The sequence below is a fragment of the Caldimonas caldifontis genome (assembly GCF_002930615.1).
Taxonomy (GTDB): Bacteria; Pseudomonadota; Gammaproteobacteria; order Burkholderiales; family Burkholderiaceae_C; genus Caldimonas; species Caldimonas caldifontis.
This window is the reverse complement of sequence record NZ_PSNX01000007.1, coordinates 1-54,995: the sequence shown is the minus strand read 5'-3', so window position 1 is coordinate 54,995 and position 54,995 is coordinate 1. Positions and strand designations below refer to the sequence as shown.

Here is a 54,995-nt window from a genome sequence, read left to right as displayed (position 1 = left end):
CGTGGGACCAGGAGCATCACTTTCGACCCGGAGCGGACTTCCGGGTGCACCGCCGATTGGTGCTAAAGCGGTCAGTTGACAGCAGCAACCTTCAAAGCCGCGACCTGCCGCTTGCATTGTGTGGCGCCTCGGTGATGCAGATTCCATGTCGGCACGGGACCCCTTCGATCCCACACCAGATGCCGGATATCCTGCCGCTTGCATTGTGTGGCGCCTCGGTGATGCAGATTCCATGTCGGCACGGGACCCCTTCGATCCCACACCAGATGCCGGATATACGACTGCAGGTGCTTCTCCCCCACAGCCCTCATCGATCAGGTCCTTGCCGTTGCGGGGGAGTCCATATATGAATTGTTAGGCCTCAGCCGGGGAGTGCCGCCAAGATTTGAGGAACATGCTGGTAGAGGGAAGCCAGACCTGAAACAAGTGTCGCGGTGTCTGCTCCGGCCGAAAGCCAATTGAAAAGACCTGCCGAGGTAGCCTTTGCGGCAATCTCCGGCTCCGTTCGCGGAGCGCTCCCGACAAAGGTAAGAACCTCGCGCAGCACATCCAGAGGTGTATCGGCATTCAGACCCAGGGCGCCCAGTAAGCTTTCAGGAGCCCGAAGGTCAATCGCTTTGCCACAGGCGACAAAGCAATTGGCTCCGATATCTACATCGGCATCGGCTGGAGCGCTAATGCCGGTTCCGCAGTTCTCGAAGTGGTTGTCACAGATCTTGATGGGCATGCAAGACTCCAATGAGGCCTAACGTCGAAGCTCAGGGGCGCGCCGCTTGCGGCGCGTCCCGCTGGAGCGAAGTGTTAGAGGCGGTCTGCTCATAACCAATTATCGTCTGGGTCAGAGCGCCACCACGCCCAGAGAGTAGGAAAGGCCGCAAAGAGAAATCCATAGACAACAAGGTGGCTAAAGTTAATGAGGGCATTAAGAATCAAGATGATAGACAACAGGGTACAAACACGCCCAGTAGAAGGGCGAGAACTGAATTCAGAAAACCATTTGCTGAAATAAAGCAGACTCAGCCCGAGTGACGTGACCGCCGCGAAGACCAGCGGAAAAATGGGCTCCTGATCAAACATGGGGGTCATATAAATTTCCCACAGCCTTTCCAGCCTTTCGTCTCCTTCCGAGAAAAAGGGGAGCCCCAACAATATTGCCAACCCTGCATATATTACAAAAGCTAGGGACTGTGGCCCGTTTCCGTATGAATACCTCATGCCTCTAACGTGTTATAGGGAGCAAAACTGCTGCATAACACCGCCGGCTGTCTCCCTAACACCGACGGCCTGATCGGGCGGGAAGCCGCGCCCAGCCTTCGTTTTCAGGCATTTACTGGATGCTTGTACAGTACTAAAATTCATGCAAATTGGCGCAGCGTTCGCAAGGCGCACTTTGCATGATCCGCGGGTGGCCCGGTACCCCCAAAAGAGGGAGCCGTCGCGCACAAAGCCGCCCCTCCCAACCGACCGCTCCTGGCCGCAAGCGCACGTCCATGGCTTTTCCATGGAGCCGCCAATCGACTCCGAGTTTTTGACCGTCCGCCTCCATCAGGCGCCGGCACGGCTGGGCTACAACCGGGGCGTTGCCCGCCCCCAGCCCCTCACTCCCACTCGATCGTTGCGGGTGGCTTGGAGCTCACGTCGTAGGTCACGCGGTTGATGCCGCGCACCTCGTTGATGATGCGGCCCGACACGCGCTTGAGCAGGCTGTAGGGCAGTTCGGCCCAGTCGGCCGTCATGAAGTCGCTGGTCTGCACGGCGCGCAGCGCCACCACGTAGTCGTAGGTGCGGCCGTCGCCCATCACGCCCACGCTCTTGACCGGCAGGAAGACGGCAAAGGCCTGGCTGGTGAGGTCGTACCAGCTCTTGCCGGTGGCTTCGTCCTTGGTGTTGCGCAGTTCCTCGATGAAGATGGCGTCGGCCCGGCGCAGCAGGTCGGCGTAGTCCTTCTTCACCTCGCCCAGGATGCGCACGCCCAGGCCGGGGCCCGGGAAGGGGTGGCGGTAGACCATCTCGGGCGGCAGACCCAGGGCCACGCCCAGTTCGCGCACCTCGTCCTTGAAGAGTTCGCGCAGCGGCTCCAGCAGCTTCAGGCCCAGTTGCTCGGGCAGGCCGCCCACGTTGTGGTGGCTCTTGATGGTGACGGCCTTCTTGCTCTTGGCTCCACCCGACTCGATCACGTCGGGATAGATGGTGCCTTGTGCCAGCCAGGCCACGTGGCGCGCATGCGTTTCCTTGATCTTTGCGGCCTCGGCCTTGAACACGTCGACGAACAGGCCGCCGATGATCTTGCGCTTGGCTTCGGGGTCGCTCACGCCCGCCAGCTTGCCGAGGAAGAGTTCGCTCGCATCGACGCGCACCACGCGCGCATGCAGCTTGCCCGCGAACATGTCCATCACCATGTCGCCTTCGTTCAGGCGCAGCAGGCCATGGTCGACGAACACGCAGGTAAGCTGGTCGCCGATGGCGCGGTGGATGAGCGCGGCCGCCACGCTGGAATCGACCCCGCCCGACAGGCCAAGGATGACCTCCTCATCACCCACCTGCTCGCGGATGCGGGCCACGGCTTCCTCGATGTAGTCGCCCATGACCCAGTCGCCCGCGGCACCGCAGATGTCGCGCACGAAGCGCGTGAGCAGCGCCTTGCCCTGCACGGTATGGGTGACCTCGGGGTGGAACTGCACACCGTAGTAGCCGCGGGTCTCGTCGGCCATGCCGGCGATGGGGCAGCTCGGTGTGGAGGCCATCAGCTTGAAGCCCGGGGGCAGCTCGGTGACCTTGTCGCCGTGGCTCATCCACACCTGCAGCATGCCGTAGCCGTCGGCGGTGCGGAAGTCCTCGATGCCGTTGAGCAGCTTGGTGTGGCCGCGCGCGCGCACTTCGGCATAGCCGAACTCGCGATGGTCGCTCCACTCGACCTTGCCACCCAGCTGCACGGCCATGGTCTGCATGCCGTAGCAGATGCCCAGCACCGGCACGCCCAGGTCCCACACGGCCTGCGGGGCGCGCAGCTCGTGGTCTTCGTAGGTGCTGGCGTGGCTGCCCGAAAGGATGATGCCCTTGGGCGCAAAGCTGCGGATGAAGTCATCCGACACGTCGTTGGGGTGGATCTCGCAATAGACGTGGGCTTCCCGCACGCGCCGGGCGATCAGCTGGGTGACCTGGGAGCCGAAATCGAGGATGAGAATCTTGTCGTGCACGGTTCGGGCCTGTAGCGAAAAGGAAAAAAGGCAGCACCCGGTGCTGCCTGTGTGAACGAAGCGCGTCAATCACTCGACGCGGTAATTCGGGGCTTCCTTGGTGATCTGCACGTCGTGGACGTGGCTTTCGCGGATGCCGGCCGAGGTGATCTCGACGAACTCGGCCTTGCTGCGCATGTCTTCGATGGTGGCGCAGCCGCAGTAGCCCATCGCGGCCTTCAGGCCGCCGGCCATCTGGTACAGGATGGCCACCACCGAGCCCTTGTAGGGTACCCGCCCCTCGATGCCTTCAGGCACGAGCTTGTCGGCGTTGGGGTTGGTGGTCTCGTCGTTTTCCTGGAAGTAGCGATCGGCCGAGCCGGCCTTCATCGCGCCGATCGAGCCCATGCCGCGGTAGCTCTTGTAGCTGCGGCCCTGGTAGAGGATGACCTCGCCGGGCGCCTCTTCCGTGCCGGCAAACATGCCGCCCATCATCACGCTGCTGGCACCTGCCGCGATCGCCTTGGCAATGTCGCCCGAGTAGCGGACGCCACCATCGGCAATGAGCGGCACGCCCGAGCCGTGCAGCGCACTGGCCACGTTGTCGATCGCGGTGATCTGGGGCACGCCCACGCCGGCCACGATGCGGGTCGTGCAGATCGAACCGGGGCCGATGCCCACCTTCACCGCATCCGCCCCGGCTTCCACCAGGGCCAGCGCCGCCGCGCCGGTGGCGATGTTGCCGCCGATCACGTCCACACCCGGGAAGTTCTTCTTGACCCAGCGCACGCGCTCGATCACGCCGGCGCTGTGCCCGTGGGCCGTGTCCACCACGATGGCGTCCACACCGGCCTTCACCAGCAGCTCGACACGCTCTTCCGTGCCCTCGCCCACGCCCACGGCGGCGCCCACGCGCAGCTTGCCTTGCGAGTCGCGGGCGGCATTCGGGAAGTTGGTCTGCTTGGTGATGTCTTTCACCGTCATCAGGCCGCGCAGCTCGAAGGCATCGTTCACCACCAGCACGCGCTCGAGCTTGTGCTTGTGCATCAGGGCCTTGCCTTCTTCGAGCGAGGCGCCCTCCTTCACCGTGATGAGCCGTTCACGCGGTGTCATGATCTCGCGCACCGGCGCGTCCATGCGGGTCTCGAAGCGCAGGTCGCGCCCGGTGACGATACCCACCACCGTCTTGCCTTCGAGCACCGGGAAGCCCGAGATGCCGTGCTGGTCGGACAGGGCCTTGACCTGGCGCACCGTGGTGTCAGGCGAGATGGTGATCGGGTCGCGCAGCACACCCGATTCGTAGCGCTTGACCTTGGCCACCTCGGCCGCCTGCTCACGCGGCGAGAGGTTCTTGTGCACGATGCCGCAGCCGCCCTCCTGGGCGATGGCAATCGCCAGGCGCGCCTCGGTGACCGTGTCCATGGCCGCGGACACCAGCGGCAGGTTCAGGGTGATGTTGCGGGTGAGGCGGGTCGCGAGCGAGGTGTCGCGTGGGAGGACTTGGGAGAACGCCGGCACCAGCAACACATCGTCGAAGGTGAGCGCTTTACCGAGGAGGCGCATGAGGGTAGCTCCAGACGCAAAGCGCGATTATACGGAAGCGGCCAGCCCCCCTGCCCCGGGGCGGTGTGGCCTGGACGCCCCAAGGGTCTGTGCGATCCGTCACGAACGGCGGTGGCACCGGGGCTGGCCCCCTTGGTTGGCTGGGTGAGCGACCGCTACACTTGGCCGCATGAAAAATTCCACGTCTCGCACGCTGTTGGCTTGCCTTGGTCTGGCCCTGGGTCTGGCGTCGGCCTTGCCGGCAGCCGCGCAATGGAAGTGGAAGGACAGTGCCGGCAAGGTGCAGTACAGCGACCGCCCGCCGCCATCCACGGTGCCTGAGCGCGACATCCTGCAGCGCCCGTCGAACGTGCGCAGCTTTGCCCCGGCGCCCGTCACCGAGACCCCGGCATCGCCGGCTGCCGCCGCCTCTGCACCCGGGGTGGACAAGGATCTCGAAGCCCGCCGTCGCGCCGAGGAACAAGCCCGCCAGGCCAAGGAAAAGGCCGAGAAGGACAAGGTCGCCCAGGCCCGCGCCGAGAACTGCGCCCGGGCGCGCAACTACATGCAGACCCTCGACAGCGGCGTTCGCATTGCCCGCACGAACGCCCAGGGCGAACGAGAGATCCTCGGCGACGAAGCCCGGGCGGCTGAAGCGGCTCGCACGCGCGAGCTCATCGCGGCGAACTGCGACTGAAACGACTCACCCTGTTCGTCTCGGCTTGCGCGGTTGCTTGCGATAGCGCAGCCGCCGCGCTTCCTTGGGGTCCACGGTGAGCGGCCGGTAGACCTCCACCCGATCGCGGTCGCGCAGAATCTGGTCCAGCGTCGCCACCCGACCCCACACCCCCACGCGGTGCCGAGCCGCATCGAGCAGGCCCTCGTGCCGCTGAAGCAAGCCGCTGGTCTGCAGGGCTTGCATGACGGTAGCCCCGTCGGGCAGATCGAGCATCACATGGTCCACCATGTGCGGCGCGCTCGCATAGACCACCTCGATCTTCACCTCAGCGGGCCCCATAGACCTGCTCGGCCCGCCGCACGAAGGAGTCGACCAAGGTGTTGGCGATGCGGTCGAACACGGGGCTCACCAGCGTCTGCAGGGCCGTACTGGCAAAGGCGTAGCGCAGATCGAGTTCGACCTTGCAGGCCGCCGGCCCGGTCGGCCCACTGCCCAGGGGCTGGAAGCGCCACTCGCCGGCCAGCTCCGAGAAGGGGCCGTCCACCAGCTCCACCACCACCAGTTCAGGCGCCCGGTGGGTGTTGCGGGTCGTGAAGGCGTGATGCAGGCCAGCGTAGCGCAACGTCAGGCGCGCGATCATCTCGTGCTCGGTTTCCGACAGGATGTCGGCTTTCTCGCACCAAGGCAGGAAAACGGGATAGTCCATCACGCCGGTGACGAGGTCGTACATTTCACGCGGCGAGTACCACAGCAGGACGGACTTCTTGACGTGCTTCATACAATGCCGGGATTGTAGTTAGGGCTCGCGCCCCCACCTTGCTTCCCATGTCCATCGCCGAAAACCGCAAAGCCCACTACAACTATCTCATCGAGGAACGCTTCGAGGCGGGCATCGTGCTGTCCGGGTGGGAGGTCAAGGCCATCCGAGCCGGTCAGGTCCAGCTCACCGACGGCTACGTGGTCATCAAGGACGGCGAGCTCTACCTGATCGGCTGCCGCATCAACGCCCTGCGCACCGCCTCGACCCACGTGCGACCCGAGGCCGACCGCACCAAGAAGCTCCTGATGCACAAGGACCAGATCCGGCGTTTGATCGGCAAGGTGGAGCAAAAAGGCTACACCCTGGTGCCGCTCAATCTGCACTACAAGGGGGGCCTGGTGAAGGCCGAGATCGCGCTGGCCAAGGGCAAGCAGATGCACGACAAGCGCGAGACCGAGAAGAAGCGCGACTGGGAAAGGGAGAAAGGCCGCCTGATGCGGCACAAGGTCTCATCCGGCACCAAGGGCTGAGTCCTTGGCCTGCGCGAGATCGGCGATCAGGTCGTCCACCGCTTCCAGGCCGATGCACAGCCGCACCAGCGTGCCCCGGTAGGGCGTGGGCAGGCGCCGCATGCGCGAGGCGTGATACGGGACCGCCAGGCTGACCGGCCCGCCCCACGACCAGGCAATCCGGAACAGCTTCAGGGCATCGACGAAGGCGTCCCCCTGAGCCGCGGAGAAGCGCGGGTCCAGTTCCACCGTCAGCAGCCCGGCCGCGGACGAACACAGCGACTGCCAATGCTCATGACCCGGCGAGCCCGGCGTGGCCGGATGCAGCACCCGCGCAAACTGCGGCTGCTCGCCACACCACTGCGCGATACGGCGCGCCGCGCGGTCCTGGGCGTGGTAGCGCAATTCCAGCGAGGGCAAGGCCCGCAGCACAGCCTCCACATCGTTCAGGCCCACCCCCAGGCCCAGGCGGCTGTGGGCCCAGGCCAGGGTCTGGTACAGGCCAGGATCGCGGCAGGCGATCGAGCCCATCAGCACGTCGCCACCACCGGAGGGGTATTTGGTCAGGGCATGCACGGTGAGGTCCACGCCCAGGCCCTCGCCCAGTTCGAACGGCGCAAAGGCCAGACCGGCGCCCCAGGTGTTGTCCAGCGCCACCACGGCCTGCGGCGCCTTCTCGCGCACCGTGCGCACCAGGGCACGCAGGTCGGGGAACTCCAGCGTCACCGAGCCGGGCGCTTCCAGCCACACCAGCTTCACTTCGGGCGACAGCACGGCTGCGAGCGAGGCGGCATCCATCGGGTCGTAGAGCCGGTGCGTGATGCCCCACCGGGCGAGTTCCTGTTCGACAAAATTCAGGCTGGGCCCGTAGACGTTGTCGGGCAGCACCACCCCGTCCCCCTGGCGCAGCAAGGCGATGTCCACCGTCGTGATGGCCGACAGGCCGCTGGGCGCCAGCAGCACGTGGCGCGCACCTTCCAGCGTGGCCAGGCGCTCTTCGAGCATGAAGGTGGTGGGCGTGCCGTGCAGGCCGTAGGTGTAGGCGCTCTTGTCGTCCCAGCGCCGCTGGCGCAGCGCGGCCACGTTGGGGAAGAACACGGACGAGGCCTTGAACACGCCCGGCACCGTGGCATCGAATTCCGACGGCGCGCGGTAGGGGTGGTGAATGAGGTGTGTACTGATACGGGGCGGGCGGGAGCTCATGGGCGGCGCTTCAGTATCCGAGTTGACGATCGATGAGGCGGGGCAAGGGGCGGCCGGCTTCGAGCGCGTCCAGCCCCTCGGCGAACTGGGCCACAATGGTGTGCACCGAGGACTGCGCCGCGATGTGTGGGGTGATCACAAGGTTCGGCGCCTCCCACAGCGGGGAGTCGGGGGGCAGCGGTTCGTTCACCTGCACGTCCAGCGCGGCGAAGGCCAGGTGCCCGCTGCGCAGCGCCGCGACGAGGTCCTCCTCGACCACGTGCGCTCCCCGGGCGATGTTGATGAGTGCGCTCCTGCGCGGCATCGCCGCCAGGGCCTCCCGGTCGATCAGGCCGGTGGTCTCGGGCGTGAGCGGCAGCGCGCAGACGACGATCTGCGCCTCGCGCAGGGCCTCGTGCAGCGGACGGCCCTGGCTGCGCCGCCAGCCCTGCACCTCGAAGCCGCAGGCGGCCAGCATGCGCGAGATCTCCTGCCCCGTGGCACCCTGCCCCAGCACGCACACGCGATGACGGGCCGCGGCCATCGGGTGACGCTTCCAGACACGCTCACGCTGCTGCTCGTCGTAGCGCGGCAGCTCGCGGGCAAAGCGCAGCGCCATGGCCGTCACGTACTGGGCGATGCCCAGCGCCTGGTCGGGGTCGACGATGCGCGACACCGGCACGGCAGCCGGCAGCTCAGGCACCAGCAGCTTTTCCACGCCGGCCGCCACCGAACAGACCCAGCGCAGCCGCGGCAGCGCCTGGGCCACACCGGCCGGCAAACGCCAGCCGAACACCACCTCGGCATCGGCCCAGTCGGCCACGGGTTGATCGCGCGACCACACGACGATCTCGTCATGCGGACGGGCGCGGCGCAGGGCGTGCAGGTAGGGGTCGGCAGGCAGGGGATGGCTCAGCAGCAGGATCTTCATGCCCGCGACCATACCCCAAGCCAAGGGTCAGATCGGCTGGCCGATCAGGTCATGGCCCTGGGTGCCGACGATGCGGGCCCGGGTGAACTCGCCCACCTTGAGCGTGCGCGAGGCTTTCTCGGGCGGCAGCAGGCGCACGGTGCCGTCGATCTCGGGGGCATCGGCATAGCTCCGCCCGGTCCCGCCCTTGCGGCCCATGGCCGGCGCTGCATCGACCAGCACCTGCATCGTGGCGCCCACGCGCTGCTCCAGCTTGGCGGTGGACACGGCCTCGGCCACGGCCATGAAGCGCGCACGGCGCTCTTCGCGCACGGCATCGGGCACGGCCCCGGGCAGGTCGTTGGCGGTTGCGCCCTCCACCGGGGAATAGGCAAAGCAGCCGGCGCGGTCGATCTGTGCCTCGCGCATGAAGTCGAGCAAGGTCTCGAACTCGGCCTCGGTCTCGCCGGGAAAGCCTGCAATGAAGGTCGAGCGGATCACGATCTCGGGGCAGATTTCGCGCCAGCGCTGGATGCGCTCCAGGTTGCGCTCACCGCTGGCCGGGCGCTTCATGCGCTTGAGCACATCGGGGTGGGCGTGCTGGAAGGGCACGTCGAGATACGGCAGGATCAGGCCTTCGGCCATCAGCGGCACGATCTCGTCCACGTGCGGATAGGGATACACGTAGTGCAGCCGCACCCAGGCGCCATGCTCGGCCGCCATCGCGCCCAGGGCCTGCACGAGCTCCAGCATGCGCGTGCGCACGGGTTTGCCGTCCCAGAAGCCGGTGCGGTACTTCACGTCCACGCCATAGGCACTGGTGTCCTGACTGATCACCAGCAGCTCCTTCACACCCGCCTCGAAGAGCCGGCGTGCCTCGCCCAGCACGTCACCGATGGGCCGCGACACCAGGTCGCCGCGCATGCTGGGGATGATGCAGAAGGAACAGCGGTGGTTGCAGCCCTCGCTGATCTTCAGGTAGGCGTAGTGCTTGGGCGTGAGCTTGATGCCCGTGGGTGGCACCAGGTCAACGAAAGGATCATGCGGTTTCGGCACGTGCAGGTGCACGGCATCCATCACCTCCTGGGTGGCGTGCGGGCCGGTGACGGCCAGCACCTTGGGGTGGACTTCCTTCACCAGGTTGCCACCGCCCTCCCCGGCCCGCGCCCCCAGGCAGCCGGTGACGATGACCTTGCCGTTGTCGGCCAGGGCCTCGCCGATGGTGTCCAGGCTTTCCTTCACGGCATCGTCGATGAAGCCGCAGGTGTTCACGATCACCAGGTCGGCACCCTGGAAGGTCTTGGAGGTCTCGTAGCCCTCGGCGCGCAGCTGGGTGAGGATGAGTTCGGAGTCGGTCAGCGCCTTGGGGCAACCCAGGCTCACGAAGCCGATCTTGGGGGCGGTGGCGGTGTCCGCCACGGAGGTGTCTTGCGTCATGGGCGGATTTTCGCCGATCCGCCCCGGCCGCGCCGGATGCCGGGACCCGCGACGATCAGCGTTTGGGAGGCGTGAAGCCCGGGAAGCCCGGCATCAGCGTCCCGGCCTGCTTCTGCATCTGCTCCTGCATCTGGACGAACACGTTCTTCGACTGCTCGAGGTAGTTGCTCATCAGCCCCTGCATCATCGGTGTCTGGACGCTCATGAACTGGGCCCACAACTCGGGTGAGAAGCCCTTGTTGCCCTCGACCATGCCCCGCGACTGTTCCGCGAAGCGGTTCTGCATCTCGACGAAGGCCTGGATGTTCTTCTCCAGATACGAGCCCATCAGGCCCTGCATGGCGTTGCCGTAGAAGCGGATGATGTCGGCCAGCATGGTGGTGGAGAACATCGGCACGCCGCCGGACTCTTCCTCCAGGATGATCTGCAGCAGGATGCTGCGCGTGAGGTCCTCGTTGGTCTTGGCGTCGCGCACAACGAACTCTTCGCCGGCCAGCACCATCTTCTTCACATCGGCCAAGGTGATGTAGCTGCTGGTGGCGGTGTCATAGAGGCGGCGGTTCGGGTACTTCTTGAGGGTGCGCACGGATGCGGCGCCTGCGCCGCCGGAAGCGGCAGCACCACGTTTGGCCTGTGCCATGTGAGGGGTCTCCAACAACCGGGACAGTGCACGACAGTGCACAGCGAGAAGTCATTCTATGGGTTCGCAGCTCGAACCCCGCAAGGGGGTTTCCCCACGATGCCCCCAGCCTGTGCGAGGCTCGCGCCAAGGAAAAAGCCCCGCAGGGTCGCTGCGGGGCTTTGCATCTTGGTAGGCGCGATTGGACTCGAACCAACGACCCCCACCATGTCAAGGTGGTGCTCTAACCAGCTGAGCTACGCGCCTAAGAAGTCCGACACTATAGCACGTTTTTGGCACGGTACGACGCTAGCGGCGCCGCGCCGCCCGCACGCCGGGCACCTGGGCCACCGCCGCCAGCACCTGCGACAGCCGGGCCGAGTCGGACACTTCGACTGTGAAGGTCATCCACGCCGTGCCGCGTACCGTCTGGGTGTTCACGCCGATCACGTTGGTCTTTTCCTTTGCGAAGACTTCCGAGATGTCGCGCAGCAACCCTTGCCGGTCGAGCGCCTCCACCGCCACGTCCACCGGATAGACCGGCGCCTTCTCGCCGGAGGGCTGACCCCAGGCCACGGAGATGACGCGCTCGGGGTGACGCCCGGCGATCTGGCGGAAGCTGGAGCAATCGGCGCGATGCACCGCCACGCCCTTGCCCTTGGTGACATAGCCGCCGATGGCGTCGGGCGGCGCCGGCTTGCAGCAACGTGCCAGCGTGGTGAGCAGCGATTCCACGCCCACCACCAGCACGCCGCCCTTGCCGGTGGGTGCTTCGCTGCGGGGCTTGCGCAGAGCGATCTGATCGTCGGGCTGCGGCACCGTGTCGGCCGGACGCAACAACTGCTCGATGTTGCGCAGCGAGTATTCGTCCTTGCCCACGACGTCGAACAGCGCGTCGGCGCTCTTGAACCCGAGCTGCGAGGCGAGGTCCTCCAGCTTCATGGCCGTACGGCCTTCGCGCTGGAGCAGCTTTTCCACCAGCTCCCGCCCGCGGGCAATGGTCTGCTGCTGGGCCAGGGCATTGAACCAGGCCCGCACCTTGGCCTTGGCGCGCGAACTGCGCAGGTAGCCGAGTTCCGGGTTGAGCCAGTCCATGGACGGCCCGCCCTCCTTGGCCGCCACCACCTCCACCGTCTGACCGCTGTGCAATGCCGTGTTCAGCGGCACCATGGCGCCGTCCACGCGGGCGCCGCGGCAGCGGTGGCCCAGGTCGGTGTGCAGGGTGTAGGCGAAGTCCACCGGCGTGGCTCCGGCAGGCAGTTCCACGATGGCCGCCTGCGGCGTGAAAACGTAGATGCGGTCGTCGAATCCCGTGGTCGAGGCCTCGCCCGAGAAGTCGCGCTCCCAGGCCAGGAGCTGTCGCAGCACGGCCTTGCGGGCCTCGGCCACCTGGGCCTCGAAATCACCGGCGGCGCTCACACCGGCGTAGCCCTTGGTGCCCGCTTCCTTGTAGGCCCAGTGGGCCGCCACGCCATGCTCGGCGTGCTCGTGCATGGCCTGGGTGCGGATCTGGATCTCCAGGCTGCGCCCCTGCTCGTCGTAGACCACGGTGTGCAGCGACTGATAGCCATTGGGTTTTGGCTTGGCGATGTAGTCGTCGAATTCTTCCGGCAGCGGGCGGTAGCGTTCATGCACCAGCCCCAGCGCGGCGTAGCAGTCGGGCACGGTGGGCACGATGACGCGCAGCGCGCGCAGGTCGAACACCCCCGAGAAGTCGAGCTGCTTGCCGCGCATCTTCTTCCAGATGCTGTAGAGATGCTTGGGCCGCCCTTGCACGAGTGCCGGGATGCCTTGTTCTCGCAGCTGCGCGCTCAGGCGCTGGCGGGCCTGCTCCACCACCTGCTCGCGCTCGATGCGCTTTTCATCGAGCATGCGCGCGATGGCCTTGTACTGCTCGGGCTCGAGGAAGCGGAAGGACAGGTCTTCCAGCTCCCACTTGATCTGCCAGATGCCCAGGCGGTTGGCCAGCGGCGCGAACACATGCAGCGACTCGCGCGCCAGCACCAGCGGGCAATCGCGCTTGGACTGCGCGTAGTAGCGCAGCGTCTGCAGCCGCGAGGCCAGCCGCACCAGCACCACGCGCAGATCCCGCGAGAAGGCCAGCAGCATCTTGCGCACGCGTTCGGTCTGCTCGGCGCGCATGTCCTCGTCCACCAGCGCATCGCGGGCATTGCGCTGGATCTGCACCAGCTTGCGCGTGGCTGCCACCAGGCTTGCGTACGAGGCCCCGAAAGCCTTGCCGATCACGTCCTCGGGCTTGTTGAGGTATTCGCCCACATAGACGAGATAGACCGCCGCCAGGAGGGAGGGCGAGGCACCGATGGCGCGCAGGATGGAGGCCACGCCCGCGGCGTGATCCAGCGCATCCTCGCCGGTGTCGAGCCGCTGCCCGGCCAGCAAGGGTTCGGCGAAGGCGCGCGCGCGTTCAAGCCGCGCCATCTCCTGCGCCAGGGCCTCGGCCATGCCGGGGCCGCGCATTGAAGCGGACCGGCCGGGCTGATCCAGCCCTCCAGCCAATTGCACGATGGGTGCGGCCTGCGGCGCCGCATCCTGATGACTGGTCTTCATGTCGCGGACAGGAACTCCTGTATCACTGCCACCTGGGCCGGATCGACCAGGGTGGGCGCATGCCCCACGCCGGGGAGGGTGATCACACGGGCCTTCGGCCCCCGCTCGGACATCGCCTGCGCGGTCTGTGCCGTGAGCAGGTCGGACTGGGCCCCGCGGATCACGAGCGTGCGCGCCCGCACGGCGTCGTAGCGCTGCCACAACAAGGCCTGGGCCGCAGCGGCCATCTCCGGTGTGGTCGCGTGGAAGGGCACGGCGATGCGCGGGTCGTAATGGGGAACATAGGCCCGCCCCCGGTCATCGTTCACCTCCTTGAGCATGGGGCGGGTCAGGGCCAGCCACTGCTCGCGGGTGTGCGGACCGAAGCCCTGGGAGATGGACCAGAAATAATCGGCCGCCGCCTCGACTGTCTCGAAACGATGCACCTGTCCCAGATAGGTACCGATGCGCGCGAGCGCTGCAGGCTCGATCGTGGGCCCCACGTCGTTGAGCACCAGGCGGCGTATCGGCGAGCCTTTCAGCGAAGCCAGACCCATGCCGATCAGCCCGCCCATCGAGGTGCCCACCCAGTCCAGCGTCTCGGCCCTGAGACGCGCGAGCAAGGTGACCATGTCGGCCACGTAGGTGGGAATCTGGTACCCCATGGGTTCATCGAGCCAGTCCGACCGGCCCCGCCCCACCACATCGGGGCACACCACCCGGTAGCGGTCGCACAGGGCCTGGGCGAGCACGTCGAAGTCCCGGCCCTGGCGCGACAGGCCATGCGCACACACCAGCACGCGGCCATTGGCCGGGTCGCCCCACTCCCAGTAGGCCATGCGGTGCAAGCCTGAGGCGTCCAGGCATTGCACAAAATCAAGGCGCGGCTGCGTCATGGGCGGCTTCCTCTCCGATAATTCATGGGCTTGTCGCTGATTCTCCCTGAACCATAGCAAAGAGGACTCCATATGTTGAAAGGCAAGACGGCCCTGGTCACGGGTTCGACCAGCGGGATCGGCTTGGGCGTGGCCCTGGCGCTCGCGCGCCAAGGTGCGAACGTGGTGCTCAACGGTTTCGGCGACGTCGAGGCGGCGAAAACCGAAGTGGCGAAGACGGGCGTGCGCGTGGGCTACCACGGTGCCGACATGAGCCAGCCGGCGCAGATCGCCGACCTGATGGCCTATGCCGCCAAGGACTTCGGCGGCGCGGACATCCTGGTCAACAACGCCGGCATCCAGCACGTGGCGCCGGTGGAAGACTTTCCGCCCGAGAAGTGGGACGCCATCATCGCCATCAACCTCAGCTCGGCCTTCCACACCACCCGGCTGGCGCTGCCCGGCATGAAGCAGCGCAACTGGGGCCGTGTGATCAACGTGGCCTCGGCGCACGGCCTGGTGGCCTCCGCTCAGAAATCGGCCTACGTGGCCTCCAAGCATGGCATCGTGGGCTTCACCAAGTCCGTCGCCCTGGAAACGGCCACCACGGGCGTGACGGTGAATGCGATCTGCCCCGGCTGGGTGCTCACTCCCCTGGTGCAGAAGCAGATCGACGCGCGTGCGGCCCAGGGCGGCATCAGCGTGGAACAGGCGCAGCGCGAACTGCTGGGCGAGAAGCAGCCTTCGCTGCAGTTCACCACGCCCGAGCAGCTGGGCGAGCTGGCCGTCTTCCTGTGCTCCAGCGCCGCCGACAATGTCCGCGGCGTGGCCTGGAACATGGACGGCGGCTGGGTCGCGCAGTGATGACGGCACCCCGGCCGCCGGGTACGACGGCCACCCCTCCGTGAGGGGGCGGGCCTGGCTTGGGAGCGGCCCGGCGCGGCGGCCCGCGGGTCGCTTTACTTCGTCAGCGCGATACTGCCGCTGACGGTCACCGTGACGAGCGCCTTGCCGGCTTCCACCGGCAGGGGCGCCGCCTCGGAGGCCATCATGTCCGACTTGGCGCGCATCATGATGGGCATGGGGCTCATGCCCGGCTCGTTGGTCGACACGTTCACTTCCCGCAGCTCGTAGCCGCTGAAGCCGAAGAGCTTGGCCAGGTCCTGAGCCTTGGCCCGGAACTGCGACACGGCCTGGGCCTGCACGGCCGACTCATGCTTTTCGCGCGCCTGGCGTGACAGGCCCTGGGCCACGCGGGCCACGCTCAGCGTGTTGATGCGTGCGGCCGTCTGGGTGATGCGCGGCACGTCGGTGCCTTCGAGCACCACCTCGGCCGTGCCCTGCCAGCCCGAGATCCGGCCCTGGCTTGCGTAGCGCGGGTAGATCGAGAAGTTGCCGGTGCGCACCTCCATCGCCCCGGCCTGCGCCGACGGCTTGGCCTGTGCCAGGGCCGCCTCCACCGCTTGCTGCAGGGCCTTCTGCACGGTGGCGGCATCACTGCCTTCACGGGTGGTGTTCAGCGTCAGGCTGAGCAGGTCCTGCGGCACTTCCAGGTTGGCGCTGGTCGAGAAGCTCACCACGTTGGACGGGTTGGCCGTCTGCTGGGCCAGGGCCGGCGTGGCGGCGAGCGCGGCGGCCAGCGACAGGCTGGCCAGGGAGAGGGATCGTTTCATGCGGTGTCCTTTCCTGAGGAGTTGTGGTGCAGGCCAGAGGCTAACGCAGCGCCTCCTCCCCCTGACGACGTCCCAGCCCGGCTTTGCCTGGGCTTTACCTGGGTTGACGTGGCGTTGACCTCGTGTCGCTCAGGGGTTTGCCGTCGCCCCGTCGGAGTGGCAATATTTGTAACACTTGGTCAAAACGGCCGTTTGAGCCCGATTTGCCGCCTCACAATCCCGCGTTGTTACAAATTCGGGAGTTCCTAGATGACAACAGCCACCCAGAACCCGGCCCCGCGCGTCGACCAGATCGTGGTGGTGGATGACGATGCCCGCATCCGCGACCTGCTGCGCCGCTACCTGACGCAAGAGGGCTTCGAGGTCTTGCTGGCCGAGGATGCCAAGGCCTTGAACCGGGTTCTCACGCGCGAGACGGTCGACCTGATCGTGCTCGACCTGATGCTGCCCGGCGAGGACGGCCTGTCGATCTGCCGCCGCCTGCGCGCCGCGAACGACCAGACGCCCATCATCATGCTCACCGCCAAGGTCGAGGACGTCGATCGCATCGTGGGCCTGGAGGTGGGCGCTGACGACTACCTGCCCAAGCCCTTCAACCCGCGCGAGCTGCTGGCCCGCATCCACGCCGTGCTGCGCCGCCGCCCGGCCATGGAGGCGCCGGGCGCCCCCACCAAGGAGGCTCAGACCGTGGTGTTCGGCCCCTTCGAGTTCGACCTGGCCCAACGGCGCCTCACGCGCGAAGGTGAGGCCATTCCGCTGACCACGGGCGAATACTCCATGCTCAAGGCCCTGGTGCGCCACCCGCGCCAGCCGCTGTCGCGCGACAAGCTGGCCCAGCTGGCCCGTGGCCGCGAGTTCGAGCCCTTCGACCGCAGCCTGGACGTGCAGATCTCGCGCCTGCGCAAGATGATCGAACCCGATCCGGCCCAGCCGCGCTACATCCAGACCGTGTGGGGCGTGGGCTACGTCTTCGTGCCGGACGGCACCACCTGAAGACGAAGCCCGCCTGGGGACGGCATACTGCGGGGCGTCTTTCGCCCCGCTTCTTTTTGTCTGACCGATGGCCCGCAAACGCGTCACCCTGAGCCTGTTCTGGCGCACCTTCATGCTGCTCGGGGCCTTGCTGGGGTTCGGCATCTTTTCCTGGGTGCAGACTTTCCGCGCGCTGGAGTTCGAGCCGCGCGCGGTGCAGGCGGCGCAGCAGCTCGCCAGCCTGGTCAACCTGTCGCGCGTGGCCCTGCGCTACACCGACAGCATCAACCGGGTCACCCTGCTGAAGACCATCACCGAGCAGGAAGCCATCCGCGTTCAGCCGCGCGAGCCGGGTGACACCTACGTGCCTTTCGACACCGACCGCTTCTCGCGCCGCATCGCCGAGGAACTGCGCTCGCGCCTGGGCCCCACCACGGTGGTGGCCGCCAGTGTCAACGGCCGCCCGGGCCTGTGGATCGACTTCGCCATCGAAAGCGACCGCTACTGGATGCAGGCCGACCCCCGGCGCCTGGAGGCCGTGACAGGCTCGACGTGGTTCGTCTGGGTGGGCATTGCCCTGCTGGCCACGGTGATCGGCTCGGCCGCCGTGGCCCGGCTCATCAACCAGCCCTTGCGACAACTGTCCTTCGCTGCCAGCCGCATCCGTGAGGGCGAATACGAATCACGCCTGGATGAAGACACCATGACCAGCGAGATCCGCGAGGTCAACAAGGGCTTCAACCGCATGGCCCGCGAGCTGGCGAAGGTGGAGGAAGACCGTGCCGTGATGCTGGCCGGCATCTCGCACGACCTGCGCACGCCGCTGGCGAGGCTGCGCCTGGAGGCCGAGATGAGCGTGCAGGACGAAGAAGCGCGCCGCTACATGGCCGCCGACATCGACCAGCTCGATGCCATCATCGACAAGTTCATGGACTACGCCCGTCCCAGCGAGGTCAAGCTCGTGCCGGTGCACCTGTCCGGCGTGATCGACCGGGCCGCCGCCGCCTTCCGCGACACCAGCCAGATCCGCATCGAGTCGCGCGTGGCGATCGACACCATGGTGATGGCCGACGAGACCGAGCTGGGTCGGGTGATCGGCAATCTCTTCGAGAATGCACGTCGCTACGCCCGCAGCGCGGACACTGGCGTTGCCTTCGTGCAGGTCACCTATGCGCGCACTGGCCCCTGGGTCATCATCAGTGTGCGCGACCATGGCCCCGGCGTCTCCCCGGAGAAACTGCCCCAGCTCACCACACCCTTCTTCCGCGGCGACGCAGCCCGCACCGCCGCCACCGGCGCCGGGCTCGGGCTGGCCATCGTCGAGAAGACCATCATCCGCATGGGTGGCACCTTCGAGCTGAGCAATGCGCCACCGCCCGACACCGGACTCGTGGCGCGCATCCGGCTGCGCAAGGCGCCTTGATCAGGCGCGACGCAGCAGGCACACCGCGCGCGCCTCGATCGACTCCTGCCGGCCCACGGGCCCGAGCTTCTCGGCCGTCTTGGCCTTCACGTTCACCTGCTCCACGCCGCAGCCCAGAGCGGCCGCGATGCGCTGGCACATCGCCGGGATGTGGGGCGCCATCTTGGGCGCCTGGGCCACGATGGTGGCGTCGAGGTTGATGAGCTCGTAGCCCCGCTCGCGCACGCGGCGCATGGCTTCGGCCAGCAGCACCGAGGAATCGGCGCCGCGGAAGCGTTCGTCGGTGTCGGGGAAGTGGCGGCCGATGTCGCCCAGCGCCGCCGCCCCCAGCAGGGCATCGGTGATCGCGTGCAACAGGGCATCGGCATCGGAGTGGCCTTGCAGGCCCAGATGGTGCGGGATCTCGACCCCACCCAGGATGAGCTTGCGGCCGGCCACCAGCGCATGGGTGTCCCAGCCTTCTCCGATGCGGATGTCCATCAGCGTGTCCTCAGCAGGCGCTCGGCCAGGACGAAGTCCTGGGGATAGGTGATCTTGAAGTTCTCCAGCGCCCCCGTCACCAGCCTGGGCCGGTGGCCCAGGGCCTCGATGGCACTGGCTTCGTCGGTGACGGCGTCGCCGCCATGCGCCAGCGCAGGGCGCAGCAGGCCCAGGCGGAACATCTGCGGCGTCTGTGCCTGCCACTTGGCGCGCCGGTCCAGCGTGGCCACGCTGCGGCCCTCGGCCTCCTCCTTGAGCGTGTCGGCCACCGGCAGGGCCAGCAGGCCGCCCACCTCGTCATCGAAGCAGGCGTCGATCAGGGCATCGACCCATTCGGGGCGCAGCAGGCAACGCGCTGCGTCGTGCACCAGCACCCAGTCGTGGGGCTGGGCGCCCTGCTCCACCAGCGCCGCCAGGCCGTTGGCCACCGAGGCCGCCCGGCTCGCACCACCCACACGGGCCACCCAGCCGGCAAAGCCCGGGGCGGCGGTCTCGAAGCGCGAGTCATTGGGCGCCAGCACCACCAGCGTGCCCGCCAGCCGCGGCACGGCCGCCAGCGCCTCCAGGGTGTGGGCCACCACGCTGCGCCCGGCGAGCATTTCGTACTGCTTGGGGCCGGCGGCACCCGAGCGTTCACCCACGCCGGCGCAGGGCACCAGGGCGTAGCAGCGAGGAGGCTCGTGGGAGATCAGCATGGGGAGCCGGATTCTATAATTCGGCCCACCGTTCGCCCCGGGGGAGCGCCCTGTCGGGGCGTTTTGCTTTTCGTCGCGCCGCCCCCATGCTGATCCCCACCCTGTCTCCCGGCAAACGCTACACCCTGCCCCGCCCGCCGGGCTCGGCCGACGCCTTGCTGCTGGCCCGCTTTGCCCGGGAGCAGGCGAATGCGAAGCGCCTCACGGCCATCGTCACCGCCGAGCCGGCCGATGCGCAGCGCCTTCAGGACGAGCTCGCCTTCTTCGACCCGGCCTTGCGCTGCGCGGTCTTCCCTGACTGGGAGACCCTGCCCTACGACACCTTCTCGCCCCACCAGGACCTCATCTCCGAACGCCTGGCCACGTTGTGGCGCGTGCTGCAGAAGGACGTGGATGTGGTGCTGCTGCCCGCCTCCACGGCCCTGGTGCGCCTGGCGCCACCCGCCTTCATGGCCGGCTACACCTTTCATTTCAAGCAGAAGGAACGGCTGGACGAGGCCTCGCTGAAGGCCCAGCTCACCCTGGCGGGCTACACCCATGTGAGCCAGGTGGTGTCGCCGGGCGAATACGCCGTGCGCGGCGGACTGATCGACCTCTTCCCCATGGGCTCGGCCGTGCCCTACCGGGTGGATCTGTTCGGCGACGAGGTCGACTCCATCCGCACCTTCGACCCCGACAGCCAGCGCAGCCTCTACCCCGTGCCCGAGGTGCGTCTGCTGCCCGGACGCGAGTTCCCGATGGACGAGGACGCCCGCGCGAAATTCCGCGCCCGCTGGCGCGAGCGCATCGAGGGCGACCCGAGCAAGGCGCGCGTCTACAAGGACATCGGCAACGGCATCGCCACCGCCGGCATCGAGTACTACCTGCCGCTCTTCTTCGACGAGACGGCCACGATCTTCCAGTACCTGGGCGAGGCGGCCGTCATCGCCCTGCACGGCGAGATCGACGAGGCCCTGAAACGCTTCTGGACCGACACCCGCGAGCGCCAACGCTTCCTGCAGCACGATCCCGAACGCCCGCTGCTGCCACCCGAAGACCTTTTCCTGCGCCCGGAAGACTTCTTCAGCCTGGCCAACGCACATGCCCAGCTGGCGCTGCGCGGCAGCGACGCGGTGGACTGGGCCCGCCCCCTGCCCGACCTCTCGGCCGAGCGCGGCGCCACCGAACCGCTCAAGCGCCTGCAACTGCACGTGGGCACCACGCCGCACCGCGTGCTGATCGTGGCCGAATCGCCCGGCCGCCGCGAAAGCCTGCTGGAGCTGCTGCGCGACAACAAGATCGAGCCGCCCACGGTCGATTCGCTGGCCGCCTTCGAGGCCGGCGACGCGCACTTCGCGATCACCGTGGCGCCGCTGGCCGCCGGCTTCCACTGGGTGCGCCCTGAGCCTGCGCCCGCCCTCCAGTTCGTCACCGAAACCGAACTCTTCGCCGCCACGCCCACCGCGCGCCGGCGCAAGAAGCAGGAGCAGGTCAGCAACGTCGATGCGCTGATCAAGGACCTGTCGGAGCTGAAGGTGGGCGACCCGGTGGTGCATGCCAACCACGGCATCGGGCGCTACCAGGGGCTCATGAACATCGACCTGGCGAACGGGCAGGATGGGGGCCCGAGCGAGTTCCTGCACCTGGAGTACGCCGACAAGGCCACGCTCTACGTGCCGGTGTCGCAGCTCCACCTCATCAGCCGCTACACCGGCGTGAGCGCCGACGAGGCGCCGCTGCACCGCCTGGGCTCGGGCCAGTGGGAAAAGGCCAGGCGCCGCGCAGCCGAGCAGGTGCGCGACACGGCCGCCGAGCTGCTGAACCTGTACGCCCGCCGCGCCGCACGCGAGGGCTATGCCTTCCGCTTCTCGCCGCACGACTACGAAGCCTTTGCCGCGAGCTTCGGCTTCGAGGAAACCGCCGACCAGAACGCCGCCATCCACGCCGTCATCCAGGACATGGTGAGCCCTCGCCCCATGGACCGGCTGGTGTGCGGCGACGTGGGTTTCGGCAAGACCGAGGTGGCCCTGCGCGCTGCCTTCGTGGCGGTGACGGGCGGCAAGCAGGTGGCGCTGCTGGCCCCCACCACCCTGCTGGCCGAGCAGCACTACCAGACGCTGTCCGACCGCTTTGCGCAGTGGCCGGTGAAGATCGCCGAACTCTCGCGCTTTCGCACCGGCAAGGAAGTGCGCCAGGCGCTCGACGGCCTGGCCGACGGCACGGTGGACATCGTCGTGGGCACCCACAAGCTGCTCTCGCCCGACGTGAAGTTCGCCCGTCTGGGCCTGCTCATCATCGACGAGGAGCACCGCTTCGGCGTGCGTCACAAGGAAGCCATCAAGGCCCTGCGCGCCGAGGTGGACGTGCTCACCCTCACCGCCACGCCCATCCCGCGCACCTTGGGCATGGCGCTGGAAGGCCTGCGCGACCTGTCGGTGATCGCCACCGCACCGCAGCGGCGCCTGGCCATCAAGACCTTCGTGCGCAACGAGGGCAGCGGCGTGATCCGCGAGGCCGTGCTGCGTGAGCTCAAGCGGGGCGGCCAGGTCTACTTCCTGCACAACGAGGTCGAGACCATCCTGAACCGGCGCGAGAAGCTGGCCGAGTTGCTGCCCGAGGCCCGCATCGCCGTGGCCCATGGCCAGATGCACGAGCGCGAGCTGGAGCGCGTGATGCGCGACTTCGTGGCCCAGCGCTACAACGTGCTGCTGTGCTCGACCATCATCGAGACCGGCATCGACGTGCCCACGGCCAACACCATCGTCATCAGCCGCGCCGACAAGTTCGGCCTGGCCCAGCTGCACCAGCTGCGCGGCCGAGTGGGTCGCTCGCACCACCAGGCCTATGCCTACTTGCTGGTGCCCGACGTGGAAGGCCTCACCAAACAGGCGGCACAGCGGCTGGAGGCCATCCAGAGCATGGAGGAACTGGGCTCGGGTTTCTACCTCGCGATGCACGACCTGGAAATCCGCGGCGCCGGCGAGGTGCTGGGCGACAGCCAGAGCGGCAACATGCAGGAGGTGGGCTTCCAGCTCTACAACGACATGCTCGCGCAGGCCGTGCGCGACCTCAAGGCCGGCCGCGAGCCCGATCTGCTGTCGCCGCTGAACGTCACCACCGAGATCAACCTGCACGCCCCGGCCCTGCTGCCCGACGCCTACTGCGGCGACGTGCACGTGCGCCTGAACCTCTACAAGCGCCTGGCCACGGCCGAGAACGCCGACCAGATCGACGCGCTGCTCGAAGAAATCACCGACCGCTTCGGCAAGCTGCCCCCACAGGGCCAGACCCTCTTCGACGTGCACCGGCTGCGGGTGCTCGCCAAGCCCTACGGCGTGCTGAAGATCGACGCCGCCCCAGCGGGCATGGCCATCACTTTCCGCCCGAACCCGCCCATCGACGCGATGCGCATCATCGAGCTGGTGCAGAAGAACCGCCACATCAAGCTGGCCGGCAACGACAAGCTGCGCATCGACAAGGCGCTGCCCGAACCGAAAGACCGCGCCCAGTTCATCCGCGACGTGCTGCGTTCGCTGGGGACGCCGACGCCGGCCGTGGCCTAGCGCGCACCAGGCGCCGGGCATCGTTGCGGCCCAGGGCCTGCACCTTCGCCAGCCACGCTGCACGCTGCACTTCGTCGGCCCCATGCACCGGGCCGATGCGGGTGAAGTCCACCGGCTTGAAGCCGCAGAACTTCAGCGTGCTGCGCACCAGCGCGTTGGCCGTCGGGTTGCCCTGCAGCAGGCGCAGGTACCAGCCCGGGGAGTCGGTGGTCATGATGACGCGCGCGCTGCGCCCGGCCAGCAGGCCCTCGGGCGTGCCGTTCTGCAGGTAGCGGAAGGCCCAGCCCCGCTCCAGCGTGCGATCGAAAAAGCCTTTCAGCAGCGCAGGCACCGACCCCCACCACACCGGCGCCACCACCACCACGCGCGACGCAGCGCTGATCAGCGCCTGCGCGGCCTTCAGGTCGGGCTCCAGTGCCTGCTGCTCGCTGTACCCCACCCACAGCACCGGGTCGAAGCGCAGGTCGCGCAGCGCCAGCACCTCCACGCTGGCCCCGCCCTCGCGCAACCCCTGCGCGTGGTCCTGAGCCAGTGCGGCACACAGCGACCCCTTGTGGGGGTGCCCATCGATCACGACAACGTCGGCCATGGCCATTCCTTTCCGTCAATCTTTACAGTGTCAACATGACGGAGGCCAGTGTCCGGTAGAATCTTTCCTGTGTCAAGTTCATCTGCTGCCACCAAGCGCCCCTACCACCACGGCCACTTGCGCGAGACCCTGCTCGACGTGGCCCTGCGCCAGCTCGCCACCACGCCGGCCGCGCAACTGAGCCTGCGCGAGCTCGCGCGCGCCGCCCAGGTGAGCCACACGGCCCCCTACCATTACTTCGCCGATCGTCAGGCGCTGATCCACGCCGCCGGCGTGGAAGGCATGCGCCGCCTCCTGCAGGCGCAAGCCGACGCCGTCGCCCAGGCCCAGGGCCCCCGCGCGCGGCTGCTGGCGCTGGGCGCGGCCTATGTGCGCTTTGCAGCCGAACAGCCGCACGCCTTTGGCCTGGTGTTCGACCCTCAGTACTGCAAACCCGGTGATCCCAGTGAAGACATGGCGCCGCTCATCGCCAGCAACGAGGCCCTGCTGGCCGACTGTGTGGTGCAGGCCCAGCAGGCCGGCGTGCTGCCAAGCGGCGATCCGGCCCCGCTGTGCCACGCGCTGTGGGGCACCGTGCACGGCCTGGCCCAGCTCGTGATGGCCGGCCACCTGCCGCTGGACGCCGCGCTCCTGGCGCTCGGCGCGCTGCTGCCGCCGGATGCACCCTGAGGCCCAGCCGCGATAATTCGCGGATGAGCACCTTCACCGAACACGCCCCGGGGCTTGTCATCCGCGGCTTCACCCCGCCGCTGCGTCTGGCCGACTACAAGGCCATCGCCTTCGACATGGATTCCACGCTGATCAACATCGAGTGCATCGACGAGATCGCCGACGCCGTGGGCAAGAAGGCCGAAGTGGCCGCCATCACCGAAGCCGCGATGCGCGGCGAGATCACCGACTTCAAGGACAGCCTGCGCCGCCGCGTGGCCTTGCTCAAGGGCGTGCCCGAAGGCGCGCTGATGGAGGTCTACACCCAGCGCCTGCGCCTCAACCCGGGCGCGGCCGAACTCATCGCCGCCTGCCGCGCCGCGGGGCTGCGCACCCTGCTCGTCTCGGGCGGCTTCACCTTCTTCGCCGACCGCGTGCGCGAACGTCTGGGCATGGACCACGCCCATGCCAACGTGCTGGAAATCGAGAACGGCCGGCTCACCGGCCGTGTGGTGGGCGACATCGTGGACGGCGAAGAAAAGAAGCACCAGCTCCTGGCCCTGTGCCAGCGCCTGGGCTGCCCGCCCTCACAAGCCATCGCCGTGGGCGACGGCGCCAACGACCTCCTCATGATGGCCGCCGCCGGCCTGAGCGTGGCCTACCACGCCAAGCCCAAGGTGCGCGAGCAGGCGATGGTGGCGATCAATGAAGGCGGCCTGGACCGGCTGCTCGAGGTGGTGGCGACGTGACATCGCGTCGAGGGGCGAGGCCTGGGTTCCGACCGGAGCCGATGCGCGCAAGGCCCTCACCCCCTCGCCAGCACCAACAACCCTGCAACGATGAGACCGGCGCCCACCAGCTTGGTCGTCGTCAGGGCTTCCTGGAGAACGATGGTGGCCAGTAGCAGCGCCACCACGACGCTGCCTTTGTCGATGAGCGCCACAGTGGACACTTCGCCGATCTTGATGGCCTTGTAGTAAAAGACCCACGAGCACGCGGTGGTGGCGCCCGATACGCCAAGCCACACGAGATTGCTGGTCGTCAGGCCGCGGAACTCGTCCGGCGGGACAACCGCTGCGGCGAACATCAGCACAAAGACGAACACGAAGCAGGTGCGCACGGCCAGCCCCAGGTCGCCGGAGATGCCCGACAGCCCCATCTTGGCAATCACGGACGTGAACCCGGCGAAGAACATGGACAGCCACGCATAGACGACCCATCGCTCCATCGCCGCCTCACGCCTTGGGTGCACCGACAACGCCGAATTCCACGGGCGTCTTCACATAAAACACGTTGGCCTCCTCGCGCTCCAGCAGCGAGAAAAGCCTCTCGCCATCGGCTTCGCTCACGACGACCATGACTTCCACCGGCTGGTCGGCGAGATCAAAGAAGTGAGCGGAATGGAGCTTGCCATCGCGCCCGATGCCCTGCACACCGGTGTTGAGGGTCGCCCCCCTGATCCCCAGCGACTGAACCGCCTCGACCAGCCAACGCCCCATGGGGACATGACCGTGCCGCCGACTCTCACCAGTGAAGAATGTGACCTGATATCCCTTCATGATCAGCCTCCTGTCCACGAAAGTTGACGCACCCAGTTGATGGTGCCAACGCCCAGCAAGGTCATGACCAGACTGCCCGCCACATGCACGGTCACCGTGCTCAGCGCCCATACCCAACGCCCCTGCATCAGCTGCGTGACAACTTCTGCCGAGAACGTGGAAAACGTGGTCAGGCCGCCCAGCAGCCCTGTGACGAGGAACAGCCGCCATTCGGGCGGCAAGGAAGGGTGGCCTGCGAAAAATGCGAGCGAGGCCCCCACCAGATAGCCCCCCAGCAAATTGGCCACCAGCGTGCCCAGCGGCAAGGAGGGAAACACAGAGTTGAGCTGGACACCGAGCATCCAGCGCAGGATGGCTCCAAGGGAGGCACCCAGACTGATGGCAAGAAGAGATCCCATCGAGCTTCCGTCTTTCGTGTCAAACCAGGGCGGAAGCGAAAATGCCTACGCAGCCACCCTCAAGGCAGTCTGGTAGGCATCATCAGCCCGGCCGACCCGGGCGGTTCACGGAGGCATGCCATCTCCGAAGATGGCTCAATGGTAGCGCACTGACGCGGCCCGCGCGAGCCGAATCCCGCAACCAGCACGAACGACTCACCAACCTGGGGGGCTGACCGTGCATGCTGCTGTCCGTTGGTTCACCCCTGACGTTGAGCTCCCCCACCGGGCCGCCCGCAGCGTAGCGCTTCTCTGACGGGCCGTCGCCCTCCCCGGGGCACCCCCACAAGAGGGACTTAAGAATTCTTGAAGGTTCGCTGAGCGCAAATTTAGCAACGCCCTTTGGTGCCGGTTCCTACAGTTGCGCTGCGTGCCGGGAAGGGTTTCCGGCGCCAGACACGAGACAGCGACGCAGGAACCATGAATACCATTTCGACACTCCACGACACCGCCCCCTCCACCCACGCCGCGCACGCCGCCCAGAAGGCGGCCGCCGCACAAGAAGACAGCGCAGCACGGCTGAACCTGTACGGGGGCATCCACAAGGCCTTGCGCCTCATGCTCAGCGACACGCTCACGCGCGTGGGCACCACCGACCTGGCCGACGGGGCCCAGGTGCGCGAGAGCCTGAACCGCGTGCACGCGCTGGTGAAGATGTTCGCCGGGCACATCGAGCACGAGAACCGCTTCATGCACCCCGCGCTGGAGCAGGCGCAGCCGGGGACGTCGGCGCGCATCGCGGCCGAGCATGGGGCACACGATGACCATCTGGAAGCCCTGAGCGATCTGGCCCTGGTGGCCGACCTGTGCCCGGCGGGCGACCGCGAGGCCGCGTGGAACCGGCTCTATCACGCGCTGGCGCTCTTCATGGCCGACAACCTCGAGCACATGCACTACGAAGAGACCGAGCACAACGCCGTGCTGTGGGCCCACTACACCGACGCAGAGCTGATGGACCTTCACGACGAGCTGGTGGCATCCATTCCGCCGGACGAGATGATGAACGTGATGTTCTGGATGCTGCCCGCGGTGAACGCCACCGAGCGCGCGCTGATGCTGGGCGACATGCGCCAGAAGGCCCCCGCTCCGGCCTTCAAGGCAGTGATGGACCTGGCGCGCACGCGACTGTCGGCCCACGACTGGGCGGCGCTGACGCGCGAGCTGCACCTGCCCGCCAGCGAGGCTGCCTGGGACCACTACGGCGAAGCCGCCTGAACACTTGCCGTCAGGCCTCTTCCAGCACCAACGGGCGCTGGACCTGCACCGCAAAGCGGCCTCGGCCCGTCTTGTGCAGGGTCACGGGCGTCTGGCGCTCGACCAGGCGGCGCGTGAGCAGCACCAGGCGGGCCTCGAGGTTGTCGCACACGTCGGGCAGGCGGATGCGCGGGTCGAGCCGCAGTTCGCGGTTGGTGAACTCGTTGCGGCCGTGCTGCACGTGGTCGCTGACGAGCTTCCACAGGATGGCACCGGCGACCCCCTTGATGATGTAGTCGTGCCCAAAGAAGACGCTGCCATCCACCGGGAAGTAGCGCACGGGCAGTGGCGACTGCGCGGGGTCGACGGCCGGGGCCGCGCTGGCGGGCACCTCGGCCGCGGGCCCGTCCTCGGATTCGTCGGCGCCCGCCTGGAACTGGCGCACGGCCCGACCGATGTGGCCGGCCAGGCAGACCAGGGCGTCCTCGTCGTCGTAGCTGAAGCGCAGGTCTTCGGTGCTTTCGACAAAGACCACGCCCAGCAAGTCGCCGCCCACCACCAGGGGCACGGCCAGCTGGCTGTGCGGCTCGGCCAGGCCGGGCCAGGGGATCTCGCGATCGGCCCCAGCCGGGGCTCCGGCCTCGGCGCCCGCGCGGCGCAGGCCGTCGCGCACCGCGCGGCTGTAGGTGTATTCGGCGGTGAGATGGCTGATGCGCACCGGCGTGCGTTCGCGCGCGGCCACGCCGATCACGCCCTGGCCGAGCGCGATCTCGGAGCCCACGCCCGAGTTCGGGTAGCCCCGGCTGGCCACGGTGTAGAGCTGCTGGCCCGAGGCGTCGAGCATCAGCAGCATCGCGTGGCGGATGTCGAACTCGTCGCGCAACACGTCGAGCGTGGTGTCGAAGAGGGTGTCCAGGTCGTGGCAGGCCGCGAGCTGCTCGCTCGCGCGCCGCAGTGCCGACAGGCGCCCGCTGCCCGCAGGCGGGGCCGGCAGGTCGGGCTTGTCCACGTGCACGATGGACTCCACGCGATAGAGGTCGGCCCCCTTCAGCCGGAACACCTCGCTCATGCCGGTGTGCGAGGCGATGCCCGACAGCCGCGCCTTCATGCGCTCGAACAGCGGCCCCGAGGTCTGCGTGTGCAGGTAGCGCGCGCGCAGGCGGTAGATGGCCGAGGTGTAGGGGTGGGTCACCAGGATCTCGACCTGCGGGTTGGCCAGCACATTGCGCCGCGTGGTGTTGAAGAACTGGAAGGACAGCGCCAGGTGGTGGGCGTCCACATAGTCCACCTGCGAGAGGTAGGCCACGTTGGGTACGCCCTCGGCATCGCAGGTGGCCATCATCGACGGGATGGCGCCTTCGAAGCAGGGCCGGATGTCGTCGAGTGAGATCGCGACGGCATGGGGGTGGATGCTCATGCGGCCCCCGAAGGTCCGGCCGGGTGGGCGCCAGGCGTCTGGTCAAAGCTGGCCTCGGGCGTGAAGCTCACGGCCACGAGCTGGAAGGGGTCGTGCGCCAGCAGACCGGCGATCACCGGATAGGGGTAGCCCATGGGCACGATCTCGTCGCACAGGCGCTGTGCATAGGCGGCCGCCAACTCACGGTCGGCCCGCTCGCCGGGCCGGATGTCCACCCCACGCCCCTTGAACTGGATGGTGCGGTGCGTGCTGGGCTCGCTGAAGGTCACGGCGATCCGGTCGCTGCAACGCAGGTCGTCCAGCACCTGCTCGCTGCCCCTGGCACTGAGCAGCACGGTGATCCGCAGGGGCTCGTCCTGCAGCCGGCAGCCCAGGCCCCGCACCAGGTGGGGCACGAGGCGATCGTCGCGGCTGGCCACCATGATCGACACCCGTCGCTGCAACTGCGCCAGGTGCTCGGGGGGAATGGCAGGCCACGCCAACATGATGGGACCGATCAGCCCTGCGCCGGCATCACCACGATGCCGTCGTCGTCGGCAAACAGCCATTCGCCGGGCCGCACCCACACGCCCTGCACCTGCACGGGCACGTCGCGCTGGCCCTGGTGGCGGCGTTCGGTGGGCATGGGGATGAGCGCCAGCGCGCGGATGCCCACGTCGCAGGCCTGCATCTCGGCCAGGTCGCGCACGCAGCCGTTCACCACCACGCCGGCCCAGCCGTTCTTCGCCGCGGCGGCGGCGATGTTGCCCCCCACCAGGGCGCGCGCCAGCGAGGCGCCACCGTCCACCACCAGCACCTGGCCGTGGCCCGGGCCTTCCAGCAGGGCCTTCACCTCGGTGTTGTCTTCATAGCACTTCACCGTGCGCACCGGGCCGGCAAAGCGGGTCCGGCCGCCATAGCTGTGGAAGACCGGCGGCAGCACGCGGAAGACGCCATCGGTGTCGCCCTTGTGCTCGTCGCACAGGTCGCAGGTGGAAAACTGCTCGAAGTTCATGCGTTGTCGACTTTCTTGATGGGAGGCTTCACGTCCTCGGGCCGGGCCGGCAGCATGGGCTGGTGCTCGCGCGCGGCATTCAGGATGATGGAGGTCGAAGTTTCCGTCAGGAGGCAGAACTTCGTCACCACCGCATCGAGGTGGGAGACGTCGATCACCGCAATTTCGAGGATCCAGCTGTCCTCGCCGGTGACGTTGTAGGCATTGATCACCTCAGGCGTCTGCTGGATGAGCTTCACCACCCGGGCGTACTCGGCCCGCCCCACGCGCACGATGGCGCGGATGCCGTAGCCCAGTTTCGCCAGGTTCACGCTGGCGCGGTAGCCGGTGATGACGCCGGCCGATTCCAGCTTGCGCACGCGCTCGGTGACGGCCGGCTGGCTCAGGTGCACGCGCCGGCCCAGTTCGGCCATGGACAGGCGCGCATCGGCCTGCAGTTCGGCCAGGATGCGGGTGTCGTGGTGGTCCAGCTCAAGGTTCAAGGCCAAGACGCTTTCCTTCTTTGAAATTCACGGTGGCTCCGCTTCATCTCCTTTGAAATGGTCTTCATCGGCGGCAGAAGCTTTTCTAGCATAGCGGCTTAGAACATCAAGACAACAGCTCATGACAACCGCCACTTCCTCGCTGCCCTCCACTCCGGCGCTCAGCCCCCTGGTGATGCTCTGCCTGGCCGCCACCTGGCTGGTCTGGGGCTCCACCTACCTGGCCATCAAGTACGCGCTGATCAGCTTCCCGCCCTTTTTCCAGATGGGCACCCGCTTCCTGCTGGCCGGCGTGGTGCTGGCCGCCTGGATGCGCTGGCGCGGTGCCGCCTGGCCCGACGCGCGGCAATGGCGCAACGCCCTGGTGGTGGGCACCCTGATGCTGGGCGGCGGCATGGGCGGCACGGCCTATGCCGAACAGACCGTGGGCTCGGGCCTGGTGGTGGCCTTCATCGCGGTGGTGCCGCTGATGATCGCGGCGCTCAACCTGCTCTGGCGCGTGGTGCCCGGCCGCATGGAGATGGCCGGCATCGCCGTGGGCCTCGCCGGCGTGCTGATGCTCACCCAGGGCGCGGGCTTCCAGGCCTCGCCCGCGGGACTGGCCGCCATCGCGATCGCCTGCATCACCTGGTCGCTGGGCAGCGTGCTCAGCCAGCGCAGCCTGCCGATGGCCCCGGGTGCGATGGGTTTCGCCAGCGAAATGATCTGCGGCGGCATCGTGCTGATGGCGCTGGCCTGGGTCACGGGCGAGTCGCCCGTCTGGCCGCCCGAGCCGCTGGCCGTGGGCGCGTGGTTCTACCTCGTCGTGTTCGGCTCGCTGATCGCCTTCAATGCCTACATGTACCTGCTGGCCAACACCAGCGCGGCCCTGGCGTCGAGCTACACCTTCGTCAACCCGGTGATCGCGATGGTGCTGGGCGTGGCGGTGGCCGGCGAGCACATCACCGGCCCCGAATGGCTGGCCGCCGGCATCGTGCTGTGCGGAGTGGTGCTGATGCTGCGTGGCACGGCGGCGCGGCGCCGCTGACATCGCACGAATCGTCGTACTACAATGTCTCTCGTTGGTGCTCGCCGGGCGGTCTCGCCTGGCAGTTAAACGGGAAGCAGGAAGCGCCGTCGGCCTCGCCGGCACGCCAACCTGCGCTGCCCCCGCAACGGTAAGCAGACGAGCGCGCCTCCGGATGCGCTCAATGCCGATCCTCAACCACTGGTCATGTCCTTCGGGTCACGGCTGGGAAGGTGATCGGTGTGGATCTGTCAGCCCGGATACCGGCCAACGGGGGAGCGCGTTCGCGCGCTCGATGGGGTTCTGGCCTGCGGGGAAGCGGGCCGGAGCGATCAACGCTGTTCTGCCATGACCTTTTCCCTCTCCGCCCGTCGCGCTGCGCGATGGATGCCCGCGCCTGTGTGCGCTGCCCTCCTGCCCTGCGCCGCTGCGGCCCAGACCCTGCTGGCCCAGGCGCCTTCCCTCGACACCGTGGTCATCACCGCCACCCGTGTCGAGCAGACCCTGAACGAGGTGGTGTCCGACGTCTCCGTCGTCGAACGCAACACCATTGAACGCAGCGGCGCCACCACGGTGGCCGACCTGCTCTCGCGCACGCCGGGGGTCGAGTTCTCCCGCAACGGCGGGCCTGCGGGCAATACCAGCCTCTTCCTTCGCGGCGGCGAGAACCGCTTCACCGCTGTCTTCATCGACGGCGTGCGCGTCGATTCGCAAGCCACGGGCGGTGCCAACTGGAATGCCCTGCCCGCCTCACAGATCGAGCGCATCGAGATCCTGCGCGGCCCGGCCGCGGCCATCTACGGGTCGGATGCCATCTCGGGCGTGGTGCAGATCTTCACGCGCAAGGGCGAAGGCCCCTTCACGCCCAGCATCGGCGTGGGCCTGGGCAGCCACCAGACGCGCCGGGCGGACGTGGGCTTCCACGGAACGGCCGGCCGCCTGGACTATGCCCTGAGCGTGGCCCATGAAACCAGCGAGGGCTTCGACGCACGCCCCGGGGTGGGCTTCCCGGATCGGGATGGCTACCGCAGCACCTCAGCCTCGGCCCGCCTGGGGTGGGCGCTGAACGACGCCCACCGGCTGGAAGCCACCGCCCTGACGAACGACCAGAATTCGCAGTACGACGGCTTCGCCAGCACCGCCGACGACCGCGCGCAAAACGATGTGCAGACCCTGGGCCTGACCTGGTCGGCGCGCTGGACCGACAGCTACCGCATGCGCCTGAGCGCCAACCGGGGCCGGGACCAGTACGAGACGACACCCTCGCCCTACTTCACCGACACCCGTGTGCAGAGCTACCTCTGGCATCATGAGCTGCAGCTCGGCGCCCATCGCCTGACGGCCGCGCTCGAACGCCGCGAAGACCGCCTGGACAACTCTGGCCCGCCGCCCATCGACGCGTCCCGCTCGCAGAACGGCGTCGCTCTGGGCTACCACTGGAGCGACCGGGTGCACACCGTGCAGCTCAATGTGCGGCATGACGACGACAGCGAGTTCGGCGGCAAGACCACCGGCGGCGCGGCCTATGCCTTCGCCTTCACGCCGCAATGGCGCGTGACCGCCTCGGCCGGCACGGCCTTCCGGGCGCCCACGCTCTATCAGCGCTTCAGCCAGTACGGCGTGGCCGACCTGAAACCCGAGTCGTCGCGCAGTGCCGAGCTGGGCCTGCGCTATGCCCGCGACGATCGCCAGTTCGGCCTGGTGGTGTTTCGTAACGAGGTGAAAGACCTCATCAACTTCGGCGCCGCCGGCCCCTGCGCCAGCACCTTCGGCTGCTACGAGAACGCCGGCGAGGCGGTCTTCAAGGGCGTGACCCTGTCGGCCTCGCAAAGCCTGGGCGCTGCCAATCTGTGGGGGTCGGTCGACTTCCAGAAGCCCACCAACGCCGACACCGGCAACCTCCTCGCACGCCGCGCCCGCCGGCATGCCCAGTTCGGTGCGGATGCCACCGTGGGCGACTGGACGGTAGGCGGCCACCTGAAGCTGGTGGGCGAGCGTTTCGACAACGCCGCCAACACCGTGCGACTGGGCGGCTACGGGGTGGTGGGTGCGCACGTGAGCCGCCGCATCGGCCCTGACTGGACGGTGCTGGCCCGTGTCGACAACCTGGGCGACAAGGACTACCAGGTGGCCAACACCTATGCCACCGGCGGCCTCAACGCCTTTGTGGGCGTACGGTGGTCGCCGCGCTGAACCCGCGCTCGTAAGCCCCCATGCGCTTCGTCCGCTCGCTGCCCCTGGTCTACGCCCTGCTGCTGGGCGGGGTGCTGCTCAGCCTGATGCTGGCCCTGGGCCTGGGCAGTCAGCGCGTGGGGCTGGGCGAAGTGCTGTCGCTGCTGTGGCGAGCTTCCGATGGCGTCAGCGCCGACATCGTGCTGGGCCTGCGCCTGCCGCGCGCCTTGTCGGCCCTGGCCTGCGGCGCGCTGCTGGCGCTGGCCGGCGCGCTGCTGCAGACGCTGCTGCGCAACCCGCTGGCCGACCCTTACGTGCTGGGCATCTCCAGCGGGGCCTCGGTGGGCGCGCTGCTGGCGCTGTGGGCCGGTGCCGCCTGGGCCTGGGTGAACCTGGGCGCGGCCGCCGGAGCCCTGGTGGCCACGGCGCTGGTCTTCCTGCTGGGCGCCCGCGCCTTCCGCCGGCAGGCCGACAGCACACGCGCCAGCGTGCAGCTGCTGCTGGTGGGCGTGATCGTGGGGGCCGGCTTTGGCGCCATCGTGGCCTTCATCCTGTCGATCGCGCCCGAGGCGCAGCTGCGCGGCATGATCTTCTGGCTGCTGGGCGACCTGAACGGCGCCGACCGCTGGGGCCTGCCCCTGGCCGGTGCCGCCGTGCTGCTGGCCCTGGCCCTCGTGTTGGCGCGCGACCTCAACCTCATGCTGCTGGGCGACGGCCCGGCCTATGCGCTGGGCGTGAACGTGCGCCGGCTGCGCCTGTGCGTGGTGCTGCTGGCCTCGGTGGCCGCGGGCCTGGCCATCACCGTGGCCGGCAGCATCGGCTTCGTGGGCCTGGTGGTGCCGCATGCCCTGCGCCTGCTGCTGGGCAATGACCAGCGCGTGCTGCTGCCCGCCTGCGCGCTGGCCGGCGGCGCCTTCCTGATGCTGGCCGACACCCTGGCGCGCACCGTGCTGGCCCCCATGCAACTGCCCGTGGGCGTGCTCACCGCCTTCATCGGTGTGCCCAGCTTCCTGTGGCTGCTGCTGCGCAACGGGAGGGCAGGATGACCACGGCGCTGCTCACCACCCACCAACTCACGGCGCGTGCGGGCCAGCGCACCCTCGTGCAGGACCTGAGCCTGCGCGTGCAACGCGGCGAACGCTGGGCCTTCCTGGGCCCCAATGGCTGCGGCAAGACCACCCTGCTGCGCACGCTGGCCGGCCTGCTCGACCCGGCCGGCGGCGAGGTGCACATCGACGGCCAGCCCCTGCCGCGCCTGCCCACCCGCACCCTGGCGCGCCTGCGCGCGTGGTGCCCGCAGCACCATCAGGACGTGTTCGCGCTCACGGCACTCGACGTGGTGCTGGCCAGCCGCCAGCCCTATGCCGGCCGCTTCGGCTGGCTGGCGCCCGACGACGAACGCATCGCCCGCGAGCAGCTCGCCGCGCTGGACGTGGCCCACCTCGCCGAGCAGGACGTGCGCAGCCTCTCGGGCGGCGAACGTCAGCGTGTGGCCATCGCCGCCGCCCTGGCCCAGGCCACGCCGTTGGTGCTGCTGGACGAACCCACCGCCCACCTCGACGTGCCCCACCAACTGGCCGTGTGCCGCCTGCTGGCCGGCCTGGCTGACCGCGCGGTGCTGCTGTCGCTGCACGACGTGAACCTCGCCCAGCGCTGCTGCACCCACGCCCTGCTCTTCCTGCCCCCCGGCACCAACGGCCAGCCTCGCCTGCTGGCCGGACCGCTGGCCGAGGTGCTCACCGAAGCCCGCCTGAGCGAAGCCTATGGCTGCCCCATGCGCGCGCTCGACGTGGACGGCCTGCGCCACTTCCTGCCGGCGGCCGATGCCTCCTTGAAGGCCTGAACCATGACCGACTCCACCTCTCCCGACCCCGGCCTTGATGAACGCCACCGCGAGCGCATGCAGCGCAAGAAGGCCATCGTCGATGCCAAGATCGAATCCGCCCAGGCCGAGGGCGGCCTCATCCTCGTGCACACCGGCAACGGCAAGGGCAAGAGCTCCAGCGCCTTCGGCATGGTGGCCCGCGCCCTGGGCCACGGCATGAAGGTGGGTGTGGTGCAGTTCATCAAGGGCGCCCTGCCCACCGGCGAAGAACTCTTCTTCCGCCGCTTTCCTGAGGAAGTGCGCTTTCACGCCATGGGCGAGGGCTACACCTGGAACACCCAGGACCGCGCCCGCGACGTGGCCAAGGCCCAGGCCGCCTGGGCGCTGGCGCGCGAGATGCTGGCCGACGAATCGCTCGGCCTGCTCGTCTTCGACGAAATCAACATCGCGCTGAAGTACCGCTACCTCGACGTGCAGCAGGTGATCGCCGACCTGCACCAACGCCCCCCGATGCAGCACGTGGTGCTCACCGGCCGTGCCGCGCCGCCCGAGTTGATCGAGGTGGCCCACACCGTCACCGAGATGGGCCTGATCAAGCACGCCTTCAAACAAGGCTTTCGCGCACAACGCGGAATCGAGTTGTGAACCGATGACTCGGGCGCTGCTGATCGCCGGCCCCGCCTCGGGCCAGGGCAAGACCTCGCTCACCTGCGCCCTCGCCCGCCGCCTGCGCGCCCAGGGCCAGCGGGTGCGGGCCTTCAAGGTCGGCCCCGACTTCATCGACCCCGGCTTCCTGCTTGATGCCACCAACGCCCCCGTGCGCAACCTCGACCTGTGGATGGTGGGTGAAGCCGAATGCCGCCGCGAGCTGGCCCGCGCCGCCGCGCAGGCCGACTGGCTGCTGGTGGAAGGCGCGATGGGCCTGTACGACGGCACCCCCAGCGCCGCCGACCTGGCCGCCCGTCTGGGCCTGCCCGTGCTCATCGTGATCGACGCCAGCGCCATGGCCGAAACCTTCGGCGCACTCGCGCTGGGGCTGCAGGCCCACGGCCGCACGCGGGGCCTGCACGTGGCCGGCGCCATGGCCAACCGCGTGGCCAGCCCCGGCCACGCCCGCATGCTGGCCGGCAGCCTGCCCGAAGGGCTGCCCTGGTGGGGCCACCTGGGCCGCGCCACCACCGCCCTGCCCGAACGCCACCTGGGCCTGGTGCAGGCGCAGGAACTGCAGGCCGGCCTCGACGACGCCTGGGCCGCACTCGATGCTGCCTTGGTGCTGGAGGCCGATGCACTGCAGGCCCTGCCCGCCTGGCAGCCCCCACCCCTTGAAGCGGCCCCGCCTATCGAGCCTCTGCTGGCCGGCCACCGCATCGCCGTGGCGCGCGATGCCGCGTTCTCGTTCTGCTACGAAGCCAACCTCGACGTGCTGCGCGCCCTGGGCGCCGAAGTCCAGACCTTCTCGCCCCTGGCCGACGAAGCCGTGCCGGAAGGCTGCGATGGTGTGTACCTGCCCGGCGGCTACCCCGAACTGCACGCCGCGGCCTTGGCCGCCTGCCACCGCTTCATGGGCAGTCTGCGCACCCACCACGCCCAGGGCCGCCCCATCGTGGCCGAATGCGGCGGCATGATGGTGTGCGCCCGCGTGCTGCGCACGCTCGATGGTGAAGACCACCCCATGGCCGGCCTGCTCGATGCCACCGCCGTGATGGGCGAACGCCTCGCCGGCATCGGCCTGCATCACTGGGACACGGCTCTCGGCTCCCTGCGTGGCCACGTCTTCCACTACGGCCGCCTCGAAGCTGGCCCCACCCTGCGCCCCACCCACCTCACCCAACCTCGCCGCTACGGCGGCCCCGAAGCCGTCTACCAGCAAGGCCGCCTCACGGCGAGCTTCTTCCACGGCTACTTCGCGTCGGCGCCGGAGGTGGTGGCGGGGGTGTTTGGGCGGGGGTGAGGTCGGTCAGGCGGGCTTCGCCCGTCGCGTGCGGGGCCACACAGCGACAGCCAGAACGATCAACACCAGCCCGGCGGCGATAGCTGCGGCCGCATAGCCCAGGTGGGCTTGCTCCGGCCCCAGGAACACGCTGCCGGCTGCAAGGCCGATTTGGCAAGGCCGCAGCGTGCCCCCTTGCAGACCACAGCAGCCTCAGACGACGCGAGGGAAATCGTCCTTATATTTAGTTTTGACATGCATAAAAAATCCCCTGAGGCTCCCCCGTTTGGTAGTGAGTATTTCCTCGGACGCACGTTGGACTGTACACCCCATCTCTAAACTTGACCATTTCCCACATTGGAACGCTGCTTGTACGACAGAGAAAATATCCGGATAGACCGATATTCGGCACTACAAGTTTAGTAAGTCGCATGTGAACTTTTACCAATGATCGATTTCCGCGTCCAGCCACCGCTCTCGTAAACGCAATCCTCCGTTGTGCAATGTTACTGCGCAACCCACCGACATGTCCGGGGGCAATGCCAAACCCAATTATTGGCTCATTACGTTCACCAGCACTGTTCGTTCGACTCCCCCAGTCCGAGTCGATATAGCAACCGGGGAGGTCACAGTACCAGAATCCGCCTGGGCTCAGAACATATGCGGGACCTTTCCCTGTAGCCGCAGCGTCATCGTAGTTGTAGTGATGAAACTTGAACTCATAACCCAGTCCCTGGGACTCAGGAAATGCAAAACGAGAGCTAGCACCCCATTCTACCGACATCGTCACAAATCGACTACGCCCATCAGTATCCACAATTCCACCCAACGAAAGTGGGAAGTATGAGTATTTCCCAGGAGGCCTGCTGCAGTCAACGGACTGTTCGAATGCAGCCTCTGCTGCAAATGCAAAAAGGAACAGCACAAAAAAGGCCGCCCATTTAATTTTACCCCTCTCCATGAAATCACCTTTCGCAAGAAGGAAGCATTCGCATACGGTCACCAATTATCTCAATCGAGATTATTTTCTCCGAATGGGCACGCCTAAATGCCTCGACATCTGAAACAAGCCCGCGAACCTCGATTGCACAATAATTGGAATCGCCCTCAGCTTCCTTTACAGAATTGGTGCCTTTATTATCTTGACCTCCAAGTTGGGCACTTTGTCGGCGACGAATCTCTCGAGCGGCTGGTAATTCCTCGCTTACTCGACTCAACTCGCCCGCCAGCTCCCTTCTAGAGTCGATGCTGAAGCCATAGACTCCGTCCAATGTTTCGCCCTGAAAGTAGACGGCACTCGTTGCCAACCGATGTGATCTCAAAAGGGTGAGCAGACGAGCGTTGTTCGGTCGATCGTTCGGCACAAACGTGATCAAGAAATACTCATTGACACGAACCGCTCTTCGTCTCTCTGATGCTGCCCTCCACTCGGCTTGTGCAGAATCAATTCTTCGCTGCCTCAATTCTTCGCGAATCAACCTCTCCTCGCGGCCACCTCCTATTCCAGATTCCTGCGCAATTGCTGCGGCGCCAACACAAAGGCCAAAAATAATCAAGATGGTCGCTGAAATCCCCATTTTTACTCCTCCTGGCGTTAGAATCCTGGACAATTTCTGTACCATCCCCATTGCCCCCAAAAATGGAACAATCGATTCTGCACTAGCCAGTCAGCATCGGCACAACTTAATGTGGAAGACGGTGCTGGCGCCCCGGCAGGAACCGGAGAGTTCACAATTGGGCGTGAGTAAATTGATGGATGACGGGGAATCGGAACGCCAACTTGCGTTTCGTTCCCCCCGTACCATGTATATTGCCGCGAGACAACCGGGATATCAACAATGCGACATGCTGCAGACCAATTAAATCCACCGCTGCAAGCAACACTGAACACCTGAAAACGAATTGTCAGATCATCAATGTACCCACCTTCATGGCGTGCATCAAGGACCCCTTCCAACCTAATTGTCTGAGACACACCAAGAACTGCCGCCTCCAGATAATCATTCAGATTAACTATGGTAACATCAAGACCAGAATTTCCGGCCGAATTGCTGGTTGCCACAAACCGAAAACCATATGTTTCCGAAGTGAATCCAACATAAATAATCTCATCTTCGATAAATTTTGTCTGTCTTAGAGAGACGGGACCACCAAGATTTGTAAGCAAGAATGAAACGTACAAGCCTTCTCGCGCGTCATAGTCACCAGATGCGGGGACGACAACTGGAGTTACAGAGACGTTGTACTGCGCTAGTCCTGTCAAAGGGAGAAGCAAGAGTATTGCAGCGCTTGCGCCCCTGCAAAGATAAAGAAATATCAGCAGCAGCATATCCCCCTCGTTTCATCTGATTTTTATATTATAAATGATCCAGCGATACAACAACCTATCGAGATCACTAGTCTCCGATTCACAGTACGGACATAATTTGGTGGCACCTGTCGGGTCCCCAACGACCCCGTCTGTGTGGGTTCCCCCGTGCCCCACGAATCAACGCCGCTTCCTCACCCCCTCCATCGCCTCACAAATCAACGCCGCCCCCTCCAGCACCCTTGGCGTGGGCCGGTTGATGAGGTCGCCGTTCACGTAGAACAGGTTGCCGCGCTGTACGGCGGTGAGGCGCGGGAAGCGTTTCCAGCCGTCGAGGCTGTCCACCGGGCGGTTGGAGTTGGTGGCGCCCATGCTGGCGGCGAACATGAATTCGGGGTTGGCTTGCAGCAGGGCTTCGTCGGACAGGGTGGGCACCAGGGGCTCCAGGGTGCCGAAGACGTTGACGCCGCCGCACAGGCGGATCACGTCGCTCACCATGTGGTCGTTGTTGAGCGTCTTCAGGGGCTGGCGCCACACTTGGTAGAAGGTGGTCACGGGCGGGCGGCCGGCATAACGTTCGCGCAGGGTTTGCAGTTCCTGGCGGTAGCGGCTTGCCGCTTGCGCGGCCTCGGTGTCGGTGCCCAGAAGACGCCCCAGGCGTTCCAGGGCGCCAGGGATGTCGTCGAGGCGGCGGGGGTCGCTTTCATAGACGGGGATGCCCAGGTTGCCGAGCTTTTCCAGTTGCCGGCGCGCGTTCCCGTGGCGCCACACCACGATCAGGTCGGGCTTCAGGGCGGCCACGGCTTCCAGGTCGACCGCCTTGTTGTCGCCCACGCGGCGGATGCGTTGCGCGGCCTCGGGGTAGTCGCTGAACTCGACCACGCCCACGAGCCGGTTGCCGCCGCCCACGGCGAACACGAGTTCGGTGCCGTGGGGCGTGAGGCTCACCACCCGCTGGGCCGGGCGCGGCAGGCTGACGGTGTGGCCCCGGTCGTCGGTGACGCTCACGGCTTGGGCCTGGGCTTGCACGCTCACGGACAAGCTCATCGCGAGGGTCAGGGCCCGGGTTGTGGCCAACAGCGCGTGGCGCAATGTCATGAAACCTCCCATTCCTGGTGTTGCAAGGCGGCCCCCAGGCGTTGCAGGCCGCCCTCGTCGGGCGGCAGGCCCAGCCGCACGGCATGGTAGCCGGGGCCCCCTTCAGGGCCGGGCAGTGAAAAGAGGCGCGTCCAGAGGCCCCGCCGGGCCAGCGCCTCGTGCAGCGCCGCGGCCTGCGGCGTGACCACGGTACGGAACAAGGCGGTGCCCCCACTGGGCAGGCCATGCCGGCCCAGCAACTGGGCCAACGCCCGGCTGCCTTGAGCCAGCCGGTCGCGCATGGTGTGCTGCCAGGCGGTGTCGCGCAGGGCCGCGGCGGCCAGTTGCAGGGCCACGCCGCCCACCGGCCAGGGGCCCAGTTCGGCGGCCAGGGCCTCGCGCCACGCCGCGCTCGCCACCACCGCCCCCACGCGCAGCCCCGCCAGGCCGTAGAACTTGCCGAGCGAACGCAGCACCACCACGTTGGGCAGGCCCAGCTGGGCATGGCTGGGTTCGCCGGTGGCGTCCAGGAAGGCTTCGTCGATGACGAGCAGGCGGCAGGCGTCGGCGAGGGCGCGCACGCGCGGCGCGTCGAAGGTGTCGCCGGTGGGGTTGTTGGGGCGGGCGATGACGATCACGTCGGCCGGCGTGTGCCCGAGCGTGGCGCTCGGCTGCAGGCTCACGGCATGCCCTTCCAGGGCCCAGCGTGCGGCATGTTCGCCATAGCCCGGCCACAGCACCTGCACCTGGGCCACGCCGTGATGACGCCGCCACAGCCGCGGCAGGGCCTGGATGGCGGCCTGCGAGCCCGGCACGGGCAGCGCGCCCAGGCCGTAGGCAGCATCGAAGGCAGCCTGCACTTGTGCATCGGGGCCGGGCAGGTCGTGCCAAGCAGCCTCGGGCAGCTTGGCCAGAGGCTCACGCACCGGCCAGGGCCAGGGGTTGATGCCGGTGGAGAGGTCCAGCCAGGGCTGGCCGCCCGGCGCGGGGCCGAAGCGTTCGATGGCGCGGTGCAGGTCGGCGCCGTGGGGAATGCGGGCAGGTGTGGGGATCACGCCACCGCCCCAGCCAGCAGTGCCAGCACGGTCAGCCCCAGCATCCACAGCGCCAGCACGCGGCCGAGCAGCACGCAGGCGCGGTGCACGTCGGCCGCGCGTGGCGAGGCGCCCTCGCCCAGCACGGGCCGGTCTTCCACGCGGCCGTGGTAGCGCGCGGCACCGCCCAGTTGCAGGGCCAGCGCGCCGGCGCCGGCGGCCATCACAGGGCCGGCGTTGGGGCTGTCCCACAAGGGGGCTTGTGCCCGCCAACAGCGCCAGGCGCGGCGGGTGTGGCCCAGCAGCGCGTAGCTGAAGGCGGTGGCGCGCGCGGGCAGCCAGTTCAGCACGTCGTCGATGCGCGCTGCAGCCCAGCCGAAGTGCAGGAAGCGTGGCGTGCGGTAGCCCCACATGGCATCGAGCGTGTTGGCCAGACGGTGCAGCAGCACGCCCGGCGCGCCGGCCACGGCAAACCAGAAGAGGCTGGCGAAGACGGCATCGCTACCGTTTTCGAGCGTGGACTCCACCGCGGCCGTGGCCACGCCGGCCTCATCCAAGGCACTGCAGTCGCGCGTGACGATGCGCTGCACGCTGCCGCGCGCGGTGGGCAGATCGTTCGCCTGCAGGGCCCGGCCCACGGGCCACACGTGTTCGAGCAGGCTGCGCAGGCCCAGCGCGGCGTACAGCACGATGCCGTCGAGCACCCAATGCCCCGCGTCGGGCATGGCCGCGCGCAGGGCCATGAAGGCGGCCAGCACCGGCAGCACGGCCAGGCTCCAGGCCAGGACGCCCCGCAGCTTCGACGAAGAGCGGTTGAGGCGACGCTCGATGACGTTGGCCCAGCGCCCAAAGCCCACCAGCGGATGCCAGCGCCTGGGCTCGCCCAGCACGGCGTCGAGCACCACACCCAGCCACAGGCTCCACAGCCAGCCGGGCTGGGTGAGCGCCAGGTCGAAAGGGAAGGAGGGAGGGACGAAGGACATGGGCAGGCCGGGCGAAATCATAATCGCGCGATGCCCTCCTTCTATCAACGCTTCCACGGCACGCTGATGGTGCAAGGCTGCACCAGCGATGCCGGCAAGTCGACCCTGGTGGCGGCGCTCGGCCGGCTCTTCCATCGGCACGGCCGGCGCGTGGCGCCCTTCAAGCCGCAGAACATGGCACTGAACTCGGCCGTGACGGCCGACGGCGGCGAGATCGGCCGCGCCCAGGCGCTGCAGGCCCAGGCCTGCGGGCTGGTACCGCACACCGACATGAACCCGGTGCTGCTCAAGCCCAACAGCGACACCGGCGCGCAGGTGATCATCCAGGGCCGCGCGCGCTTCAATGCCGATGCCATTGAATACCACGAGTACAAGCCGCTCGCGATGCCCTACGTGCTGGAGAGCTACGAGCGGCTGCGCGCCGCCCACGAGGTGGTGCTGGTGGAAGGCGCCGGCAGCCCGGCCGAGGTGAACCTGCGCGAGCGCGACATCGCCAACATGGGCTTTGCCGAAGCGGCGGACTGCCCAGTGATCCTGGTGGCCGACATCGACCGCGGCGGCGTCTTCGCTCACCTGCTGGGCACGCTCGATTGCCTGAGCGAGAGCGAACGCGAGCGCATCCGCGGATTCGTGATCAACCGCTTCCGCGGCGACGTGTCGCTGCTGGAGCCGGGCCTGCGCTGGCTGGAAACGCGCAGCGGCAAGCCCGTGCTGGGCGTGCTGCCCTACCTCACGGGCCTGATGCTCGATGCCGAAGACGCCCTGCCCCGCGAACGCCTGGCCAAGACGAGCGAGCAGCGCCTGCGCGTGGTGGTGCCGGTGCTGCCGCGCATCGCCAACCACACCGACGTGGATGCGCTGCGCATGCACCCGCAGGTGGAGTTGATCCTCGCCGGCCCCGGCCAGCCGCTGCCGCCGGCCGACCTGGTGGTGCTGCCGGGCAGCAAGAGCGTGCAGGCCGACCTGCGCACCCTGCGCGAACGCGGCTGGGACGCCGACCTCGCCCGCCACCTGCGCTATGGCGGCAAGCTGATTGCCATTTGCGGCGGCCTGCAGATGCTGGGCCGTGCGCTGCACGACCCGCAAGGCCTGGAGGGCCCGCCGGGTTCGATGCCGGGCCTGGGCTGGCTGGCCCTGGACACCACGCTCGCGCCCGAGAAGCAGCTGCGCCAGGTGCAAGGGCGCTTGCTGCCGGGTGGCGAAGCGGTGGTGGGCTACGAGATCCATGCCGGGGTGAGCACGGGCGCGGCGCTCGAGCATCCGTTGCTCGATCTGTCCGGCCGGCCCGATGGCGTGCGCGACCCCGGCGGGCAGATCCTCGCGACCTATGTGCACGGCCTCTTCGATGCGCCCGAGGCCCAGGCGGCGCTGCTGCGCTGGGCGGGGCTCGATGCGGCCACGTCCGTCGATGTGAACTTGCTGCGCGAAGCCAGCCTCGAACGCCTGGCCGATGCGGTGGCCGCCCACCTCAGCGACGAGGCCTGGGGCCGGGCGCTGGCCTAGCGGCGCCGCTTCACGATTCTTGACATCGGAGCCCCTTGCGCTTTGCAGGGCCCGCGCAAGATGCGGCCATCGTCACCCCTGGAGACCTGCATGAACCCGACCGTGAACCGCCGACGCCTGCTGATGGGCGGGCTGGGCCTGGCCGGCACCGCCCTGCTGGGCTGCGCCACGCCGGGCACCACACCCCCGCCCTCCCTCACCCCGGCGGACACGGCCCCCCAGGTCGATCGGGACCTGGCCTATGGCCCCCACCCGCGGCAGATCCTGGACGTTTACCGGCCCGCCGGCCAGACGAGCGGCGCCCTCATCGTGATGGTGCACGGCGGGGCCTGGCGCTTCGGCGACAAGGCGCTGGGCCGGGTGGTCCGGCACAAGGTGGAACGCTGGCTGCCGCAGGGCCATGTCGTCGTCTCGACCAACTACCGGCTGCTGCCCGAGGCCGACCCGCTGGAACAGGCTCGCGACGTGGCCCGAGCGCTGGCCTTCGTGCAGGCCCAGGCGGGCCGCTGGGGGGCCGACCCCGAACGGCTCGTGCTGATGGGCCATTCCGCCGGGGCCCATCTGGCTGCGCTGCTGACGGCCGACCGGGGCCTGGCCCGCGCGCACGGCGTGCGGCCCTGGGCCGGCACGGTGTCGCTCGACAGCGCGGCGCTGGACGTGCCGGCCCTGATGCAGGACCGACCGCTGCGCCTGTACCGCAACGCCTTCGGCGACGACCCGCGCTACTGGCGTCAGGTGTCGCCGGTGCATCAGCTGCAGCCCCGGCCCGCCCCGCTGCTGCTGGTGCATGCCGCGCGGCGCGAGGACGCGCGCGACCAGAACCAGCGCATGGCCCAGGCGGTGCAGCAGGCCGGCGGGCGTGCGGTGCTGCAGGCCGTGGCCCTGTCGCACAGCGACATCAACAGCGAACTGGGCCGCCCGGGGCCTTACACCGACGCGGTAGAGGCCTTCATGGCCTCGGTGGGGGTGCTGGGGTTCACGCGGCGCCCAGCCAGCGCGCCGCCCCCTCACCGGCCCAACGGCCACTGGCAAAGCAGGCTGTGAGCAGGTAGCCCCCGGTGGGGGCTTCCCAGTCGAGCATCTCGCCAGCGCAGAACACGCCGGGCACCGGGCGCAGCATCAGGTGCTCATCGAGGCTGTCGAAACCCACGCCCCCGGCGGTGCTGATGGCTTCGTCCAGCGGGCGTGGCGACACCAGGCGCAGGGGCAAGGCCTTGAGCGTGGCCGCCACGGCGACCGGCTCGTCCTTGGCCGAGGGGCCCAGCACCTCGTGCAGCAGCGCCACCTTCAGGCCCTTGAGGCCCAGGCGGCTTTGCAGATGGCTGGCCCACGAGCGCGAGCCGCGCGGGTGCGCCACCTCGGCCAGCACCCGTTCGGCCGGCCAGTCGGGCATCAGGTCAAGGTGGATGTCCACCGAGCCACGCACCGCGATGGCCTCGCGCAGCACGCTCGACGCCGCATAGACCAGGCTGCCCTCGATGCCGGTGTCCGTGAGCACGAATTCGCCCTGGCGCACCCAGCGTTCGCCGCGGCCGGTGTCCACGCTCAGCACCACGGGCTTGACGGGCTGGCCGGCGAAGCGGCTGCGCAGGTGCTCGGACCAGCCCGGCGCCACGTCGAAACCGCAGTTGGCAGGCAGCAGCGGCTGCACGGCCACACCGCGCTCGACCAACCAGGGCACCCAGGCGCCGTCCGACCCCAGGCGCGACCAGCTGCCACCGCCCAGCGCCAGCACCACGGCATCGGGTTGCACCACGGTGCTCCCAGTGGGCGTGTCCATGGTCAGCCCACGCTCGCCCGCCCAACCCGTCCACCGGTGGCGCATGTGGAAGCGCACCCCGGCTTCGCGCAGACGGTGCAGCCAGGCCCGCAGCAACGGTGCGGCCTTCATGTCCTTGGGGAAGATGCGCCCCGAGCTGCCGACGAAGGTGTCGATGCCCAGGCCCTGGGCCCAGGTGCGCAGTGCATCGGCCCCGAAGGCCTCCAGCCAGGGGGCCACAGCGGCGCGCCGCTCGCCATAGCGGCCCAGGAAGGCCTGCGGCGGCTCGGAATGCGTGAGGTTGAGCCCACCCTTGCCGGCGAGCAGGAACTTGCGGCCGGCCGAGGGCATGCGGTCGTAGACATCCACCGCCACACCGGCCTGGCTCAGTGTCTCGGCGGCCATCAGGCCGGCCGGGCCGGCCCCCACCACCGCCACACGTTGCGCCATCAGGCCCCCGATGCTTGGGCCGCGGCGCGCAACGCGCTGAGCGTGGTGCGGCTGGTGATGACCTCGGCGTCGAGCTTCAGGTGCAGCAGCGTGGGCGTGTGGCGCGCCAGCGCGGCGCGGAAGGCCGGCTCGAAGTCTTCGGTGCGGTCGATGCGCGCGGCCTCCCAGCCGTGGGCCCGGGCCAGCATCGCAAAGTCGGGGTTGAACAGGTCACTGCCCGACACCCGGCCCGGGAACTCGCGTTCCTGGTGCATGCGGATGGTGCCGTAGGTGCCATTGTCCACCACCAGCACGACCAGCGGCCCCGACTGTGCGTTGCGGTAGCCCGCGGCCGTGGCCAGCTCCTGCCCGGTCATCAGGAAGTCGCCGTCACCCGCCATGTTGATCACCGTGCGCCCGGGCTGCAGCAGGCTGGCCGCGATGGCCGCCGGCACGCCATAGCCCATGGCGCCCGAGGTGGGCGCCAGCTGGGTGCGCTGCCCGCTGGCCAGCCCGCCGTACTCGCAATAGCGGTGCAGCCAGCCCGAGTAGTTGCCCGCGCCGTTGGTGAACACTGCGTCGCTGCGGCCCATCTCGCGCAGCACGCGCTGCATGCTTTTCACCACCTCGGCCAGGTCCATGGGCCCGGGCGGCGGGGTCGAGACGCGGTTGGCCTCGCGGTCGGCGCGCGCACCCGCCGTCCAGTCGCTCCACGGCAATGGCGAAGGCGCTGCCAGGCTGGCCAGGGCCGGGGCCGCGCAGGCCATCGAGGCCTGCACCAGGAGGTCGGCGGCGTAGACGCGGCCCAGCTCCTCGGCCCCGGCGTGGATGTGAATGAGCTGCTGGCGCGGCCGCGGCGCCTCGATCAGCGTGTAGCCGCCGGTGGTCATCTCGCCCAGGCGTGGGCCCACGGCGAGGATCAGGTCGGCCTCACGCACACGCTGCGCGAGCTTCGGGTTGATGCCGATGCCCACGTCACCCGCGTACAACGGGTGGGTGTTGTCGAAAAGGTCCTGGAAGCGGAAGGCGCAGCTCACGGGCAGCTGCCAGTCCTCGGCGAAGCGCTGCAGGGCCTGGCAGGCGGCCGGCGTCCAGCCGCTGCCACCCGCGATCACCAAGGGCCGATGTGCCGCCACCAGCATCTCGCGGATGCGACGCAGCGCGCCCGGTGTGGGCCAGGCCTGGGCCGGCTCCACGCGCGGCAACACGGGCGCGTCGGTGGACTGCATCAGCATGTCTTCCGGCAGCGCCAGCACCACCGGGCCCGGACGGCCCTGCATCGCCACATGGAAGGCACGGGCGACGTACTCGGGCAGCCGCTCGGGGCGGTCCACCTCGGCCACCCATTTGGCAAAGCCGCCAGTGCTGGGGCCGAACATGGCGCGGTAGTCCACTTCCTGGAAGGCCTCGCGGTCGCGGAAGTCGCTGCCCACCTGGCCCACGAACAGGATCATCGGCGTGGAGTCCTGGTAGGCCGTGTGCAGGCCGATGCTGGCGTTGGTGGCGCCGGGGCCGCGGGTGACGAAGCAGATGCCCGGGCGCCCGGTGAGCTTGCCCTGGGCCTCGGCCATGAAGGCGGCCCCACCCTCCTGACGGCAGGCAATGAAGCGGATGCGGTCGCGGTGCTCATGGAAGCCGTCCAGCACGGCCAGGAAGCTTTCGCCGGGCACGCCAAAGGCGGTGTCCACGCCCTGGGCCACCAGGGCCTCTACCAGGGCATGGCCCGCCAGGCGGGAAGCCGGTGTTGCGCTCATGTCTTCACTCCAGATGTCCAGAATGGCCGGATTATCCCGGCCCCCCTGCTCAGGGTGTGATGTCTTGACGCCAAACTTGGTGGGCCCAGAATGCCTCCCCCATGGCCCCGCATTCCGCCCGCCCCCTGCCCTGATGAGCCTGCATCACATTGAAGTGCCCGGCGTGACGCTGTGCGTGGACGACATCGGCCAGGGCGAGCCCCTGTTGCTGCTGCCCGGCATGCTGTGCGACACCTCGCTGTTCGAGGCCCAGGCCCATGCGCTGGCCCGCCACGCCCGCGTGCTGCGGCTGGACTGGCGCGGCCACGGCTTCAGCACCGGCCCGCACCAGACCCGATGGGATCTGTCCCGTCTGGTGGAAGACGTGCATGCGGTGTGCCAGTCGCTGCAACTCGACCGCGTGAACCTGGTCGGCTTCAGCCTGGGCGGCATGGTGGCCCTGCGCTACGCCCTGGCCCATCCCACGCGCGTGCGCTCGCTGGCCCTGCTCAACACCAGCGGCAGCCGGGAAGACCTGGGGCGGCGGCTGCGCTTTCTGGTCCTGTCGCGCCTGGCCGGCCTGCTGGGCCCTCACCCCGCGCTCACGGCCCTGGCCGCGCGCGAGATGTTCGCCCCTCATTTCCGCCGCCACGCCCGCGACACCGTGGTCGCCTGGCGCCGCGCGATCGAAAAGCTCGACCCCGGCGTGGTGCGCGGGGTGGTGCGCATGGTGGCGCAGCGCGGCGACGTGCTGCGCGAGGCCCAGCGCCTGCGCGGCCTGCCCAGCCTGGTGCTGAGCAGCGGACGCGACCTCACCGCCCCGCCCGCACATGGGCATGCGCTTGCCCGCGCGCTGGCGGCGCATGAAGTGGTGCTGGCCGACGCCGGCCACGCCAGCCCGCTGGAAGAGCCCGACCTGGTGTTGCAGGTGCTCGACGGGTTCTGGCGCGCCCACGGCGTGCTGCCGCCGCGCCTGACGATGGCGCTGGCAGCCTGATTCCGGCTCAGGCCGCAGCCGCCACGCTTGCCTTGCGGCTGGCTGCCACGCGGGTGCCCACCCAGGTGGCCGATACCACGGCAAACACCAGCGAGAAGGCCGCCGCGTAGAAGATGCTGGAGGCCTCGCCCCGGTCCATCATCGCCCCCAGCAGGGGCGGCGCCACGGCAAAGCCCAGGTCGAGGCCCGAATAGACGGTGCCATAGACACGGCCGGTGGCACCCGGCGGGGCCGCGCGCTTGATCAGCATGTCGCGCGAAGGTCCGGCGATGCCCGTGCCCAGGCCCGCCACCGCTGCCACCAGCACCGCCACCGTGCCTGGCAGCCAGCCCAGGCCCACCAGGGCCAGCAGCACCCCCGAGCCCACCAGGCACACGGCGATGGTGCGCTCCAGCCGGTCCACCTTGGCCACCAGGAAGCCGCCGATCACCATGCCGGCCGCGCCGGCCAGCATGTAGCCCGTCACCACCAGCGACGTCACCGCCAGCGGCAGGCCGTAGAGCGTCTGCAGTGCCGGGCTCGCAAAGCTCTGGATGGCGCTCAGCGCGCAGGTGGTCCAGAAGAAGAAGGAGAAGCACAGCCACACCGAGGGCAGCTTCAGGAAGGCCATGGGGTGTTCCGGCGTTGCCCCCGGCGCCACCGGCTTGGCCGGGTTGGCCCACTGACCCTGGCGATCGTCCAGCGCCTCGCGGTGCCACACCATCATCAGCAGCACCAGTGCTGCCAGCAGGGCCGCCCCCGCGCAGGCCAGGCGCCAAGAGCCCGTGGCGGTGGTGATGCCGGCCATGAAGACGGGTGCTGCCGCCCAGCCCAGGTTACCCGTGATGCCATGCACCGAGAAGGCATGCCCCAGCCGGGGCTGGGACACCCGCTTGTTCAGGATGGTGAAGTCCACCGGGTGGAAAGGTGCGTTGCCCAGACCGGCCAGGGCCGCAGCCAGCATCAGGCCGGCATAGTTCGGCGCCCAGGCTGCGGCGAGCGCGGCCGCCACGAAGCAGGCCAGCGCCGCAAAGAGCACGGGGCGCGCACCGACACGGTCCACCAGGAAGCCCGCCAGCGCCTGGCCCACGCCGGAGATGATGAAGAACACCGACACCAGCAGGCCCAGCTGCGAGTAGTTCAGGCTGAAGTCGCTGATGAGCCACGGGAACAGCGGCGGCAGCAGCATGTGGAAGAAGTGCGAGGTGCCATGGGCCAGCCCCACCAGACTGATGGTGCGGGCGTCCTGGCGAAGCGGGGGGGCGCCCGGGGCGCCGGAAGTCATCGTGCTCATGGCCCTGATGGTAGGCAGGCCAGGCTCGGCAGGTTTACGATAGCAGGCCAAGTTCTGTCGCAAATATGCCAAACCCAGCCCGCTCGCCCACCACCCGGGGCCTGTCCTACGTGGGGCCGCTCACGCCCCACCTCTACGAGCCCGGCCCCGAGCGCCCGGTACGGGCCAAGCTGCACCACCTGCGCGCCGACACCCAGGTCGTGCCCCACAGCCACCCCTGGGCCCAGCTGGCCATCTCCACCACCGGCGTCACCCGCCTGACCGTGGCCCAGGGCAGCTACATCGTGCCGCCGTCGCGCGCGCTGTGGATCCCGCCGGGCGTCGAACACGCGGTCACCGTGGTGGAGGACGCCGACCTGCGCACCCTCTACCTCCACCAGGCACCGGGCCGTTGCGGCCCCGGCGTGGCGCCTGAGGACGAGACGCGCTGGCGCGACTGCCGCGTGCTGGAGGTCTCGAGCCTGCTGCGCGCCCTGGTGCTGGACATGGACACGCGACCCGACAATGCCGCCCCCCTGAGCGCCGAGGAACTGGCACGCGAGCGCCTGCTGGGCGCCCTGGTGCAGGACGAACTGCGACGCGCCCCGGCCGTGCGCCTGGGCGTGGACCTGCCCCACGACAAGCGCCTGCGCCACCTGTGCGAGGCCGTGCTGGCCGATCCCACCCGCCACGACACCCTGGAGGCCTGGGCCCGTGACACGGGCGCCAGCCCGCGTACGGTGGCGCGTCTCTTCCGCGAGGAACTGGGCACCACCTTCACACAATGGCGCCAGCAGGTGGTGCTGGCGCATGCCGTTTCGCTGGCCGCCTCGCGCCGGCCCATGGGCCAGATCGCCAGCGAGCTGGGCTACAGCCCCAGCGCCTTCAGCGCCATGGTGCGCCGGGCCATGGGCTGCTCGCCGCGCGAGCTCTTTGCCCCCCAGGCCCACGGCGCTGCTTCGGTGCCCCAACGCCCCAGGCGCGCCTGAGCGACGCCATCCATCGTCGCGATCCGACCGTTCGCGAGGGCCTTACAAATCGATGCTCGCACGAGGCCGGAGTGCCGCCTACACTGGCTTCATCCATCGCACCCGAGGAGCCTCGCCATGCTGACCTCCCTGTTCGGTGATCTGAACCCCCTGGGCACGACGCCCGGGCGCAGCATACGGCGACCCAATGCCCGTGACGGCGCCGACTTCGCCGCCACTGCCATCCTCGAGAGCACGGCCACCGAGGTCAACGACCGCGGGCACATGGTCGACAAGCACACGCGCGACCTTTTCATCGTGGGCTCGCCCGCCGAAGCCATCCGCCAGCACATGGCCGCCGCGCGCGCCGACATGGACAGCGCCACCCGGCAGATCACCCTGCACGACCCGGCGCGCATGTGGGCCGGCGGCGTGGTCAAAGCCCTGTCCGATGCGTCCGGCCAGCCCATCGAGCGGCTGCACCTGCGCCACCAGAGCACGCTGGCCTCCATCGCCCTGATCGAGCGCACAGCCCTGCCACGTCGCGTGGAGGACCCGCTGAAGGTGTACACGGCCGACGTGCGCGACGCCAGCACCGAAGCCCAGGCCATCCCCATCGCGCTGATGGAACGCAGCCACCTGACGGCCGTGATCATGGCGCCTATGCCCGAGTCGCTCTTCGACGAGATCGTGGCCACGCTCAACGCCGCCTCTCACGGCGACAACTGGCACTGTCCGCATCTGCTCTTCCTGCTCTCGGCCCCGGTGGCGCCGCTGGCCTCGCACATCGCCTCGGTGGCCTGGCCCGCCTCGCTCAACGTGATGGTCAGCACCGAACCCATGACCAGCGCCTCGGGCGTGTGGAATTCGGTGCTCAACACCTGGAACCGCGTGAAGCACCTGCACCAGGGCTCCGAGGCGCGGCTGCGCGCCCCCACCCTGCCGGGCGGCGGCTTTCCCATCCGCGTGGGCGACCTCATCATTCCCGAGGCCCCCGTCGAAGAAGACGCCTCGTCCGCCGAGAACCGCCCCGCCCTCACCCCGCTGCCCGAGGTGCGCGAACTGGGGCCCGCCCGCCTGGTGGTCGATGGCCTGCGCACCACCATCGACGAAGCTCGCGTGCTGCGCGTGCTCGAGCAGCTCATGCGCATCGAAGGCGTGATCGGCAGTTGCGTGGTGGATGTCACCACCGGCCTTGTGCTGGGCCAGCAGCTCGCCGAGGACATCGACGACCTGTCGCTCGACATGGCTGCCGCCACGGCCACCGAAGTGCTCAAGGCGCATCGCCGTGCGGCCCGCGACATGGGCGGCGACCGCGTGGATGAAGTCATCGTCACGCTCGGCCGGCGCCAGCAGATCCTGCGCTGCGTGAACAGCCACGCCGACCTCTTCCTGCTGGTCGTCCTCGACAAGCAGCGCACCAACCTCGCCCTGGCCCGCTTCCGGGTGATGGACGGCGAAAAGCTGCTCGCCTGAGCCTCCTGCGGGGCCGGCGACGCGGCGGCCGCTGGGCTACCATGCAGGCCTGAGCCCTCATTTTTTGCGGGCCGCCCCGGCGGCCCTGGCCACCATGGAATCCGTCATCTACGACTACACGCGCCAGGACGCCCAGGGCGCGAGCTGCACTGCCCATGCCTGGGCGAAGGTGCCCGAGCCGCTGAGCCCGGCCGAACGCGAAACCACCCGCGAACGCATCCGCCAGCTGTTGGCCGAGCGCGATGCCGTGCTCATCGCCCACTACTACGTCGACGGCGACATCCAGGACCTCGCCCTGGAGACCGGCGGCTGCGTGTCCGACTCGCTGGAGATGGCCCGCTTCGGGCGCGACCACACCGCGCGCACCCTCATCGTGGCCGGCGTGCGTTTCATGGGCGAGACGGCCAAGATCCTGTCGCCCGACAAGACCGTCCTGATGCCCGACCTGGACGCCACCTGCTCGCTCGACCTGGGCTGCCCGCCCGACGAATTCGCCGCCTTCTGCGACGCCCACCCCGACCGCAAGGTCGTGGTCTACGCCAACACCAGTGCGGCCGTGAAGGCCCGCGCCGACTGGATGGTGACCAGCTCCTGCGCCCTGGCCATCGTGCGCCACCTCAAGGAGCAAGGCCACAAGATCCTCTGGGCGCCCGACCGACACCTGGGCCGCTACATCCAGGAGGAAACCGGCGCCGACATGCTGCTGTGGAACGGTGCCTGCATCGTGCACGACGAGTTCAAGGGCGTCGAGCTGGAACTGCTGCGCAAGGAGCATCCCAACGCCCAGGTGCTGGTGCACCCGGAATCGCCGCGCAGCGTGGTCGAGCAGGCCGACGTGGTGGGCTCCACCAGCCAGCTGCTCAAGGCGGTGGTGGAAGGCAAGGCCCCCGAGTACATCGTGGCCACCGACAACGGCATCCTGCACCGCATGCGCCAGCTGGCGCCGGGCAAGACGCTGATCGAGGCCCCCACCGCCGGCAGCGGCGCCACCTGCAAGAGCTGCGCGCACTGCCCCTGGATGGCGATGAACGCCCTCCAGGGCGTGCTGGCCTGCCTGGAGGGTGGCACCGGCGAGATCACCGTGCCCGAACCCGTGCGCAGCCAGGCCCTGGGCTGCATCGACCGCATGCTCGACTTCGTCGCCCGCAACCCCTCGGCCATCGCCCAGCCGCAGCAGGGTTTCGTGCGCCACCTCGGAGCCGCCTGAGCCCATGTTCGATCACAACGAAACCCTGGCCGAGGCCCGGGCGCGCAACGTGCGCGAGGCGCTGTTCGAAGACGTGGGACAACGCGACTGGACGGCCGAGCTCGTGCCGGCCGCGCAGCGGGTGCGCGCGCGGGTTCTGCTGCGCGAAGCCGCCGTGCTGTGCGGGCGCGAGTGGTTCGATGCCTGCATGCACGCGGTCGATCCGGTCATCACCGTGCGCTGGGCCGTCGAGGAAGGCGCCGATGTCGCGGCCAACACGGTCGTCTGCCACATCGAGGCCCCCGCCCGCGCCTTGCTCACCGCCGAGCGCCCGGCGCTGAATTTCCTGCAGATGCTGTCGGCCACGGCCACCCTCACCCGCGCCCACGTGAAGGCCATCGAGGGCGCCTCGCCCAACCCGCGGGGCTGCGCCATCCTCGACACGCGCAAGACCCTGCCCGGCCTGCGCCTGGCCCAGAAGTACGCCGTGCGCGTGGGTGGTGGCCAGAACCAGCGCCTGGCCCTCTATGACGGCATCCTGATCAAGGAAAACCACATCGCCGCCGCCGGCGGTGTCACGGCCGCGCTGCGCAACGCCCAGGCCCTGGTGCGCGAAGCCGGTGCCAGCATCGGCATCCAGATCGAGGTGGAAACGCTCGAGCAACTCGACGAAGCCCTGCTGGCCGGCGCCGAGAGCATCCTGCTCGACAACTTCGACCTCGACCGCATGCGCCAGGCCGTGGCGCTGAACGCCGGCCGCGCGCTGCTGGAGGTGTCGGGCAGCGTGCAGCTCGACCAGGTGCGCGCCATTGCGGCCACCGGCGTCGATCGCATCTCGATCGGCCGGCTCACGAAGGACGTGAAGGCCGTGGACTTCTCGATGCGAGTGATCGAGCGGCTCTGACCCCCCTCACTCAGGGGGCCACTCAAGGGGCCCACCCCTGCCCTGACGGCCCGAACGGCGGCCACGGCGGCGCGTCTGTCACACCCTGTTTCCAAGAGCCCATGGGCAGGGC

General features: G+C 68.4%; 53 protein-coding genes, 1 tRNA gene and 2 riboswitches. Of the genes, 22 read left to right on the top strand and 32 right to left on the bottom strand.

The features are described from left to right. Positions 1–361 precede the first annotated feature (361 nt). The 4 genes from C1704_RS17455 to guaB form a co-directional block, all read right to left on the bottom strand. Entirely contained in the window at positions 362–727 is a 366-nt protein-coding gene (locus C1704_RS17455) for a hypothetical protein (RefSeq protein ID WP_146076060.1), read from the bottom strand. A gap of 89 nt (positions 728–816) precedes the next feature. Further along, on the bottom strand, positions 817–1,086 hold the full coding sequence (locus C1704_RS17450; RefSeq protein WP_146076059.1) for a hypothetical protein: 270 nt from the start codon (positions 1,084–1,086) through the stop codon (positions 817–819). A 512-nt stretch (positions 1,087–1,598) separates the two neighbouring features. Further along, on the bottom strand, positions 1,599–3,197 hold the full coding sequence (guaA, locus tag C1704_RS08905; RefSeq protein ID WP_104302369.1) for a glutamine-hydrolyzing GMP synthase: 1,599 nt from the start codon (positions 3,195–3,197) through the stop codon (positions 1,599–1,601). A gap of 69 nt (positions 3,198–3,266) precedes the next feature. After that, the gene (gene guaB / locus C1704_RS08900) at positions 3,267–4,739 is read right to left on the bottom strand and encodes an IMP dehydrogenase (RefSeq protein ID WP_104302368.1); all 1,473 of its coding nucleotides are present in this window, start codon (positions 4,737–4,739) and stop codon (positions 3,267–3,269) included. 169 nt (positions 4,740–4,908) lie between these two features. On the opposite strand from guaB, the gene C1704_RS08895 reads away from it, so the two are divergent. Then, on the top strand, positions 4,909–5,415 hold the full coding sequence (locus C1704_RS08895) for a DUF4124 domain-containing protein (RefSeq protein ID WP_104302367.1): 507 nt from the start codon (positions 4,909–4,911) through the stop codon (positions 5,413–5,415). A 6-nt stretch (positions 5,416–5,421) separates the two neighbouring features. Here C1704_RS08895 and C1704_RS08890 read toward each other — a convergent pair whose 3' ends face one another. Together C1704_RS08890 and C1704_RS08885 are read right to left on the bottom strand one after the other, a co-directional pair. Continuing rightward, positions 5,422–5,736, bottom strand: a complete 315-nt coding sequence (locus tag C1704_RS08890; RefSeq protein ID WP_104302366.1) for an RnfH family protein — start codon at positions 5,734–5,736, stop codon at positions 5,422–5,424. Beyond that, positions 5,723–6,175, bottom strand: coding sequence for a type II toxin-antitoxin system RatA family toxin (locus tag C1704_RS08885; RefSeq protein ID WP_104302365.1), 453 nt, complete (start codon positions 6,173–6,175; stop codon positions 5,723–5,725). Before C1704_RS08885 ends, C1704_RS08890 begins: the two co-directional genes overlap by 14 nt. A gap of 47 nt (positions 6,176–6,222) precedes the next feature. On the opposite strand from C1704_RS08885, the gene smpB reads away from it, so the two are divergent. Then, the gene (smpB, locus tag C1704_RS08880; RefSeq protein WP_104302364.1) at positions 6,223–6,687 is read left to right on the top strand and encodes an SsrA-binding protein SmpB; all 465 of its coding nucleotides are present in this window, start codon (positions 6,223–6,225) and stop codon (positions 6,685–6,687) included. Here the strand turns inward: smpB and C1704_RS08875 are convergent. The 7 genes from C1704_RS08875 to C1704_RS08845 all read right to left on the bottom strand — a co-directional run bounded on the left by C1704_RS08875 (position 6,667) and on the right by C1704_RS08845 (position 14,257). Continuing rightward, the gene (locus C1704_RS08875) at positions 6,667–7,869 is read right to left on the bottom strand and encodes a PLP-dependent transferase (RefSeq protein WP_104302363.1); all 1,203 of its coding nucleotides are present in this window, start codon (positions 7,867–7,869) and stop codon (positions 6,667–6,669) included. The two genes, smpB and C1704_RS08875, sit on opposite strands and share 21 nt — an antisense overlap. Before the next feature lie 10 nt (positions 7,870–7,879). Next, on the bottom strand, positions 7,880–8,779 hold the full coding sequence (locus C1704_RS08870) for an NAD(P)-dependent oxidoreductase (RefSeq protein WP_170064659.1): 900 nt from the start codon (positions 8,777–8,779) through the stop codon (positions 7,880–7,882). Positions 8,780–8,806: 27 nt separating this feature from the next. Continuing rightward, a complete protein-coding gene (gene rimO, locus C1704_RS08865; RefSeq protein ID WP_104302361.1) occupies positions 8,807–10,195 on the bottom strand; it encodes a 30S ribosomal protein S12 methylthiotransferase RimO in 1,389 nt (462 codons plus the stop codon). Positions 10,196–10,250: 55 nt separating this feature from the next. Continuing rightward, positions 10,251–10,835 carry a polyhydroxyalkanoate synthesis repressor PhaR gene (gene phaR / locus C1704_RS08860; protein ID WP_104302360.1) on the bottom strand — a complete coding sequence of 195 codons (585 nt, stop codon included), beginning with the start codon at positions 10,833–10,835 and terminating at the stop codon, positions 10,251–10,253. Between the two features lie 169 nt (positions 10,836–11,004). Continuing rightward, positions 11,005–11,081, bottom strand: a tRNA-Val gene (locus tag C1704_RS08855). Between the two features lie 42 nt (positions 11,082–11,123). After that, a complete protein-coding gene (locus C1704_RS08850) occupies positions 11,124–13,382 on the bottom strand; it encodes a RelA/SpoT family protein (RefSeq protein ID WP_104302359.1) in 2,259 nt (752 codons plus the stop codon). Continuing rightward, positions 13,379–14,257 carry an alpha/beta fold hydrolase gene (locus C1704_RS08845; protein WP_104302358.1) on the bottom strand — a complete coding sequence of 293 codons (879 nt, stop codon included), beginning with the start codon at positions 14,255–14,257 and terminating at the stop codon, positions 13,379–13,381. The genes C1704_RS08850 and C1704_RS08845 overlap by 4 nt, the downstream gene beginning before the upstream one ends. A gap of 72 nt (positions 14,258–14,329) precedes the next feature. Between C1704_RS08845 and C1704_RS08840 the strand changes: the two genes are divergently transcribed. Then, positions 14,330–15,100, top strand: coding sequence for a 3-hydroxybutyrate dehydrogenase (locus C1704_RS08840; RefSeq protein ID WP_104302357.1), 771 nt, complete (start codon positions 14,330–14,332; stop codon positions 15,098–15,100). Between the two features lie 95 nt (positions 15,101–15,195). On the opposite strand, the gene C1704_RS08835 is transcribed toward C1704_RS08840, so the two are convergent. Then, complete coding sequence (locus C1704_RS08835; protein ID WP_104302356.1) at positions 15,196–15,909, bottom strand: SIMPL domain-containing protein; 714 nt, start codon at positions 15,907–15,909, stop codon at positions 15,196–15,198. 249 nt (positions 15,910–16,158) lie between these two features. Here C1704_RS08835 and ompR point away from each other — a divergent pair, with 249 nt between their 5' ends. Together ompR and C1704_RS08825 are read left to right on the top strand one after the other, a co-directional pair. Next, on the top strand, positions 16,159–16,902 hold the full coding sequence (ompR, locus tag C1704_RS08830) for an osmolarity response regulator transcription factor OmpR (protein ID WP_104302355.1): 744 nt from the start codon (positions 16,159–16,161) through the stop codon (positions 16,900–16,902). A 67-nt stretch (positions 16,903–16,969) separates the two neighbouring features. Further along, entirely contained in the window at positions 16,970–18,304 is a 1,335-nt protein-coding gene (locus tag C1704_RS08825; protein ID WP_104302354.1) for an ATP-binding protein, read from the top strand. Here C1704_RS08825 and ispF read toward each other — a convergent pair whose 3' ends face one another. Together ispF and ispD are read right to left on the bottom strand one after the other, a co-directional pair. Then, on the bottom strand, positions 18,305–18,784 hold the full coding sequence (gene ispF, locus C1704_RS08820) for a 2-C-methyl-D-erythritol 2,4-cyclodiphosphate synthase (RefSeq protein ID WP_104302353.1): 480 nt from the start codon (positions 18,782–18,784) through the stop codon (positions 18,305–18,307). It lies immediately after the preceding gene. After that, positions 18,784–19,479: a 2-C-methyl-D-erythritol 4-phosphate cytidylyltransferase gene (ispD, locus tag C1704_RS08815; protein WP_104302352.1), complete on the bottom strand. Its 696-nt coding sequence runs from the start codon at positions 19,477–19,479 to the stop codon at positions 18,784–18,786. Before ispD ends, ispF begins: the two co-directional genes overlap by 1 nt. 86 nt (positions 19,480–19,565) lie before the next feature. Here ispD and mfd point away from each other — a divergent pair, with 86 nt between their 5' ends. Continuing rightward, the gene (mfd, locus tag C1704_RS08810; protein ID WP_104302351.1) at positions 19,566–23,021 is read left to right on the top strand and encodes a transcription-repair coupling factor; all 3,456 of its coding nucleotides are present in this window, start codon (positions 19,566–19,568) and stop codon (positions 23,019–23,021) included. On the opposite strand, the gene C1704_RS08805 is transcribed toward mfd, so the two are convergent. Further along, a complete protein-coding gene (locus C1704_RS08805) occupies positions 22,969–23,610 on the bottom strand; it encodes an NAD(P)H-dependent oxidoreductase (RefSeq protein WP_170064658.1) in 642 nt (213 codons plus the stop codon). The genes mfd and C1704_RS08805 overlap by 53 nt on opposite strands. Before the next feature lie 69 nt (positions 23,611–23,679). Between C1704_RS08805 and C1704_RS08800 the strand changes: the two genes are divergently transcribed. After that, positions 23,680–24,279, top strand: a complete 600-nt coding sequence (locus C1704_RS08800; protein ID WP_170064657.1) for a TetR/AcrR family transcriptional regulator — start codon at positions 23,680–23,682, stop codon at positions 24,277–24,279. A gap of 23 nt (positions 24,280–24,302) precedes the next feature. Continuing rightward, positions 24,303–25,007 (top strand): phosphoserine phosphatase SerB, encoded by a 705-nt coding sequence (gene serB, locus C1704_RS08795; RefSeq protein WP_104302348.1) that lies wholly within the window; start codon positions 24,303–24,305, stop codon positions 25,005–25,007. A gap of 56 nt (positions 25,008–25,063) precedes the next feature. Here the strand turns inward: serB and C1704_RS08790 are convergent, their stop codons facing one another. Genes C1704_RS08790 through crcB form a run of 3 tightly spaced genes read right to left on the bottom strand, consistent with a single transcriptional unit; the run spans position 25,064 to position 26,215 of the window. After that, positions 25,064–25,486, bottom strand: a complete 423-nt coding sequence (locus tag C1704_RS08790) for an EamA family transporter (RefSeq protein ID WP_104302347.1) — start codon at positions 25,484–25,486, stop codon at positions 25,064–25,066. Positions 25,487–25,493: 7 nt separating this feature from the next. Continuing rightward, on the bottom strand, positions 25,494–25,817 hold the full coding sequence (locus C1704_RS08785) for a DUF190 domain-containing protein (protein WP_104302346.1): 324 nt from the start codon (positions 25,815–25,817) through the stop codon (positions 25,494–25,496). A gap of 2 nt (positions 25,818–25,819) precedes the next feature. Continuing rightward, the gene (gene crcB / locus C1704_RS08780; protein ID WP_104302345.1) at positions 25,820–26,215 is read right to left on the bottom strand and encodes a fluoride efflux transporter CrcB; all 396 of its coding nucleotides are present in this window, start codon (positions 26,213–26,215) and stop codon (positions 25,820–25,822) included. A 66-nt stretch (positions 26,216–26,281) separates the two neighbouring features. Then, positions 26,282–26,350: riboswitch (Fluoride riboswitch) on the bottom strand. A 324-nt stretch (positions 26,351–26,674) separates the two neighbouring features. Here crcB and C1704_RS08775 point away from each other — a divergent pair. Further along, complete coding sequence (locus tag C1704_RS08775) at positions 26,675–27,469, top strand: hemerythrin domain-containing protein (RefSeq protein WP_104302344.1); 795 nt, start codon at positions 26,675–26,677, stop codon at positions 27,467–27,469. Positions 27,470–27,479: 10 nt separating this feature from the next. Here C1704_RS08775 and C1704_RS08770 read toward each other — a convergent pair whose 3' ends face one another. From C1704_RS08770 to C1704_RS08755, 4 genes are read right to left on the bottom strand one after another with little or no spacing between them, the layout of a single operon-like run. Continuing rightward, the gene (locus tag C1704_RS08770; protein ID WP_104302343.1) at positions 27,480–28,865 is read right to left on the bottom strand and encodes a GAF domain-containing protein; all 1,386 of its coding nucleotides are present in this window, start codon (positions 28,863–28,865) and stop codon (positions 27,480–27,482) included. Beyond that, the gene (locus tag C1704_RS08765; RefSeq protein ID WP_104302342.1) at positions 28,862–29,350 is read right to left on the bottom strand and encodes a hypothetical protein; all 489 of its coding nucleotides are present in this window, start codon (positions 29,348–29,350) and stop codon (positions 28,862–28,864) included. The genes C1704_RS08770 and C1704_RS08765 overlap by 4 nt, the downstream gene beginning before the upstream one ends. Positions 29,351–29,361: 11 nt before the next feature. Continuing rightward, positions 29,362–29,859 carry a ribonuclease E activity regulator RraA gene (gene rraA / locus C1704_RS08760; protein ID WP_104302341.1) on the bottom strand — a complete coding sequence of 166 codons (498 nt, stop codon included), beginning with the start codon at positions 29,857–29,859 and terminating at the stop codon, positions 29,362–29,364. Further along, positions 29,856–30,347, bottom strand: coding sequence for an Lrp/AsnC family transcriptional regulator (locus tag C1704_RS08755; protein WP_104302340.1), 492 nt, complete (start codon positions 30,345–30,347; stop codon positions 29,856–29,858). Before C1704_RS08755 ends, rraA begins: the two co-directional genes overlap by 4 nt. 115 nt (positions 30,348–30,462) lie before the next feature. Here C1704_RS08755 and yedA point away from each other — a divergent pair, with 115 nt between their 5' ends. The 6 genes from yedA (at position 30,463) to C1704_RS08725 (ending at position 37,295) form a co-directional block, all read left to right on the top strand. After that, entirely contained in the window at positions 30,463–31,368 is a 906-nt protein-coding gene (yedA, locus tag C1704_RS08750) for a drug/metabolite exporter YedA (protein ID WP_104302339.1), read from the top strand. 18 nt (positions 31,369–31,386) lie between these two features. Beyond that, positions 31,387–31,633: riboswitch (cobalamin riboswitch) on the top strand. A 62-nt stretch (positions 31,634–31,695) separates the two neighbouring features. Further along, a complete protein-coding gene (locus C1704_RS08745) occupies positions 31,696–33,540 on the top strand; it encodes a TonB-dependent receptor domain-containing protein (protein WP_104302338.1) in 1,845 nt (614 codons plus the stop codon). A gap of 20 nt (positions 33,541–33,560) precedes the next feature. Further along, positions 33,561–34,565 (top strand): FecCD family ABC transporter permease, encoded by a 1,005-nt coding sequence (locus C1704_RS08740; protein WP_104302337.1) that lies wholly within the window; start codon positions 33,561–33,563, stop codon positions 34,563–34,565. Continuing rightward, complete coding sequence (locus C1704_RS08735) at positions 34,562–35,362, top strand: ABC transporter ATP-binding protein (RefSeq protein WP_104302336.1); 801 nt, start codon at positions 34,562–34,564, stop codon at positions 35,360–35,362. Before C1704_RS08740 ends, C1704_RS08735 begins: the two co-directional genes overlap by 4 nt. A gap of 3 nt (positions 35,363–35,365) precedes the next feature. Further along, on the top strand, positions 35,366–35,989 hold the full coding sequence (cobO, locus tag C1704_RS08730; protein WP_104302335.1) for a cob(I)yrinic acid a,c-diamide adenosyltransferase: 624 nt from the start codon (positions 35,366–35,368) through the stop codon (positions 35,987–35,989). A 4-nt stretch (positions 35,990–35,993) separates the two neighbouring features. Beyond that, on the top strand, positions 35,994–37,295 hold the full coding sequence (locus C1704_RS08725) for a cobyrinic acid a,c-diamide synthase CobB (RefSeq protein ID WP_104302334.1): 1,302 nt from the start codon (positions 35,994–35,996) through the stop codon (positions 37,293–37,295). Positions 37,296–38,239: 944 nt separating this feature from the next. Here C1704_RS08725 and C1704_RS17445 read toward each other — a convergent pair. From C1704_RS17445 to cbiB, 5 genes are all read right to left on the bottom strand, one after another. Then, positions 38,240–38,851: a hypothetical protein gene (locus tag C1704_RS17445; protein ID WP_146076057.1), complete on the bottom strand. Its 612-nt coding sequence runs from the start codon at positions 38,849–38,851 to the stop codon at positions 38,240–38,242. Positions 38,852–38,868: 17 nt separating this feature from the next. Next, complete coding sequence (locus C1704_RS17440) at positions 38,869–39,603, bottom strand: hypothetical protein (protein ID WP_146076056.1); 735 nt, start codon at positions 39,601–39,603, stop codon at positions 38,869–38,871. Between the two features lie 159 nt (positions 39,604–39,762). Then, on the bottom strand, positions 39,763–40,629 hold the full coding sequence (locus C1704_RS08720; protein ID WP_104302481.1) for a cobalamin-binding protein: 867 nt from the start codon (positions 40,627–40,629) through the stop codon (positions 39,763–39,765). A gap of 47 nt (positions 40,630–40,676) precedes the next feature. Then, positions 40,677–41,714, bottom strand: a complete 1,038-nt coding sequence (locus C1704_RS08715) for a threonine-phosphate decarboxylase (protein WP_245876429.1) — start codon at positions 41,712–41,714, stop codon at positions 40,677–40,679. Beyond that, positions 41,711–42,676 (bottom strand): adenosylcobinamide-phosphate synthase CbiB, encoded by a 966-nt coding sequence (gene cbiB / locus C1704_RS08710; RefSeq protein ID WP_245876428.1) that lies wholly within the window; start codon positions 42,674–42,676, stop codon positions 41,711–41,713. Before cbiB ends, C1704_RS08715 begins: the two co-directional genes overlap by 4 nt. Before the next feature lie 30 nt (positions 42,677–42,706). Between cbiB and C1704_RS08705 the strand changes: the two genes are divergently transcribed. After that, positions 42,707–44,179: a cobyric acid synthase gene (locus C1704_RS08705; RefSeq protein WP_104302332.1), complete on the top strand. Its 1,473-nt coding sequence runs from the start codon at positions 42,707–42,709 to the stop codon at positions 44,177–44,179. 90 nt (positions 44,180–44,269) lie between these two features. After that, positions 44,270–45,223, top strand: coding sequence for an alpha/beta hydrolase (locus C1704_RS08700; protein WP_211286907.1), 954 nt, complete (start codon positions 44,270–44,272; stop codon positions 45,221–45,223). Here C1704_RS08700 and C1704_RS08695 read toward each other — a convergent pair. Next, a complete protein-coding gene (locus tag C1704_RS08695) occupies positions 45,156–46,388 on the bottom strand; it encodes a TIGR03862 family flavoprotein (RefSeq protein WP_104302331.1) in 1,233 nt (410 codons plus the stop codon). The two genes, C1704_RS08700 and C1704_RS08695, sit on opposite strands and share 68 nt — an antisense overlap. Further along, complete coding sequence (locus tag C1704_RS08690) at positions 46,388–48,121, bottom strand: thiamine pyrophosphate-binding protein (RefSeq protein WP_104302330.1); 1,734 nt, start codon at positions 48,119–48,121, stop codon at positions 46,388–46,390. The genes C1704_RS08695 and C1704_RS08690 overlap by 1 nt, the downstream gene beginning before the upstream one ends. 133 nt (positions 48,122–48,254) lie before the next feature. Between C1704_RS08690 and C1704_RS08685 the strand changes: the two genes are divergently transcribed. Next, a complete protein-coding gene (locus C1704_RS08685; RefSeq protein ID WP_170064656.1) occupies positions 48,255–49,097 on the top strand; it encodes an alpha/beta fold hydrolase in 843 nt (280 codons plus the stop codon). Positions 49,098–49,104: 7 nt separating this feature from the next. On the opposite strand, the gene C1704_RS08680 is transcribed toward C1704_RS08685, so the two are convergent. Next, positions 49,105–50,370, bottom strand: a complete 1,266-nt coding sequence (locus C1704_RS08680) for an MFS transporter (RefSeq protein ID WP_104302328.1) — start codon at positions 50,368–50,370, stop codon at positions 49,105–49,107. 65 nt (positions 50,371–50,435) lie between these two features. Here C1704_RS08680 and C1704_RS08675 point away from each other — a divergent pair, with 65 nt between their 5' ends. The 4 genes from C1704_RS08675 to nadC all read left to right on the top strand — a co-directional run bounded on the left by C1704_RS08675 (position 50,436) and on the right by nadC (position 54,883). Then, the gene (locus C1704_RS08675; protein ID WP_104302327.1) at positions 50,436–51,338 is read left to right on the top strand and encodes an AraC family transcriptional regulator; all 903 of its coding nucleotides are present in this window, start codon (positions 50,436–50,438) and stop codon (positions 51,336–51,338) included. A gap of 117 nt (positions 51,339–51,455) precedes the next feature. Beyond that, complete coding sequence (locus C1704_RS08670; RefSeq protein WP_104302326.1) at positions 51,456–52,793, top strand: roadblock/LC7 domain-containing protein; 1,338 nt, start codon at positions 51,456–51,458, stop codon at positions 52,791–52,793. A gap of 94 nt (positions 52,794–52,887) precedes the next feature. Next, a complete protein-coding gene (gene nadA, locus C1704_RS08665) occupies positions 52,888–54,000 on the top strand; it encodes a quinolinate synthase NadA (protein ID WP_104302478.1) in 1,113 nt (370 codons plus the stop codon). A 4-nt stretch (positions 54,001–54,004) separates the two neighbouring features. Continuing rightward, positions 54,005–54,883 carry a carboxylating nicotinate-nucleotide diphosphorylase gene (gene nadC / locus C1704_RS08660; RefSeq protein ID WP_104302325.1) on the top strand — a complete coding sequence of 293 codons (879 nt, stop codon included), beginning with the start codon at positions 54,005–54,007 and terminating at the stop codon, positions 54,881–54,883. The last annotated feature ends 112 nt before the right edge of the window (positions 54,884–54,995 follow it).

Excerpts from the sequence above, each read along its gene's own strand:
- C1704_RS08825 (WP_104302354.1), top strand. The coding sequence starts at position 16,970 with ATGGCCCGCAAACGCGTCACCCTGAGCCTGTTCTGGCGCACCTTCATG.
- crcB (WP_104302345.1), bottom strand. The coding sequence starts at position 26,215 with ATGGGATCTCTTCTTGCCATCAGTCTGGGTGCCTCCCTTGGAGCCATC.
- serB (WP_104302348.1), top strand. The coding sequence starts at position 24,303 with ATGAGCACCTTCACCGAACACGCCCCGGGGCTTGTCATCCGCGGCTTC.
- nadC (WP_104302325.1), top strand. The coding sequence starts at position 54,005 with ATGTTCGATCACAACGAAACCCTGGCCGAGGCCCGGGCGCGCAACGTG.
- cobO (WP_104302335.1), top strand. The coding sequence starts at position 35,366 with ATGACCGACTCCACCTCTCCCGACCCCGGCCTTGATGAACGCCACCGC.
- guaB (WP_104302368.1), bottom strand. The coding sequence starts at position 4,739 with ATGCGCCTCCTCGGTAAAGCGCTCACCTTCGACGATGTGTTGCTGGTG.
- C1704_RS08845 (WP_104302358.1), bottom strand. The coding sequence starts at position 14,257 with ATGACGCAGCCGCGCCTTGATTTTGTGCAATGCCTGGACGCCTCAGGC.
- C1704_RS08740 (WP_104302337.1), top strand. The coding sequence starts at position 33,561 with ATGCGCTTCGTCCGCTCGCTGCCCCTGGTCTACGCCCTGCTGCTGGGC.
- C1704_RS08735 (WP_104302336.1), top strand. The coding sequence starts at position 34,562 with ATGACCACGGCGCTGCTCACCACCCACCAACTCACGGCGCGTGCGGGC.
- C1704_RS08850 (WP_104302359.1), bottom strand. The coding sequence starts at position 13,382 with ATGAAGACCAGTCATCAGGATGCGGCGCCGCAGGCCGCACCCATCGTG.
- C1704_RS08805 (WP_170064658.1), bottom strand. The coding sequence starts at position 23,610 with ATGGCCGACGTTGTCGTGATCGATGGGCACCCCCACAAGGGGTCGCTG.
- C1704_RS08765 (WP_104302342.1), bottom strand. The coding sequence starts at position 29,350 with ATGTTGGCGTGGCCTGCCATTCCCCCCGAGCACCTGGCGCAGTTGCAG.
- ispD (WP_104302352.1), bottom strand. The coding sequence starts at position 19,479 with ATGCTGATCTCCCACGAGCCTCCTCGCTGCTACGCCCTGGTGCCCTGC.
- C1704_RS08785 (WP_104302346.1), bottom strand. The coding sequence starts at position 25,817 with ATGAAGGGATATCAGGTCACATTCTTCACTGGTGAGAGTCGGCGGCAC.
- ispF (WP_104302353.1), bottom strand. The coding sequence starts at position 18,784 with ATGGACATCCGCATCGGAGAAGGCTGGGACACCCATGCGCTGGTGGCC.
- C1704_RS17450 (WP_146076059.1), bottom strand. The coding sequence starts at position 1,086 with ATGACCCCCATGTTTGATCAGGAGCCCATTTTTCCGCTGGTCTTCGCG.
- C1704_RS08775 (WP_104302344.1), top strand. The coding sequence starts at position 26,675 with ATGAATACCATTTCGACACTCCACGACACCGCCCCCTCCACCCACGCC.
- ompR (WP_104302355.1), top strand. The coding sequence starts at position 16,159 with ATGACAACAGCCACCCAGAACCCGGCCCCGCGCGTCGACCAGATCGTG.
- cbiB (WP_245876428.1), bottom strand. The coding sequence starts at position 42,676 with ATGTCCTTCGTCCCTCCCTCCTTCCCTTTCGACCTGGCGCTCACCCAG.
- rimO (WP_104302361.1), bottom strand. The coding sequence starts at position 10,195 with ATGACGCAAGACACCTCCGTGGCGGACACCGCCACCGCCCCCAAGATC.
- C1704_RS08770 (WP_104302343.1), bottom strand. The coding sequence starts at position 28,865 with ATGAGCATCCACCCCCATGCCGTCGCGATCTCACTCGACGACATCCGG.
- smpB (WP_104302364.1), top strand. The coding sequence starts at position 6,223 with ATGTCCATCGCCGAAAACCGCAAAGCCCACTACAACTATCTCATCGAG.
- yedA (WP_104302339.1), top strand. The coding sequence starts at position 30,463 with ATGACAACCGCCACTTCCTCGCTGCCCTCCACTCCGGCGCTCAGCCCC.
- mfd (WP_104302351.1), top strand. The coding sequence starts at position 19,566 with ATGCTGATCCCCACCCTGTCTCCCGGCAAACGCTACACCCTGCCCCGC.
- C1704_RS08790 (WP_104302347.1), bottom strand. The coding sequence starts at position 25,486 with ATGGAGCGATGGGTCGTCTATGCGTGGCTGTCCATGTTCTTCGCCGGG.
- C1704_RS08895 (WP_104302367.1), top strand. The coding sequence starts at position 4,909 with ATGAAAAATTCCACGTCTCGCACGCTGTTGGCTTGCCTTGGTCTGGCC.
- C1704_RS08835 (WP_104302356.1), bottom strand. The coding sequence starts at position 15,909 with ATGAAACGATCCCTCTCCCTGGCCAGCCTGTCGCTGGCCGCCGCGCTC.
- C1704_RS08745 (WP_104302338.1), top strand. The coding sequence starts at position 31,696 with ATGACCTTTTCCCTCTCCGCCCGTCGCGCTGCGCGATGGATGCCCGCG.
- C1704_RS08875 (WP_104302363.1), bottom strand. The coding sequence starts at position 7,869 with ATGAGCTCCCGCCCGCCCCGTATCAGTACACACCTCATTCACCACCCC.
- C1704_RS08675 (WP_104302327.1), top strand. The coding sequence starts at position 50,436 with ATGCCAAACCCAGCCCGCTCGCCCACCACCCGGGGCCTGTCCTACGTG.
- C1704_RS08720 (WP_104302481.1), bottom strand. The coding sequence starts at position 40,629 with ATGAGCTTGTCCGTGAGCGTGCAAGCCCAGGCCCAAGCCGTGAGCGTC.
- C1704_RS08700 (WP_211286907.1), top strand. The coding sequence starts at position 44,270 with ATGAACCCGACCGTGAACCGCCGACGCCTGCTGATGGGCGGGCTGGGC.
- C1704_RS08885 (WP_104302365.1), bottom strand. The coding sequence starts at position 6,175 with ATGAAGCACGTCAAGAAGTCCGTCCTGCTGTGGTACTCGCCGCGTGAA.
- rraA (WP_104302341.1), bottom strand. The coding sequence starts at position 29,859 with ATGAACTTCGAGCAGTTTTCCACCTGCGACCTGTGCGACGAGCACAAG.
- C1704_RS08685 (WP_170064656.1), top strand. The coding sequence starts at position 48,255 with ATGAGCCTGCATCACATTGAAGTGCCCGGCGTGACGCTGTGCGTGGAC.
- C1704_RS08725 (WP_104302334.1), top strand. The coding sequence starts at position 35,994 with ATGACTCGGGCGCTGCTGATCGCCGGCCCCGCCTCGGGCCAGGGCAAG.
- C1704_RS08680 (WP_104302328.1), bottom strand. The coding sequence starts at position 50,370 with ATGAGCACGATGACTTCCGGCGCCCCGGGCGCCCCCCCGCTTCGCCAG.
- C1704_RS17445 (WP_146076057.1), bottom strand. The coding sequence starts at position 38,851 with ATGGGGATTTCAGCGACCATCTTGATTATTTTTGGCCTTTGTGTTGGC.
- C1704_RS17455 (WP_146076060.1), bottom strand. The coding sequence starts at position 727 with ATGCCCATCAAGATCTGTGACAACCACTTCGAGAACTGCGGAACCGGC.
- phaR (WP_104302360.1), bottom strand. The coding sequence starts at position 10,835 with ATGGCACAGGCCAAACGTGGTGCTGCCGCTTCCGGCGGCGCAGGCGCC.
- C1704_RS08670 (WP_104302326.1), top strand. The coding sequence starts at position 51,456 with ATGCTGACCTCCCTGTTCGGTGATCTGAACCCCCTGGGCACGACGCCC.
- nadA (WP_104302478.1), top strand. The coding sequence starts at position 52,888 with ATGGAATCCGTCATCTACGACTACACGCGCCAGGACGCCCAGGGCGCG.
- C1704_RS08705 (WP_104302332.1), top strand. The coding sequence starts at position 42,707 with ATGCCCTCCTTCTATCAACGCTTCCACGGCACGCTGATGGTGCAAGGC.
- C1704_RS08695 (WP_104302331.1), bottom strand. The coding sequence starts at position 46,388 with ATGGCGCAACGTGTGGCGGTGGTGGGGGCCGGCCCGGCCGGCCTGATG.
- C1704_RS08690 (WP_104302330.1), bottom strand. The coding sequence starts at position 48,121 with ATGAGCGCAACACCGGCTTCCCGCCTGGCGGGCCATGCCCTGGTAGAG.
- C1704_RS08890 (WP_104302366.1), bottom strand. The coding sequence starts at position 5,736 with ATGGGGCCCGCTGAGGTGAAGATCGAGGTGGTCTATGCGAGCGCGCCG.
- C1704_RS17440 (WP_146076056.1), bottom strand. The coding sequence starts at position 39,603 with ATGCTGCTGCTGATATTTCTTTATCTTTGCAGGGGCGCAAGCGCTGCA.
- C1704_RS08840 (WP_104302357.1), top strand. The coding sequence starts at position 14,330 with ATGTTGAAAGGCAAGACGGCCCTGGTCACGGGTTCGACCAGCGGGATC.
- C1704_RS08870 (WP_170064659.1), bottom strand. The coding sequence starts at position 8,779 with ATGAAGATCCTGCTGCTGAGCCATCCCCTGCCTGCCGACCCCTACCTG.